This is a genomic window from Streptomyces bullii (assembly GCF_042657145.1).
GTDB lineage: Bacteria > Actinomycetota > Actinomycetes > Streptomycetales > Streptomycetaceae > Streptomyces > Streptomyces bullii.
On the sequence record NZ_JBHSNY010000013.1, the window covers coordinates 223,501 to 277,785 of the forward strand.

The 54,285-nt window shown below is 69.5% G+C and carries 50 protein-coding genes, 1 other RNA gene and 2 pseudogenes (1 of these 53 only partly in view); 30 read left to right on the top strand and 23 right to left on the bottom strand.

Features of this window, described 5'->3' with window-relative positions; genetic code table 11:
* Positions 1–2, top strand: partial view of a hypothetical protein gene (locus ACFPZJ_RS33180; protein WP_381029495.1) — a 2-nt sliver only. It extends 1,000 nt beyond the left edge of the window; just 2 of its 1,002 coding nucleotides fall inside the window; the start codon falls outside the window, past its left edge; the stop codon is cut by the window's left edge — 2 of its three bases fall inside, at positions 1–2.
* Between the two features lie 56 nt (positions 3–58).
* On the opposite strand, the gene ACFPZJ_RS33185 is transcribed toward ACFPZJ_RS33180, so the two are convergent.
* Positions 59–1,045: a thermonuclease family protein gene (locus tag ACFPZJ_RS33185; RefSeq protein ID WP_381029498.1), complete on the bottom strand. Its 987-nt coding sequence runs from the start codon at positions 1,043–1,045 to the stop codon at positions 59–61.
* Between the two features lie 202 nt (positions 1,046–1,247).
* Here ACFPZJ_RS33185 and ACFPZJ_RS33190 point away from each other — a divergent pair, with 202 nt between their 5' ends.
* From ACFPZJ_RS33190 to ACFPZJ_RS33205, 4 genes are all read left to right on the top strand, one after another.
* Positions 1,248–1,463 carry a hypothetical protein gene (locus tag ACFPZJ_RS33190; protein WP_381029500.1) on the top strand — a complete coding sequence of 72 codons (216 nt, stop codon included), beginning with the start codon at positions 1,248–1,250 and terminating at the stop codon, positions 1,461–1,463.
* The gene (locus ACFPZJ_RS33195; RefSeq protein WP_381029503.1) at positions 1,463–1,783 is read left to right on the top strand and encodes a phosphotransferase; all 321 of its coding nucleotides are present in this window, start codon (positions 1,463–1,465) and stop codon (positions 1,781–1,783) included. Before ACFPZJ_RS33190 ends, ACFPZJ_RS33195 begins: the two co-directional genes overlap by 1 nt.
* A 449-nt stretch (positions 1,784–2,232) precedes the next feature.
* Positions 2,233–3,108 carry a universal stress protein gene (locus tag ACFPZJ_RS33200; protein WP_381029506.1) on the top strand — a complete coding sequence of 292 codons (876 nt, stop codon included), beginning with the start codon at positions 2,233–2,235 and terminating at the stop codon, positions 3,106–3,108.
* 159 nt (positions 3,109–3,267) lie between these two features.
* Positions 3,268–5,691 (top strand): glycoside hydrolase family 65 protein, encoded by a 2,424-nt coding sequence (locus ACFPZJ_RS33205; RefSeq protein WP_381029508.1) that lies wholly within the window; start codon positions 3,268–3,270, stop codon positions 5,689–5,691.
* Positions 5,692–6,061: 370 nt separating this feature from the next.
* On the opposite strand, the gene ACFPZJ_RS33210 is transcribed toward ACFPZJ_RS33205, so the two are convergent.
* From ACFPZJ_RS33210 to ACFPZJ_RS33230, 5 genes are all read right to left on the bottom strand, one after another.
* On the bottom strand, positions 6,062–6,556 hold the full coding sequence (locus ACFPZJ_RS33210) for a lamin tail domain-containing protein (RefSeq protein WP_381029510.1): 495 nt from the start codon (positions 6,554–6,556) through the stop codon (positions 6,062–6,064).
* 182 nt (positions 6,557–6,738) lie between these two features.
* Entirely contained in the window at positions 6,739–8,103 is a 1,365-nt protein-coding gene (locus tag ACFPZJ_RS33215) for an FAD-dependent oxidoreductase (protein WP_381029513.1), read from the bottom strand.
* 117 nt (positions 8,104–8,220) lie between these two features.
* The gene (locus ACFPZJ_RS33220) at positions 8,221–10,851 is read right to left on the bottom strand and encodes a SpoIIE family protein phosphatase (RefSeq protein ID WP_381029515.1); all 2,631 of its coding nucleotides are present in this window, start codon (positions 10,849–10,851) and stop codon (positions 8,221–8,223) included.
* A gap of 249 nt (positions 10,852–11,100) precedes the next feature.
* A complete protein-coding gene (locus ACFPZJ_RS33225; RefSeq protein ID WP_381029518.1) occupies positions 11,101–11,637 on the bottom strand; it encodes a hypothetical protein in 537 nt (178 codons plus the stop codon).
* Positions 11,638–11,665: 28 nt separating this feature from the next.
* Complete coding sequence (locus tag ACFPZJ_RS33230; protein ID WP_381029599.1) at positions 11,666–12,247, bottom strand: ATP-binding protein; 582 nt, start codon at positions 12,245–12,247, stop codon at positions 11,666–11,668.
* Between the two features lie 192 nt (positions 12,248–12,439).
* Here ACFPZJ_RS33230 and ACFPZJ_RS33235 point away from each other — a divergent pair, with 192 nt between their 5' ends.
* The 12 genes and pseudogenes from ACFPZJ_RS33235 to ACFPZJ_RS33290 all read left to right on the top strand — a co-directional run.
* Positions 12,440–12,670, top strand: a complete 231-nt coding sequence (locus tag ACFPZJ_RS33235) for a DUF397 domain-containing protein (protein WP_381029521.1) — start codon at positions 12,440–12,442, stop codon at positions 12,668–12,670.
* A 143-nt stretch (positions 12,671–12,813) separates the two neighbouring features.
* On the top strand, positions 12,814–13,731 hold the full coding sequence (locus tag ACFPZJ_RS33240) for a helix-turn-helix domain-containing protein (protein ID WP_381029524.1): 918 nt from the start codon (positions 12,814–12,816) through the stop codon (positions 13,729–13,731).
* A gap of 286 nt (positions 13,732–14,017) precedes the next feature.
* Positions 14,018–14,755, top strand: coding sequence for a zinc-ribbon domain-containing protein (locus tag ACFPZJ_RS33245; RefSeq protein WP_381029527.1), 738 nt, complete (start codon positions 14,018–14,020; stop codon positions 14,753–14,755).
* A gap of 689 nt (positions 14,756–15,444) precedes the next feature.
* Complete coding sequence (gene ltrA / locus ACFPZJ_RS33250) at positions 15,445–16,647, top strand: group II intron reverse transcriptase/maturase (RefSeq protein WP_381029601.1); 1,203 nt, start codon at positions 15,445–15,447, stop codon at positions 16,645–16,647.
* A gap of 479 nt (positions 16,648–17,126) precedes the next feature.
* Positions 17,127–18,152 (top strand): Lsr2 family protein, encoded by a 1,026-nt coding sequence (locus ACFPZJ_RS33255; RefSeq protein ID WP_215153550.1) that lies wholly within the window; start codon positions 17,127–17,129, stop codon positions 18,150–18,152.
* A 53-nt stretch (positions 18,153–18,205) separates the two neighbouring features.
* Positions 18,206–18,607: RNase P RNA component class A (gene rnpB, locus ACFPZJ_RS33260), an RNA gene on the top strand.
* A gap of 323 nt (positions 18,608–18,930) precedes the next feature.
* Positions 18,931–19,113: a hypothetical protein gene (locus ACFPZJ_RS33265; protein ID WP_381029530.1), complete on the top strand. Its 183-nt coding sequence runs from the start codon at positions 18,931–18,933 to the stop codon at positions 19,111–19,113.
* A complete protein-coding gene (locus ACFPZJ_RS33270) occupies positions 19,089–19,304 on the top strand; it encodes a hypothetical protein (protein WP_215153552.1) in 216 nt (71 codons plus the stop codon). Before ACFPZJ_RS33265 ends, ACFPZJ_RS33270 begins: the two co-directional genes overlap by 25 nt.
* A gap of 119 nt (positions 19,305–19,423) precedes the next feature.
* The gene (locus tag ACFPZJ_RS33275; RefSeq protein ID WP_308297000.1) at positions 19,424–21,931 is read left to right on the top strand and encodes a SpoIIE family protein phosphatase; all 2,508 of its coding nucleotides are present in this window, start codon (positions 19,424–19,426) and stop codon (positions 21,929–21,931) included.
* A 622-nt stretch (positions 21,932–22,553) separates the two neighbouring features.
* Positions 22,554–23,429 (top strand): dioxygenase family protein, encoded by an 876-nt coding sequence (locus ACFPZJ_RS33280; RefSeq protein ID WP_215153553.1) that lies wholly within the window; start codon positions 22,554–22,556, stop codon positions 23,427–23,429.
* Positions 23,430–23,646: 217 nt separating this feature from the next.
* Positions 23,647–23,811 (top strand): hypothetical protein, encoded by a 165-nt coding sequence (locus tag ACFPZJ_RS33285; protein WP_215153668.1) that lies wholly within the window; start codon positions 23,647–23,649, stop codon positions 23,809–23,811.
* Positions 23,804–23,995: pseudogene (locus ACFPZJ_RS33290) on the top strand (hypothetical protein); the annotation flags it as partial. The gene ACFPZJ_RS33285 and the pseudogene ACFPZJ_RS33290, both read left to right, overlap by 8 nt.
* Before the next feature lie 114 nt (positions 23,996–24,109).
* Here the strand turns inward: ACFPZJ_RS33290 and ACFPZJ_RS33295 are convergent.
* The 6 genes from ACFPZJ_RS33295 to ACFPZJ_RS33320 all read right to left on the bottom strand — a co-directional run bounded on the left by ACFPZJ_RS33295 (position 24,110) and on the right by ACFPZJ_RS33320 (position 28,338).
* Positions 24,110–24,250 carry a hypothetical protein gene (locus tag ACFPZJ_RS33295; protein ID WP_251062042.1) on the bottom strand — a complete coding sequence of 47 codons (141 nt, stop codon included), beginning with the start codon at positions 24,248–24,250 and terminating at the stop codon, positions 24,110–24,112.
* Positions 24,251–24,521: 271 nt separating this feature from the next.
* The gene (locus ACFPZJ_RS33300; protein WP_381029607.1) at positions 24,522–24,773 is read right to left on the bottom strand and encodes a hypothetical protein; all 252 of its coding nucleotides are present in this window, start codon (positions 24,771–24,773) and stop codon (positions 24,522–24,524) included.
* A gap of 252 nt (positions 24,774–25,025) precedes the next feature.
* The gene (locus ACFPZJ_RS33305; protein WP_215153555.1) at positions 25,026–26,084 is read right to left on the bottom strand and encodes an LLM class flavin-dependent oxidoreductase; all 1,059 of its coding nucleotides are present in this window, start codon (positions 26,082–26,084) and stop codon (positions 25,026–25,028) included.
* A gap of 95 nt (positions 26,085–26,179) precedes the next feature.
* A complete protein-coding gene (locus tag ACFPZJ_RS33310; protein ID WP_215153556.1) occupies positions 26,180–26,551 on the bottom strand; it encodes a DoxX family protein in 372 nt (123 codons plus the stop codon).
* 115 nt (positions 26,552–26,666) lie between these two features.
* Positions 26,667–27,350 (bottom strand): SDR family NAD(P)-dependent oxidoreductase, encoded by a 684-nt coding sequence (locus tag ACFPZJ_RS33315; RefSeq protein ID WP_356926874.1) that lies wholly within the window; start codon positions 27,348–27,350, stop codon positions 26,667–26,669.
* 43 nt (positions 27,351–27,393) lie between these two features.
* Positions 27,394–28,338, bottom strand: a complete 945-nt coding sequence (locus ACFPZJ_RS33320; protein WP_381029534.1) for an NADP-dependent oxidoreductase — start codon at positions 28,336–28,338, stop codon at positions 27,394–27,396.
* Between the two features lie 145 nt (positions 28,339–28,483).
* Between ACFPZJ_RS33320 and ACFPZJ_RS33325 the strand changes: the two genes are divergently transcribed.
* The 4 genes from ACFPZJ_RS33325 to ACFPZJ_RS33340 all read left to right on the top strand — a co-directional run bounded on the left by ACFPZJ_RS33325 (position 28,484) and on the right by ACFPZJ_RS33340 (position 32,010).
* Positions 28,484–29,182: a TetR/AcrR family transcriptional regulator gene (locus tag ACFPZJ_RS33325; protein WP_381029536.1), complete on the top strand. Its 699-nt coding sequence runs from the start codon at positions 28,484–28,486 to the stop codon at positions 29,180–29,182.
* A 413-nt stretch (positions 29,183–29,595) separates the two neighbouring features.
* Complete coding sequence (locus tag ACFPZJ_RS33330) at positions 29,596–29,802, top strand: transposase (protein ID WP_381029539.1); 207 nt, start codon at positions 29,596–29,598, stop codon at positions 29,800–29,802.
* Between the two features lie 128 nt (positions 29,803–29,930).
* On the top strand, positions 29,931–30,851 hold the full coding sequence (locus ACFPZJ_RS33335) for a hypothetical protein (RefSeq protein WP_381029542.1): 921 nt from the start codon (positions 29,931–29,933) through the stop codon (positions 30,849–30,851).
* The gene (locus ACFPZJ_RS33340) at positions 30,772–32,010 is read left to right on the top strand and encodes a Tn3 family transposase (protein WP_381029544.1); all 1,239 of its coding nucleotides are present in this window, start codon (positions 30,772–30,774) and stop codon (positions 32,008–32,010) included. Before ACFPZJ_RS33335 ends, ACFPZJ_RS33340 begins: the two co-directional genes overlap by 80 nt.
* 136 nt (positions 32,011–32,146) lie before the next feature.
* Here the strand turns inward: ACFPZJ_RS33340 and ACFPZJ_RS33345 are convergent, their stop codons facing one another.
* The 4 genes and pseudogenes from ACFPZJ_RS33345 to ACFPZJ_RS33360 all read right to left on the bottom strand — a co-directional run.
* Positions 32,147–32,779 (bottom strand): NAD(P)-dependent oxidoreductase, encoded by a 633-nt coding sequence (locus ACFPZJ_RS33345; protein WP_215153562.1) that lies wholly within the window; start codon positions 32,777–32,779, stop codon positions 32,147–32,149.
* 5 nt (positions 32,780–32,784) lie between these two features.
* Positions 32,785–34,335, bottom strand: a complete 1,551-nt coding sequence (locus tag ACFPZJ_RS33350; RefSeq protein WP_381029546.1) for an MFS transporter — start codon at positions 34,333–34,335, stop codon at positions 32,785–32,787.
* A gap of 71 nt (positions 34,336–34,406) precedes the next feature.
* Positions 34,407–35,186, bottom strand: coding sequence for an SDR family oxidoreductase (locus ACFPZJ_RS33355; RefSeq protein WP_381029604.1), 780 nt, complete (start codon positions 35,184–35,186; stop codon positions 34,407–34,409).
* 20 nt (positions 35,187–35,206) lie between these two features.
* A pseudogene (locus tag ACFPZJ_RS33360) lies at positions 35,207–35,494 on the bottom strand (SDR family NAD(P)-dependent oxidoreductase); the annotation flags it as partial.
* Between the two features lie 209 nt (positions 35,495–35,703).
* Here ACFPZJ_RS33360 and ACFPZJ_RS33365 point away from each other — a divergent pair.
* On the top strand, positions 35,704–36,315 hold the full coding sequence (locus tag ACFPZJ_RS33365; protein ID WP_381029549.1) for a TetR/AcrR family transcriptional regulator: 612 nt from the start codon (positions 35,704–35,706) through the stop codon (positions 36,313–36,315).
* Between the two features lie 549 nt (positions 36,316–36,864).
* Here the strand turns inward: ACFPZJ_RS33365 and ACFPZJ_RS33370 are convergent.
* Entirely contained in the window at positions 36,865–37,548 is a 684-nt protein-coding gene (locus tag ACFPZJ_RS33370) for a TetR/AcrR family transcriptional regulator (RefSeq protein ID WP_381029552.1), read from the bottom strand.
* Between the two features lie 343 nt (positions 37,549–37,891).
* Between ACFPZJ_RS33370 and ACFPZJ_RS33375 the strand changes: the two genes are divergently transcribed.
* The 7 genes from ACFPZJ_RS33375 to ACFPZJ_RS33405 all read left to right on the top strand — a co-directional run bounded on the left by ACFPZJ_RS33375 (position 37,892) and on the right by ACFPZJ_RS33405 (position 47,404).
* A complete protein-coding gene (locus ACFPZJ_RS33375; RefSeq protein WP_381029554.1) occupies positions 37,892–38,635 on the top strand; it encodes an NADPH-dependent F420 reductase in 744 nt (247 codons plus the stop codon).
* Between the two features lie 315 nt (positions 38,636–38,950).
* Positions 38,951–39,895, top strand: coding sequence for an NmrA/HSCARG family protein (locus ACFPZJ_RS33380; RefSeq protein WP_215153566.1), 945 nt, complete (start codon positions 38,951–38,953; stop codon positions 39,893–39,895).
* Between the two features lie 298 nt (positions 39,896–40,193).
* Positions 40,194–40,934: an NADPH-dependent F420 reductase gene (locus tag ACFPZJ_RS33385; protein WP_381029556.1), complete on the top strand. Its 741-nt coding sequence runs from the start codon at positions 40,194–40,196 to the stop codon at positions 40,932–40,934.
* A 128-nt stretch (positions 40,935–41,062) separates the two neighbouring features.
* On the top strand, positions 41,063–41,734 hold the full coding sequence (locus ACFPZJ_RS33390) for an SDR family NAD(P)-dependent oxidoreductase (RefSeq protein ID WP_381029558.1): 672 nt from the start codon (positions 41,063–41,065) through the stop codon (positions 41,732–41,734).
* An 88-nt stretch (positions 41,735–41,822) separates the two neighbouring features.
* Positions 41,823–42,452, top strand: a complete 630-nt coding sequence (locus ACFPZJ_RS33395) for a peroxiredoxin (RefSeq protein WP_381029560.1) — start codon at positions 41,823–41,825, stop codon at positions 42,450–42,452.
* 311 nt (positions 42,453–42,763) lie between these two features.
* A complete protein-coding gene (locus tag ACFPZJ_RS33400; RefSeq protein WP_251062046.1) occupies positions 42,764–43,708 on the top strand; it encodes an NAD(P)-dependent alcohol dehydrogenase in 945 nt (314 codons plus the stop codon).
* Positions 43,709–44,203: 495 nt separating this feature from the next.
* Entirely contained in the window at positions 44,204–47,404 is a 3,201-nt protein-coding gene (locus ACFPZJ_RS33405) for a glycosyl hydrolase family 95 catalytic domain-containing protein (RefSeq protein WP_381029563.1), read from the top strand.
* 418 nt (positions 47,405–47,822) lie between these two features.
* Here the strand turns inward: ACFPZJ_RS33405 and ACFPZJ_RS33410 are convergent, their stop codons facing one another.
* The 6 genes from ACFPZJ_RS33410 to ACFPZJ_RS33435 all read right to left on the bottom strand — a co-directional run bounded on the left by ACFPZJ_RS33410 (position 47,823) and on the right by ACFPZJ_RS33435 (position 53,263).
* The gene (locus tag ACFPZJ_RS33410) at positions 47,823–48,572 is read right to left on the bottom strand and encodes a dienelactone hydrolase family protein (protein WP_215153570.1); all 750 of its coding nucleotides are present in this window, start codon (positions 48,570–48,572) and stop codon (positions 47,823–47,825) included.
* 277 nt (positions 48,573–48,849) lie between these two features.
* On the bottom strand, positions 48,850–49,512 hold the full coding sequence (locus tag ACFPZJ_RS33415; RefSeq protein ID WP_308297001.1) for an SDR family NAD(P)-dependent oxidoreductase: 663 nt from the start codon (positions 49,510–49,512) through the stop codon (positions 48,850–48,852).
* Positions 49,470–49,763, bottom strand: a complete 294-nt coding sequence (locus ACFPZJ_RS33420; RefSeq protein ID WP_251062047.1) for a Rossmann-fold NAD(P)-binding domain-containing protein — start codon at positions 49,761–49,763, stop codon at positions 49,470–49,472. Before ACFPZJ_RS33420 ends, ACFPZJ_RS33415 begins: the two co-directional genes overlap by 43 nt.
* A gap of 119 nt (positions 49,764–49,882) precedes the next feature.
* Entirely contained in the window at positions 49,883–51,109 is a 1,227-nt protein-coding gene (locus ACFPZJ_RS33425) for a cytochrome P450 (protein ID WP_215153571.1), read from the bottom strand.
* Positions 51,110–51,149: 40 nt separating this feature from the next.
* On the bottom strand, positions 51,150–52,640 hold the full coding sequence (locus tag ACFPZJ_RS33430; protein ID WP_381029566.1) for an FAD-dependent oxidoreductase: 1,491 nt from the start codon (positions 52,638–52,640) through the stop codon (positions 51,150–51,152).
* Positions 52,637–53,263 (bottom strand): TetR-like C-terminal domain-containing protein, encoded by a 627-nt coding sequence (locus ACFPZJ_RS33435; protein ID WP_381029568.1) that lies wholly within the window; start codon positions 53,261–53,263, stop codon positions 52,637–52,639. Before ACFPZJ_RS33435 ends, ACFPZJ_RS33430 begins: the two co-directional genes overlap by 4 nt.
* 342 nt (positions 53,264–53,605) lie before the next feature.
* Between ACFPZJ_RS33435 and ACFPZJ_RS33440 the strand changes: the two genes are divergently transcribed.
* Positions 53,606–54,169: a TetR/AcrR family transcriptional regulator gene (locus tag ACFPZJ_RS33440; protein ID WP_381029570.1), complete on the top strand. Its 564-nt coding sequence runs from the start codon at positions 53,606–53,608 to the stop codon at positions 54,167–54,169.
* Positions 54,170–54,285 lie beyond the last annotated feature (116 nt).

The window sequence follows — 54,285 nt, forward strand, 5'->3', positions numbered from 1 at the left end:
GAACCGGCCCGGACCCGCCACCGGCGGGGCGCTCGTCACGGGTGCCCCGCCGGTCCGTTCAGTTGGCGTCGCAGCCGATTCCGTCGCCGTCCCGGTCGAGCCGGTGCGGGTCGTCGGGGCCGACCCGGACGGGACCGGGCAGGTCCGAGCAGTCCACGTCCGGGACGCCGGCCGGAGGCCCGTCCGGGAGACCGGCGTCGGGCGACGCGGCCGAATCTGCGGGGTCGGGTGCGGCCGGGTCCGCGGGGCCGGGTGCGGCCGGGGTCTGCGGCGGCGTCTCCGGGCAGGCGCTCAACAGACCGGCACCGGCCTGCCGGGCGGCGTCCTCGGCGCCGGCAATCGCGGTCCAGTGCTTGTCGTTGGGCGGGAAGAGGACCGCCTCGGCGTGACCGCTGCGCACCAGGGACTCGTTGAGGAACGTGCCGTCCTCGGTCCACACGTACAGCAGGTGACGGTCGTAGCGGTCCATCAGCTCGACGTCGCGCTGGACGCGGACGCGGCTGCCCGGCGGCAGCAGGGCGGTGGTGCGGGCGGTGGCCTCGTCGGCGAAACAGGCGCCCTTCTCCGGTGTGTCGACCTCCAGGAGCCGTACCCGGGCGACCCTGTCCTTCGGCAGGATCCGGCCGTCGCCGCGCACGTCGAGGGTGTCGCCGTCGACCACGCCGACGACCACCACGCTCGGCGGCGGTGTCGGCGACGGCTTCCCGGCCGGTGTGGCCGTGTCGTCGCGCGGTGGAGAAGACGGTGGTGAAGACGGGGGAGCCGGCGACCGTGCTGGCGGCCGGGTGGAGGTCTCGGTGGGCGTCGAAGAGCCGGAAGTGGGCTCCCGGCCGTCCTCCAGGAGCGAGCCGAGGCCGCCCAGACCGAGCAGCAGACCCAGCACGACCGCGAGGGCGGTGATCCAGGGATGCTTGAGGCGTCCCGGGCGGCGGGGATCCCGCGGGCGTCGTGGACGGGGCTGCCAGGACTGGTCGCGCCAGGCCCGCGCGTCAGGAGGACGGGAAGGGCACATGGCGCCCTCCAGATGGGTGAGACGGTGCCTCAAGTACAGCACCGCCCCCGTCGGTCCGCCCGCCGGGGGACGGTCGGCCGGCCACCGCCGGCCACCGCCAAGGCCCGTCGCCCCGAGACCGTGCCAAAACCGGATGCCCAGGGTGCGTTCGCGCCTAGGATGACGTCGCAGTGGCCTCGTCGCCCGGCCGGGGCGTGGCGGGAGCACCTGTGGACACCTCGCGGGAGCCGGGACAGTGCGCCGTCTGAAGCACGGCTACACCAACCGCACCGTCGGTGACGGAGCGAGGGTGGACAAGACCTACGACGGCCCGGACGCCGCCCTCCGGCTCACCCGGGAACGCACCCCGCTGACCCGGCTGCGGGGCCGAATCCCGGTGCCGCCGGTCCTGCGGACGACCGCACGCACCCTCACGCTCGGCTTCGTCCCGGTCTGCACGGACAGGAGCTGATGGACTCCGGCCACGCCGACGCGGCCCTCCGGGCGTGCGGCACGGTGCTGCGCCGGATCCACGCCGCGCCTCGGGAGATCCTGGACGACGGAAGAGGCACCGGCCCGGTGCTCGTGCACGGGGATTTCGGGCCGCACAACGTCCTGCTCGATCCGGTCACCCTCCAGGTCGCCGCCGTGGTCGACTGGGAGTTCGCCCACCTCGGCGAGCCGGTGGAGGACCTCGCCTGGTGCGAATGGGTCGTACGGACGCACCACCCGGGCCAAGTGGACTGCCTCGGGCCGTTCTTCGACGCGTACGGCGGGGCGGTACCCTGCTGACCGGTCCGCCAAAGGGCCATGCTCGCCAGGTGTGCGGCCTTGCAGGAGTTCTGTCGCCGGTGGCAGCCGGACGGCCCGGGCGTCCGGCTGTGGGAGGGGCGGTTCCAGGTCACGGCCGACTGGCGCGAGTAGCCCACGGGGCTCCCCGATCGCGCGGTCTCCGGCAAGGCCGGGACCGCCGAGGCGGTCGGGACGACGAAGCGGGAAGGGCCCCATCCGCTTCTCGCGGATCCTGATTGCGCGGTGCGCGGCCGCCAGCCGCTTCCCCGCGTCTGTCCCGGGTCCTTCCCGCCATCTCCAGCACAGCACGCCGACGGCGAAGGCGCCAGGGGTCGAACGGTGCCGGAAGGGGACGAACCGCCCTTCCTGTCGACCGGTCGGGAGTGCCAAGGTGGCACTGGAGCCCTGTGCGGGATGCCCGTGCGGCCCGGCGGAAGGCGGTGGCAACGATGAAACTGCCCCTGGTCGTGGGTGTGGACGGATCCGAGCCCAGCCTGCGGGCGGTCGACTGGGCGGCGGACGAAGCGGCCCGGCGCGGTCTGCCGCTGCGGCTGGTGTACGGCTCCCTCTGGGAGCGCTACGAGGGCGCCGCCCCGTCCGGCGGACCGGAGCGCCGCTCCGAGGACGCGGTGGCGGACGCCATCGTCACGGGCGCCGCGGAGCGGGCCCGCCGACGCCGGCCCGAGATCGAGATCTCCGTCGACGTCGTCCCCGAGGACGCGGCGGCCGCGCTGCTGCGCGAAGGGCACAACGCCACCGCGCTGGTGACGGGATCACGCGGCCGGGGAGAACTGAAGGGCCTGTTGCTGGGCTCCGTCGGCCTGGTCGTGGCGGCGCGGGCGCACGGCCCGGTGATCGTGGTGCGCGGGGACTCCGCGGGCCTGGCAGGCGCCCACGACCGGATCCTGCTCGGCGCGGGAGAACCCGCCACCGGCGGCGAGGCGGTGCGGTTCGCGTTCTTCGAGGCCGAGACGCGCGGATGCGTCCTGGACGTCGTCCGGGCCTGGAGGCGCCCCGCGTACGAGGCCGCCGGCCGGCCCCGGCTCGCCGGAGACGCGGCGCGCCGGCACGAGGAGCTGGCGTCCGCCCTGCTCGACACCCTGCTGCGGGATCTCACGGCGGAGTACCCCAAGGTCCGGGTGCGCCGGCACACCGTGGAAGGGCCGGCCCGCAAGGTGCTGCTGGCCCGGTCGGCCGCCGCCGACCTCGTGATCGTCGGTGCCCGGCGCCGGACCGGGCACCGGGGCCTGCAACTGGGCCGGGTGGGACACACGCTGCTGCACCACGCGGCCTGCCCGGTGGTGATCGTGCCGCAGCGGGTGTGATCCCACCGCGTCCCCGTGAGCGGCGCGAGGGCGCACGGGAAACCTCCGGGTGTTCACGGACACGGTCCCGCCGGTGTGTGCCCCGTGCCGGGCACGGGTACCCCGAGCGGCACGGCCGCGTCGCACCAGGCGCGGGCCGCCGGCCGGAGGAGCGTCGAGGTGATGGGCTGGACATGGGAGTACGAGGGCTACGCCCCGGCTGACGCGCGGCTGAGGGAGTCGCTGTGCACGCTGGGCAACGGCTACTTCGCCACCCGGGGCGCGCTGCCGGAGTGCGTCGCCGACGACGTGCACTACCCGGGCACGTACGTGGCGGGCTGCTACAACCGGCTCACCTCCGAGGTGGCCGGCCGGCGCGTCGAGAACGAGGACATGGTCAACCTGCCGAACTGGCTGCCGTTGCGCTTCCGCGTCCCCGGCGGGCTGTGGCTCGGACCCGACACCGCCCCGGTGCTCGACCACCACGAGACCCTGCACCTGACCTCCGGGGTGCTGGAGCGCCGGACGCGCTACGGCCTCGGCGACGGCCGGGTCCTGGCGGTGCGCCAGCAGCGGATCGTGCACATGGCCGACCCGCATCTGGCCGCGCTGCGCACCGAGTTCACCGCCGAGGGACACTCGGGCCCGCTCGACGTGGAAGCGGCGCTGGACGGCGGCGTCACCAACGCCGGCGTGCCCCGGTACCGGGACCTGGACGGCCGTCACCTGACCCACGTGCACACCGGCAGCACCGCCCCCGACACGCTGTGGCTGCGCTGCCGCACCCGCACCTCCGACATCCGCGTCGGCCTGGCCGCCCGGCTCGCCGCCGACACGCCCGGCGCGATCCACCACGAGCGCTGGCGCGCCGTCCAGCACACGCGCCTGGACCTGGTCGCCGGCCGGACCGTCACCGTCGACAAGACCGTCGCCCTGTACACGTCCCGCGACCCGGCGATCAGCGACCCGCTGCACGCCGCGGTCGACCGGGTCGGCCGGGCACCCGGCTTCGACGACCTGCTCGCCTCGCACCGCACGGCCTGGGCCCAGCTGTGGCGCCGCGCGGAACTCGACGTCCCCGGCGAGGCCGGCGGCATCCTGCGGCTGCACCTCTTCCACGTCCTGCAGACCCTGTCCCCGCACACCGCCGACCTCGACGTGGGCGTCCCGGCCCGGGGACTGCACGGCGAGGCCTACCGCGGCCACGTCTTCTGGGACGAACTGTTCGTCCTGCCCTACCTCAACCTGCACTTCCCGGAGGTCTCCCGCGCCCTGCTGCACTACCGTCACCGGCGCCTGGACCGCGCCTGCAGCGCCGCCCGCGACGCGGGCCGCAGAGGCGCGATGTTCCCCTGGCAGAGTGGCAGCGACGGCCGCGAGGAGACCCAGGAGCTGCACCTCAACCCGCGCTCGGGACGCTGGCTGCCCGACCACTCCCGCCTCCAGCACCACGTCGGATCCGCGATCGCCTACAACGTGTGGCAGTACTGCGAGGCCAGCGGCGACACCGAGTTCCTGCACACCAAGGGCGCCGAGATGCTGCTGCAGATCGCCCGCTTCTGGGCGGACTGCGCCACCTGGGACGACGACCTGATGCGGTACCGCATCAGGGGCGTGGTCGGCCCCGACGAGTACCACGACGCCTACCCCGGCGCCACCGGACCCGGCCTAGACGACAACGCGTACACCAACGTCACCGCCGCCTGGGTGCTCAGCCACACGCTGGAGGTGCTGCGCACCCTGCCCGAGCCCCGGCGGCGCGAACTCGCCGAACGGACCGGCCTGGACGACAGCGAGCTCGACCAGTGGGAGGACGTCTCCCGCGCCCTGCACATCCCCTTCCACCGGGGCGTCATCAGCCAGTTCCACGGCTACGGCGACCTCGCCGAGCTGGACTGGCACGCCTACCGGCAGCGCTACGGCGACATCCGGCGCCTGGACAGGATCCTGGAGGCGGAAGGCGACACGGTCAACCGCTACCAGGCCTCCAAGCAGGCCGACGTGCTGATGCTCGGCTACCTCTTCTCCCCGGCCGAGCTCCAGGGGCTCTTCCGGCGCCTGGGCCACCGTCTCGACGAGGACACCTGGCGGCGCACCGTCGACCACTACCTGCACCGCACCAGCCACGGCTCCACGCTCAGCGGCCTGGTCCACGGCTGGGTCCTGGCACGGGCCCGGCGGGCCGAGGCGTGGGAGTTCTGCCTGGAGGCACTGCGCGGCGACATCGCCGACGTGCAGGGCGGCACCACCGGCGAGGGCATCCACCTCGGCGCCATGGCCGGCACCCTGGACCTCGTGCAGCGCGGCCTGACCGGTCTGGAGACCCGCAGCGGCGCCCTGTGGCTCGACCCGGTCCCGCTCCCGGAACTCTCCTCGTACGGCTTCGCCCTGCGGTACCAGGGCCACTGGGGCGTCCGGCTGCGCCTGGAGCACGGACACCTGGAGATCGCCGTCCCGTCCTCCGACTGCTCGCCCATCGACATCCGGCTCCTGGACCGCTCGGTGTGCCTCCAGCCGGGGGAGTCGGGCCGGCTCCTGCTGGTGGACTCCTTGCCGCGGTGGCACCACACGGCAACCGTCCAGCCCGTACCGGACGTCCGATAGGAAGGAACGGCGAAGAAACGAGAAGGAACGGAGCGGGACGAGGCCGCTGCGGGACAGCGCCGGCCCACCCGGACGCCCTCACGCGCGGGACGTCACCGCCGCAGCGACTCGGCGTCCCCATGACGACCACCGGATGCCATGCAGGGCCTCCGCCCCTCGGCGGCCAGCCCGGGTCGGCCGCGTCGGCGGTGCCGCGGGAACCGGAGATCGCCTGCGCGGTGGTCGTCGTTCCGGCCCCGCAGCGCGTGCGGGCGGGCGGGCCAGGGCATGCCGGCCTTCCAGCCCGCGTCGGTGCGCCGGTACAACACCGCTGGTGCCGGCGGGGAGTCCCTGTCCCGGCCGGTCACGCCCTGCCCGCCCGCTCGGCCAATCAGCCGTGGTACGTGATGTAGCCGTTGCCGTCCGCGTCGGAACCGCTCCTGGTGTACGAGTGGACGTCGGCGCGGCTGCCGGACGGCTTGTACACGTAGATCGTGTCCTTGTCGTTGTTCCACATGAAGTTGCAGTTGTCGCGGTACACGACGTTGTTCCGGTCCGAGTCGGTGCCGTTGCCGCCGCGCAGCTTCACATAGTCACCGGGCTGGAGGTAGTGGTTGGCGGTGAAGGCGAACCTGTTCCCGGCCGCGTCCTTGACCACGTAGCCCTTCAGGTTCACCGTCGCCGACGACGAGTAGTTCTTGATCGTCAGGTACTCCTCGTCGGTGTTGCCCGTCGAGCAGCTGTTGGAGTCCCGGCCGGGCGCGTCGTACTGGATGCCCCGGATCTTCAGCGCGGAGCTGTATTCGGCGGCCTGGGCCGGAACGGCCGTCAGGACGGCCAGCGTGCCCGCGGCGGCGGCAGTGGTGGCGGCGAGGCGTATACGCATGGAAGTCATCCCCCCTGCATGGCCCTACAGTGAAGGCCGTGTGGTGTTTCGGTGAAGATGGATCGTACACAAACTCCACCACCGGAGTGGGAACTTCATCGCAACGCGGTGTCCGGGCATGCGAGAGGGGCCAGGAGCGGCGACGCTCCCGGCCCTTGACGTGTCAGCGGTGGCTCACCCGCTCAGGCGCCGCTCTCCCGCAGCATGTCCTCACGCTCGACGATCTTCACGCGCTCTCGTCCCTGCGGCTCGCCCAGCGCCTTCTCCGCGGCGTCCAGCCGGTACCAGCCCTCCCAGGTGGTGAAGCGGACGTTCCGCTCGGCGAGGAACGCGTCCACCGCCTCCGGGGCGGGCGAAGCGGGCGTGTGCAGACGGCCGTTGGCGAAGTCGTCCAGCAGGTTGGCCACCGTCTCGTTGGCGTCGCCCTTGGTGTGGCCGATCAGACCCACCGGGCCGCGCCGGATCCAGCCGGTGACGTACGTGGACTGCACATGCTCGCCGGTCTCGCCGATGACCCGGCCGCCCTCGTCCGGGACGGTTCCGGTCTCCAGGTCCCAGGGCAGCTTGGGGAGTTGGTCCGACAGGTAGCCCACCGCGCGGTACACCGCGCTGACGTCCCAGTCCTTGAAGGTGCCGGTGCCCCTGACGTTGCCGGTGCCGTCCAGCTCGGTGCGCTCGGTGCGCAGACCGACCACCCTGCCGTCCTCGCCGAGCACCTCCACCGGCGACTCGAAGAAGTGCAGGAACAGCTTGTGCGGACGGTCGCCCACGTCGCGGATCGCCCAGTTCTCCAGGGTCTTGGCGACCATGTCGGCCTGCTTGTTGCCGCGCCGGGTGGCGATCGAGCCGTCGTCGTAGTCGATGTCCTCGGGGTCGACGACGACCTCGATGGTGGGGGAGTGGTCGAGCTCGCGCAGTTCCATCGGGCTGAACTTCGCCTGGGCGGGGCCCCGGCGGCCGAACACGTGGATCTCCTTGGCCCGGTTGGCCTTCAGGCCCTCGTAGACGTTCGCCGGGATCTCCGTCGGCAGCAGCTCGTCGGCCGTCTTGGCCAGGATGCGCGCGATGTCGAGGGCGACGTTGCCGACGCCGAGCACGGCGACCTTCTCGGCCTCCAGGGGCCAGGTGCGCGGCACGTCCGGGTGCCCGTCGTACCAGGACACGAAGTCGGCGGCGCCGTAGGAGCCTTCGAGGTCGATGCCCGGGATGGGCAGCGCCCGGTCGGCCATCGCGCCCGTGGCGAAGATCACGCCGTCGTAGAACGCGCGCAGGTCGTCCAGGCTGATGTCGGTCGGGTAGTCCACGTTGCCGAACAGGCGTATCTGCGGCTTGTCGAGCACCTGGTGGAGGGCCGTGATGATGCCCTTGATCCGCGGGTGGTCGGGAGCGACGCCGTACCGGATCAGTCCGAACGGCGCCGGCATGCGCTCGAAGATGTCGATGGACACGCCGGGTTCGGCGGCCACCTCGGACTTGAGCAGGGCGTCGGCGGCGTAGATCCCGGCGGGGCCGGATCCGACGATGGCTACCCGCAGGGGGCGGGGCATGGTCAGGTTCCCTTCGAGCGAGGACAGGTGACTCGCCGGGAAGCCTAAGCTAAGGCATGCCTAAGTCGGTACGCGGGTCCGGTCTATGGGCTCATAAGGCTCTTTTATGAGCGGCGCTCACGGCAGCGGCTGTTCGGCCCAGATGACCTTCCCCGCGGGCACATAGCGGGTGCCCCAGCGCTCCGCGAGCTGCGCGACGAGGAACAGGCCCCGGCCGCCCTCGTCGGTCATGGCCGCATACCTCAGGTGCGGCGAGGTGCTGCTGCTGTCGAAGACCTCGCAGATCAGATTGCGGTCCCGCAGCACCCGTACATGGATCGGGCCGGAACCGTACCGGATCGCGTTGGTGACCAGCTCGCTCAGGATCAGCTCCGTGGTGAACGCCAGTTCGTCCAGGCCCCACTGCGCCAGCTGCCGGGTGACCGCCGCGCGCACCTCGGCGACGGCCGCCGGGTCGGACGGCACCGGCCACTCGGCGACCTGGTCGGCGGTGAGCGCCCGGGTGCGCGCGACGATCAGCGCGATGTCGTCGCTGGCCCGGGCCGGACGTCGCGCCTCGAGGACCGCCCGGCAGGTGTCCTCCGGCGACTCGCCGGCCCGGGACAGGGCCTCGCGCAGCAGCTCCAGGCCGACGTCGATGTCCCGCTCCCGGTCCTCGACGAGCCCGTCGGTGTACAGCACGAGCCGACTGCCCTCCTCCAGCTCCAGCTCGGCCGTCTCGAACGGCAGACCGCCCAGCCCCAGTGGGGGACCCGCGGGCACGTCGGGGAACTCCACACGGCCGTCGGGCCGGATCAGCGCCGGCGGGGGATGTCCGGCGCGGGCGACGGTGCACCGCCGCGACACCGGGTCGTAGACGGCGTACAGGCAGGTCGCTCCGGTGACCGGGGCGGTCGCGCCCTCCTCCGCCTCGTCCTGGTCGATGCGGCCGACCAACTCGTCGAGCAGCGTGATGAGCTCGTCGGGAGGCAGGTCGAGCGCGGTGAAGTTGTGCACCGCGGTCCGCAGCCGGCCCATCGTCGCCGCCGCGTGCAGTCCGTGACCGACGACGTCACCGACCACCAGCGCCACGCGCGCACCGGACAGCGGCAGGACGTCGAACCAGTCACCGCCCACCCCGGCCTGCGCGGGCAGATAGCGGAAGGCGATCTCCAGCGCGCCCTGCTCGGGCAGTGTGCGGGGGAGCAGGCTGCGCTGCAGCGTCACCGCCATGCTGTGCTCGCGCGTGTAGCGGCGGGCGTTGTCGATGGACACGGCGGCCCGGGCGACCAGCTCCTCGGCCAGCGCCAGCTCGTCCGCGTCGAACGGCTCGGGCTGGTCCGCACGCCAGAAGCTGACCACCCCGAGCACCAGGGCACCGGCCCGCAGCGGCACGGTGATCAGCGAGTGGATGCCGTACTCCACGACCTGGCCGGCACGCTCGAAGTCCTGCGCCCGCCAGCCGGGGGCGTCGCCGAGCCGCGGCTCCAGGACGGGCCGTCCGTCGGCGAGGCTGCGTCCCTGCGGGGAGGAGGCCACGAACCGGATCTGCTCGCCGACCGGGTACAACGGGGCGTCCTTGCGGATCCCGCCCAGTGCCGTACGGCGCAGCGCCGCCGCCCCGTCCGGCTGACCGCCGCCCAGAACCGCCTCGAACAGGTCCACCGTGCAGAAGTCCGCGAACCGGGGCACGGCCAGCTCCGTCAGCTCCTCGGCGGTGCGGGTCACGTCCAGACTGGTGCCGATGCCGACCCCGGCGTCGTACAGCATGTTCAGCCGCTCACGCGCCGTCTCGGCCCGGCCGGACAGGGCGCGCAGCTCCGTGGAGTCGCGGAGCGTGGCCACGCTGCCGGGCGGTCCGCCGGCGCGGTCCGTGGGCCTCTGGTTGATCGCCAGCAGCCGGTCGCCGACCAGGTGCACCTCGTCGGTGGCGACGCGTCCGGAGGCCAGCAGCTCGGCTGTGCCGGGGTCCAGGCCGAGGTCGAGCACATGGCGTCCCTCGGCGTCGGCGGGCAGGCCCAGCAGGCGGTGCGCCTCGTCGTTGGCGAGCAGCAGAGTGCCCCCGTCGTCGAGGATGATCACGCCCTCCCGGACGGCGTGCAGCACCGCGTCATGGTGCTCGTACATCCGGGTCATCTCGTGCGGTCCCAGGCCGTGCGTCTGGCGCAGCAGCCTCCTGCTGACCAGTCCCGCGCCCCCGGTGGCCAGGGCGAGGGCGGCCGCGGCGGCCGACAGCACGAGCGGCAGCTGTTGGTTCGCGGCGCCTCCGACGTGCTCGGTGGTGATGCCCGCCGACACCAGGCCCACCACCTTGCCGTCGGGGTCCCTGATGGGCACCACCGCCTGCACGAGGCGGCCGATGGTGCCGGTGATCTCCTCGGTGACGGGCCGTCCGGCCAGCGCGGGGGCGATGGTGCCGACGAACGTCCCGCCGATGCGGTCCGGCTTGGGATGGGTGTAGCGGATGCCGTCGGTGTTCATGACGACGACGAAGTCGACCTGCGCCAGCCTGCGGGTCGCCTCGGCGCGGGGTTGCAGCACGGCCGTCGGGTCGGGAGCGGTCAGCGCCTCACGGGTGCCCGGCGCGCTGGCGAACGTCTCGGCGACGGCGAGGGAACGGAGGCGGGCCTCCCGTGTGGTGTCGTGCCGCACCTGCAGCACGAGCGCCACCACGGCGGCCACGACCAGCAGCAGCACGATCACGACATGCAGCAGGAACACCTGTCCGGCGACGCTGCGCCCGCTCAGCACCGACCGCAGCCCCGCCATCGGATGCCACCGCGACGGACCCGCCACCCTCCGCCGCCGCGCGGACGCCAGTCCGCCGGGCCGCTGGGGAGACCGAGTCCCGGATCGACCCAAGAGTCGGACCATGTGCCATGTCTACACTGCCGGGCCCCCGGAGGCGAGGGCGTCACCTGTGCTGACAGGCGCTCTCACGCTTTCGTCACCCGCAACCGCCGCTGCGTCACCTCTCGGGCCGTCCCGGCGGACGTGCCGCCCGCTCGGGAGCGCGCGTCACACGCCGAGCGAACGGGCGAGTTCCGTCGTGGCCCGGGCGATCTCCGTGTCCTCGTCGGCCATCAGCCGCGGCAGGTCGCCGCGCCGCTCGCGGACCGCCTGCCGCGCCGCGCGCTCCCACACCACGGGGTTCTCGCGGTGATTGAGCAGCTTGGGATAGGCGGCGGCGGTGCTCTCCCACTGGCGGGCGTCGGCGATGCACTTCAGCAACCGGATGATCTGCGCCCGGCAGGTCACGTGCGGCAACTGCGCCAGCTCCCACAGGAAGGGCACCGTGGCGGCGGTCGCCTGCTCCACCACGAAGCCGTACTGGCAGATCCGCTTGCGCAGATCGCCGAGGGCGGCCCGGGCGGTGTCGGGGTCGCCCCAGGCGATGCCGTTGAGCAAGAGGGGAATGGCCGTCGCGGAACCGGTGGAGTCCTGGATGTCGCCCCAGGGCACACGGTCCAGCGCCGTGAGCGCGGTGGTCGGGGCCACCCCCGTAGGGGGCTTGTCGCGCTCGGTGCTCGGCTGCTGTGTCGAAGCGCTGCGCATGGCGGGGTGCCTTTCCGCGGCAGTCGTGTCAGGTGGGTGGGCGGGTCGACAACCTGGCCCAGACCGTCTTGCCCGACGGCGGAGTCGGGGACCAGCCCCACGCCTCGGACAGGGCGTCGACGATGCCCAGGCCCCGGCCGTGCTCCTCCAGGGAATCGGCGGTCGGCGCGTACACGGGCGGGTTGTCGTCGGGGTCGGAGACGGTGAGCAGCAGGTACGCGGGGCCGAGGCGGAACCCGAGCCGGATCTCCCTGGCCTCCGGGGTCCGCGGCAGGGCGTGGGTCGCGGCGTTGGCGGCGAGCTCGGTGATCACGAGCGTGGCATCGTCGCAACGGTGGTCCAGTGACCACACGTGCAGGGTGTCGCGCGTGAAGGACCGGACCCGGGCCAAGCCCTCCCGGTTGCACTCGACGCGCAGTGCGGCCGAGGCGGACGTGCTGCTCGATGTCTCCGGCATCAGGGACGGCTCCTCGTACGACGGGGGCGTGTACGGGCCGCGCGGGAGTGCTCCGACGATGCCGGGACCACCCGCGTGCGCCTCGGCGCCACTCGGCGACCGGAGCGTGTGAGGCGCAGGTGATGACACGGCATCTCCCCGATGCGACGTCAGGACGTGGCGCCGACACCGGGGTTGACGCCACGGCTATTATCCACGCTGACGACGCTCGCGTGCAATTGCACGAGAAATTGCGCGAAGTTGAGGCGGGGCGCACCGGGCCGCCGTACGCGGCCCTGCCCGACCGGCAACGGCGCGCGGCGCGCGGCGCGCGGCGTGCCCCCCCCGAACGACAAGGAGACTGCGGTGCCACCAGTGCAGAACGGAGTGCGGGCCAGCTCGTTGGACGCCCGCTGGATCAAGAGCCGGCACAGCAACGCCGAGGGCAACTGCGTCGAGGTCGCCGCTCTCGTCGACGGGGACATCGCGATGCGCAACTCCCGTGATCCCGACGGGCCGGCGCTCGTCTACACGCCGGCGGAGGTGGCGGCGTTCGTGGCCGGGGCCAAGGACGGGGAGTTCGACCACCTCCTGTGAAGCCCCGGTCGGGACGATCGGAGCCCAACTCTCCGCTTCTTTGGGACGGATGAAGATGTCCCAACACGCGTGGGTGGGTGCGGTGCGGCCCGGCGGCGTGCGATAGTGTAAATCGCCCTTGTGCCGGTTTGCTGGGAGCTCTGATGTCCGCCGCGTCGCATCGCATCTCCCGTCTGGAACCCTATCTGGACAGGCCGGCGCCGGCTCCGACTCTGCTGAAGATGCTCGTCGGAGTGCAGCTCGCCGGCTTCCGCGAGGACGCGGGCCTCGCCCAGGACCAGGCGGCCCGCGCTGTCGGGTTCAGCCCGGCGAAGCTCTCCCGCATCGAGTCCGGCAAGGGCCGCCGCCCACCGTCGGAGAGCGACGTCCGTGCCCTGCTGGAGCTGTACGGCACCGACGACTACGAGGCCTCGGTGCTGCTCAAGCTGCTGCGGCGGGCCGGGGAGCCGGGCTGGTGGCAGCGCTACGACAAACGGCTGATGCCCGAGTGGTTCGACCGACTGGTCGGCCTCCAGGAGGCCGCGGCCACCATCCGGACCTTCGAGATCCAGTACGTGCCCGGCCTGCTGCAGACGCCCGCCTACACCCGGGCCGTCGTGGAGCGCGGTCTTCCGAACGCGCCCGCCGGCGAGGTGCGGCGCCGCGTCGAACTGCGCACCCGCCGGGCCGAGTTGCTGCTCAGGCCGGACGCCCCGCAGTTGTGGGCGGTGATCGACGAGTCGGTCCTGCTGCGTGTCCTGGGCGGCCACGAGGTGATGCGGGAACAGCTCGCGCACCTCGTGGCGATGGCCGAGCGTCCCAACGTCACCGTGCAGATCGTGCCGCTCAACGTGACCAACGCGTCGGCGCCCGCGATCCCCGTGACGTATCTGCGCTTCGGCGGCCTGGACCTGCCCGACGTCGTCTACCTGGAGCACATCAGGAGCGCCAACTTCCTGGAGGACCGCGACGAGACGGAGGAGTACCGCATCGCGCTCGACCGCCTCGCGGACGAGGCCCTCGAACCGCGTGCGTCCCTGGAGATGCTGCGCTCGACGATGGAGGAACGCTACCCGGCGTAACATCCGAGTATCGTTCCCGCCCGGTATTTTCCCAGGTCAGAGCGCTGTGGTGCGGCGAAAATCGGCGGCCGGGTCGAATCCGGGTCGAATTTCGCCGTGTGCGTGCAGTGCGACGTTCGCTGCCTGAAGCACCATTCGACGAAAAGGCTGTGACCAGCAGCGTTGCACCTGACAGTGAGACATCATGGACTATACAAAAATATTGTCCGAGGCGTCTGGCCTGGTGAAATGTGAATGATCTGGACATCGGCGCGGCTCTGTCAGACCTCGCTCGTATCCTCACGCCGTGATCGCATCTCAAGGTTCAGACGCGTCCGGGAGCGACGCGGCAGCGCTGGCCGCATGGCCACTTCAGCCAGTGCCGCTCGATACCGGGAGCGGCGGGCGCGAGGACCGGCTACGAATGCTTCGCCAGATGCGCTCCGTCTGGAACGACGTTAACGGTGCCCGCCGTGAGCTGATCAAGAAGGAACTGGCAGCGGGCCAGGTCCGGCAGGCCGAAGTCACCGCTTACTGGAATCGGCACAAGGCCACGGTCAAGAACCGGTGGGACAGCCGTACTCGTGGCCGGGGAGAAACCACCGTCGCGGACATCCCGGAGGTCGCAGCGCAGTGGCACCGGGACAACTTCGCCCTATCCGAAAACGTCTCGGCGACGGCTCAGCGAGGCGGCGAGGTCAGCCCGTACCTGTGGCAATGCCCCCTTGACCTGGGCCATGAAGCGTGGCCGGCCTGGCCCAAGGACCGTATCCAGAAAGGCGCGGGGTGCCCCGAGTGCCGCCGTTTGATCCGGCTCGCAGACCTTCCGACCCTGGCCTCCCAGTACCGAGGACAGAGACCGGCTAGCGGCATCACCCACGCAGCACACGAGAGCGTGCCATGGACCTGCCTGACATGGGCCGTCGATCCAAGTACCGGAGTTTGGCCGCCAGTTGAGCACCGCTTCGATGCGGTGGTCAAAGAGCGGGCGTACGTCCAGAAGTCCGGGCGTCATTGCAGCTCAGAAGGGGTCTGGACGATGTAACCGGACGTCAAGCTCAGGGCAGCCAGCCGGTGGAAGTCCGGTCCGGGGAGACGCCAGGGTCCCTGGTAGCTGACTCCCGGCGTCACTCGAAATGGTGGCGTCGAAGTGGAGTGACAAGCGCCCTTCGGGGGCGTGCAACTGACCAGTCCGCAACATGAAGTGAAGCCTGCAGCGTCGTCATTTGACCCCCGCCCGCGGGCGGGCCAAGGAGGAGCCGAGCCTGTGCTTGTTCGGCGAAGGCCATGGAAGGCGATCTGGAACCTGGAGCGGTCGCCGAGGAACCTCCCGGCGTAAGGGGCGTGGAATGGTCAGAAGGTTGTCCTGGGAACTGGAGAGAGCCTCCTCGGCCCCGGGTTTGCGGCCCGGGAAGCGTGACGTGCCTATAACCGGCAGAACCGGGAAATGGCAGGTTGCCGAGAGGCAGTCGGAGGGGGCCGTAGTAGTGGTGATCGGCGGGACAACACAACCCGCTGGGAGCGAAGGGCCTCTGCTTCATCGATGCGGATCGCAAACAGGGAGGGACCCGGATGAGTGCCGTATCGGCTAGATCCATCCGCCGGGAGGAAGGCGTCGCAGGACCGGACCGCCGCCCTCTGGACAAGGTCCGAGCCTTGCAGCGGACGCTCTACCGCTGTGCCAAGCAAGAACCCGAACGCCGGTTTCATGCCCTGTATAGCCATGTCCACCGCATGGACGTTCTTCGGCGGGCATGGGCCGGTGTGTGTGCGAACCGGGGAGCCCCCGGCGTGGACGGTGTGACCGTCGACTCGGTGGCGGCCTCGGGGGTGGATGTGTTCCTCCAGGTCCTGTCGGAGATACTGCGGACGTATACGTATCGTCCGTCGGTGCTGCGGCGGGTCCAGATTCCTAAACCGGGGCGGCCGGGAGAGCTCCGGCCGCTTTCGATTCCCACCGTGGCGGACCGGGTGGTGATGACGGCCGCGAAACTGGTCCTGGAACCGGTCTTCGAGGCCCAGTTCACCGAGGCGAGCTACGGTTTTCGGCCCAAACGGTCGGCGATCGACGCGTGCGAAGCCGTGCGCGTCGCCGCCAACCAACGGCGGGAGTGGGTATTCGAGGCCGATATCCGGGACTGTTTCGGGACGATCGACCATGACGCGCTGATGGCCCAAGTGGCCCGGCACGTGGTGGACCGGCCGATGCTGAAACTGATCCGGGCCTGGCTGCGGATGGGCGTCCTGGAGGGCGGGGTGACCTCTCCGACCGGGGCGGGAACCCCGCAAGGCTCACCGATTTCCCCACTGCTGGCGAACATCGCACTCCATGTCCTCGACGAGGTGTGGCAGGACGAGGGTCGTCGGCTGGGAGTGCTGGTGAGGTACTGCGACGACTTCGTGGTCTTGTCGCCGACCAGGCAACGGGCAGAACAGGCCCGGGAATTGGCGGCGCGGGTGCTCGGACAACTGGGGATGCGACTGCATCCCGAGAAGTCCGGCATCACCTGTCTCACCCGAGGCGGGCAGGGCTTTGATTTCCTCGGATTCCACCACCGGAAAGTCGAGTCGTGGAAATGGCGGGGCAGGTTCTACTTGCAGCGCTGGCCTTCGGCCAGAGCGATTCGGGTGCTGCGGGAGAAGATCCGTGCGGCAACGGGCCGCTCGAAGACTGAGCGGCCGGTGTCCGCTGTGGTCGCCGATCTCAATCCGGTCCTGCGGGGCTGGGGTGCGTATTTCCGCAACGGGAACTCCGGGCGGAAGTTCAACGCGGTCGACGGCTACGTCCATGAGCGGTTGGCGATCCTCAGCAGCCGGAAACACGGCCGAGCGGGCCGGAACTGGGCCACTCGCTACACCTATGGGTGGATCACACGGCTCGGGGTCTATCGCCTCACCGGAAACGTACGCAGGGCGACAGCGCATGCCAGTCGGTGAACGATGTCGGAAAGCCGTGTGCGGGAGAACTGCATGCACGGTTTGAAGCGGCGGGGACTGGAAACGGAGCCGTGAGCCACCGCGCCAGTCCCCGACCCTACTCTTCAGGGTGACGGCTGCCTGGTCTGTGCGGGGTACGTGATCGACGACACCAACTCGCTGTCCACCTGGTTCCCGGAAATCGCGGACGAGCTGGATGCTCCGGGCCTTGACCCGCGCCGACTGCCTACGAGCCAGCACAACATCCCTCGGAAGCAGGCCGCTGAAGCCGACAGCAAGGGCATGTACGCGACCCTGCCCTGGAGGTGCCGTCACGGCCACGGCTGGGAGGCCACCATCCTCACCGCGTCCAGGGCACCGGCTGCGGCAAGTGCTCGACCTCTGGGATATCGAAGGAGCAGGTCCGGCTGGTTGCTGAACTCGCGGGACTCATCGACCTCGCACCTCCGGTGAGCCGGGATCCACGGTTGCCGCACGAGGTGCCCGACTTCGCCTCGCGCCGTCTCATCGTTCCGCCGGAGCATAAGCCTGCCCACTGGCGCTACAAGGACGTCGAGGTCGACGCGGTCTTCCATCTGCCTCACGGTGTTCGCGTAGGCCTCGAGTACGACGGCGTGTTCCATCACTCGGCCAGGCAGCGGGACCGCCGCCAGTACGAGAACGACAAGAGCCGCGCACTGGTTGAAGCAGGGCTCCTGGACCTGCTCGTTCACGTGAGAATCGGTGATCTGCCGGAAATGGCGGCTCCGCACGCTCTGGTCGTGGCCGTGCCTGAACGGGCTGCGGCCTACCAGCAGGCCAGCGCCGTGGCCGCGGCCCTCTCGGCGCGCTTTCCCGAGGCTGTGCCGGGTCTGGACGCATACCTCAACGGCGGCACGGCCCGGCACCAGGCCGCTGCCGATGCTTACATCACCGCGGTATGGGGCGAACTGCATCCTCCGCGCCGAAAGCCGAAGAAAGCGGGCCCGCCGACACCGCGCCGCCTCTCCCCAACGGTCCCGCACGCGGACAGCCTGCTGTCACCTGTCTCCGAGCCCTACCGAAATCGGGAACGCCCAGATGAGATCGTCCGCAACTACCGGTGCCAGTGCGGCAATCCCGAGATCGTCACCGCTGTCCAGTCCCAGGTCACTTCCGGGAACACCCGTAGTTGCGGATGTCTGGCCACACAGGCCAGGCAGAGTCCGCGTCCAGCTGTCTCCAAGACTGAGACGCAGGCCGTCCGAGCCTGGGCTCAGCAGCGGGCAATGGCCATCGGTGGCAGCGGACGGGTCCCGGACCGGGTGACGGCTTCCTTCCGGCTCTACCAAGCCGGGCGCGAGGACCTGCTCGGTCCGGACGGGCTGCTGGATGAGGCACGCGTTCGCGAGTGGGCGGTGCACGCAGGACGTCGGCTGGGTGCGAGGGCCAGGGTGACGGGAGAGCTCTGGCTCGACTACTCCACCCAGGAGCTTGCGGTTGGGACGCAGATCAACGAGACGCCGGATCCGCTCGTCGGTCGCTGATCGAACGAAACCAGGAGCCGCGCCTGGTCGGCTACCATGGTCCACACGGCAGACGAGCCGGGCGGACGGCCGCGTGGAGCCCTCAGGGCCTTCCCGAGGAACGTCCGGACTCCACAGGGCAGGGTGGTGGCTAACGGCCACCCGGGGTGACCCGCGGGACAGTGCCACAGAAAACAGACCGCCCGGCGCTCAGGCGCCGGGTAAGGGTGAAACGGCGGTGTAAGAGACCACCAGTGCCCAGGGTGACCTGGGCAGCTAGGTAAACCCCACCCGGAGCAAGGTCAAAAGGAGCGCTGTAAGAGGTGTTCTGCGCGGACGTTCGAGGGCTGCCCGCCCGAGTCCGCGGGTAGACCGCACGAGGCCAGCGGCAACGTTGGTCCTAGATGGATGGCCGTCTCCCCGGCCGCCGCGAGGCGACCGGGTGACAAAATCCGGCGTACAGCCTGACTCGTCTGCCGCTCTGAATTTCCGCAGTTCAGAGCACTGTTCGGGTCGAATTCGGCCCGCGTATTGTCCGCCCTGTCTAATCCGTGAGCGGATAGACGGGATGAATCGGGTGCCCTCTCGGCCTCCAGCATCGTCCAGCCGAAGCCGCAGGGGACGAGGTTCTCCGCATCAGCGGCACCCGCGGCATGGCCGCCGCGCTGCTCGCGCCCGCCATGTGCATCACTAACCTCTACGGCACCGGACGCGACCGTGTACTCCTGGACAAAGTCGACAAGCTCGCCCCGGCCGCTTCCGTCGGTACTCCCTCGACGACCGCCCGCTCGACGAGTGGATGCGAGAGGAGACCGACGGCTACGGCGCCGACATCAACACCGACGCCCTCGGCCCCGGAGCACCGCACGAGACGTTCCTCGCGGGCATGCGGGCGATGGCCCGGGCATCGCGGTCAACATCGGTGCCCTCGCCGGTGACGTCCCAAACGTGCACCGGATGCTGGACCAGCAGCTGCGGCTGATCGGCTCGGCATGGTGTACCTCCGGGGAGGGGCAGGCGATGGTCGAGATGGTGGCGGCCGGACTGCTCGACCTGAGCCCGCTGGAACACGTCGTCCATCCCCTGGAACGCGTCAACGAGGCCATCAGCGGCACGGCGCGGCGCAACGGCTGGTTCGCCAACCTCATCGTGAGTCCCCTCGCGACCGCGTAGCGGCTCTGCAGAGTCCGGTCGCACAAGGAGCCCGCAGGCCACACACAAACTACTGTGGGTTACATCGGGCTCGCCGCCGCGCTCCTGTGCCGTCAGGGCGCCAGCAAGCTGGAGGCGATGTGTCGGCTCAATCCGCGGAGCGTGCGGGCCATGCCGGGGCGGCGACGCCGACGCGGCTGTCGCTGCTGGCGTCGGCGGCCGCAGGACTCCCCGGCGACCAGGCCGTGCTGCTGGCCCTGCAGCAGGCGACCGCAGGTCTGGGAGGACTCGGCGGCGTGGCACACCGGCGCGACCCCGGATCCGGGACACTGAGGCTCATGGCGGCCAGCGGGCTCGCCCCCGCGGCCACCGAGGTCTGGGCCGGCCTCCCGGAGGACAGCGACTGCGCGCCTGCCCGTGCCGTCCGGGGTGTCGCCGAGGTCTGGCTGACCGGGGACGTCACCGGGATCGGGGCATCAGGTACGGCATCCGTGCCGCTGCCCGGCCCCGACGGGCCGGTGGGCGCGCTGTCGGTGTTCACCGTGGTACCCGCGGCACCGATCCCCGACCAGTGGTCCCTGCTCCGGTCGGTGGCGGCATGGGTCGCCGACCACCTGGACGCACCGGCATCCGACGGCGCCTACGTGCCGCACGAGCCGTTCCTCCGTACGCTGCGCGGCCTGCGCGTCGGCTTCGTGACGGTCGACGACGACTGGCGGATCACCTTCGCCAACGAGGAGGCCGAGCGCTTGCTCGCCACCGGACCGGTACGGCCCGGAACCGTGCTGTGGGACATTCCCGCCACCCGCGTCCGTGGCCTGGAGGCCCAGTGCCGGCGGGCAGCCGCTGAGGGGCGGCCGGTCGGGTTCGACGTGCGCTGGCCGGCCGACCAGCGGGTCTACCACGTCCGGCTCGACCCCGTGCCGGGCAGCGGGCGGGCGGTCTCGTTCCTCGACGTCACCGACCGTCGGCTGCGGCAGGGCGCGGGCTCGGCGGAGGAAAGGGCGAAGGCCGCGCGCACCGCCCGGATGGGCGTGCTGACCGTGGCCCTCGCTGAGGCCGTGACGTCACAAGACGTGGTCCGGGCGGTCGCGGAGCATGTGCTGCCTGCGTTCGGCGCGGACGGACTGGTGGTGGAGGCGCTGGAGGCCGGGCGGGTCAGGGTGGTCGACTCCGTCGGCTACCCGCAGGAGTTCCTCAGCAGGATCGACGGCGTTCCTCTGGCCGCCAACACCGCGGTCACCGAGGCGCTGCGCACCAGAACCCCGGCGTTCGTCGAGTCCCCGGCCGCCTTCATCGAGCTCTATCCGAAACTGAAGAACCTGACCGCGATGTCGCCCATGCAGGCGTGGGCCTTCCTCCCGCTCATCGCCTCGGGTCACGCCGTCGGCTGCTGCGTCGTCTCCTTCGCCCGGCCGCGCTCCTTCGACGAGGAGGAACGCACCCTGCTGACCGCCCTGAGCGGTCTGGTCGCGCAGGCTCTGGAACGGGCCCGCCTGTACGACGTCGAACACACCCGGGCCCAGGGACTCCAGCGCGACCTGTTGCCCAGGACGCTGCCCTCCCTGCCCGCCGCCTCCGCCGCGGCCCGTTACCTTCCCGCGGGGCGCGGCGGGGACGAGGTCGGCGGCGACTGGTACGACGTCATCCCGCTGTCCGCCGACCGCGTGGCCATCGTGATCGGGGACGTCATGGGGCACGGCATCACCGAGGCCGCGACCATGGGCCGGCTCCGCACGGCCGTCCGTACGCTCGCCGACCTGGAGCTGGAGCCGGCCGAACTGCTCGGCCACCTCAACGAAGTCGTCGGCGACCTCGGCTATGACCACTACGCCACCTGCGCGTACGCCGTCTACGACCCGGTCGCTCGCACCTGCTCCTTCTGCCTGGCAGGTCATCCGCCGCCACTCGTGGTGCATCCCGACGGTACGGTGCACAGTCCGGAACTGACCGTCAACGCTCCCCTCGGCGCCGCCGAACCACCCTTCGACGTCCACGAGGTGCACCTGCCCGACGAGAGTCTGCTGGTGTTCTGCACGGACGGTCTCGTCGAGTCCGCCACCCGGGACACGGAGGAAGGCCTCGTCCAGCTGCGCCGGACCCTGGCCGAAGAAGTGAGCCGCACCCCGTACTTCGACGTCGACCCGCCGGACGACGGAGGCGATCTCGACAGGCTGTGCGACCACATCGTCTCGGCCCTGGTACCCGATCGGGAGGGAACCACCGACGACGCCGCACTACTCATCACCCGCATCCGCGGCACCCCCGCCGCCGACGTCGTCTCCTATGACCTGCCCCATGACCCCAGGGCGGCCGGACAGGCCCGAGCCCACGTCCGAGACCGGCTCGGCGTCTGGGAGCTGGACGAACTGGCCATGACCACCGAGCTGTTGGTGAGCGAACTGGTGGGCAACGTGGTCCGGCACGCACAGGGACCCATCTGCCTGCGTCTCCTGCGCAGCCGGTCACTCATCTGCGAGGTGTACGACCACAGCCTCACCACCCCGCGCATCCGGCGCGCCGGGTACACGGACGAGGGGGGTCGAGGCCTCCACCTGGTTGCCGCCCTCTCCCGGCGCTGGGGCACACGCTTCTTCGGAGACGGCAAGTGCATCTGGACTGAGCAGGACCTGCCGCCGGGATCCTGATCAGCCGTATCTCTGATGAACCGCACCAGAAACTGCTGGTCGTCCTCCATGCACGCGGATGTCCCGCTGAGCGGGCGTTGACGCGGCAAGGCTGTGGAGAGGCAGTCCTTCGCCCACGGCCACCCGCGTCCCTCTTGGACACGCCCTTATGAACACGATCTCCCGCATCGCCGTGCTCGGCTGCGGACTCGACTCATGGGTTCTGGCGAGGTCGATCAGTGGGATGGAGGAGGTGTTGCCGACCAGGACGCGTCGGCATCGGTGGGCTCGGTGAGGAGTTTGTCGACGTCGCGGAAGGGGGTCAAATCTGGGCGTTTCATCGGCAACCTGCCTGCCGAACACGCCGGCCTCCTCGCCCGCGTACGGTCCTTGCTCCAGCCCGGCGACGTTTCCCTCCCGGGCGCGGGCGTACTCAACAAGGTGGGGGACGCGGACTCAGCCCCGTGAACGGGACTGTCCAAGACGGTTCTGACGCGTGATTGTCACATCCTGTGACCAGCAGTTACGGGACAAGATTATCGGATAGGCCTTTCCGCTTGATGTAACATCAACTGGAGCACCGTATCCACTTGGGGGACCCGGGCCGTCGCGGCCCGACGCCCACCACCGGCAGGGGACTTTGATGAGTACGTCGGAAAGCACCAGGCTCCAGGTCGTCTTCGACGACCTCCAGTCGACGATCGCGGATCTGATCATCAAGCACGGAGTGACCGAGCAGGAGTTCCAGCGAGCCATCGCATGGGCCCTGGAACTCGCCGAAGCCGGCGAAATGCCCATGACGATCTACCAGTTCTTCATGCATCCGGTACTGGAGGCCAGCCTGGGCGCCGCGTATGCGAATCCGGAGAAGGACGGTGCGAGCCCCTGGGTCGGCAGGGGGCCGGCCTATGTACCCGGGGCGCCGGTCCTGGAACGCCCGTACGCGCTGCCCATGCGCCCCGACGAACCCGGCGAGGCGCTCTTCGTCTTGGGACAGGTGCGCTCCACGAGCGGTGAGCCGATCGCGGGCGCGGAGCTCGACATCTGGATGACCAACGCCAAGGGCGACTACTCGAACTTGACCGCGGAGATGATCCGGCCTCTCGTCATAGACATTGACGAGAGCCTGCCCCCGTTCAACCTGCGCGGAAAGCTGCTCACGGACGACGAGGGTCGCTTCGAGTACCGGACAGTCATGCCCGGCATCGAGGTCATGGGCATCGCCGAGGACGGCCCTCTGGGCAGGCTCATCAAGAAACTGGACCGGGTCGACATCCGCCCGCTGCACATCCACACGATCGTCACCGCCGCCGGCTTCCACACGCTGACCACGCAGTCCTACTTCGAAAGCGACCCGGTCGTCTACAAGACCCTCGAACCCCGCACGACGCCCGAGTCCAGCGTGCACGCCACACAGCTCCATGACGACCCGGCCGACTTCAAGGCGCGCGGCCTGGATGCGCCTTACCACACCGTGACCCACGACTACGTACTGCGCCCAGTGACCCCAGCAGTCTGAGCGAACCGGACCCAGGCGGCTCGGCGGAGCGCGGGGTGCCAGACCGCGCTCCGCCGCAGCCCAGGGGGCTGGCGGCGATGACCTCACGGTGGCGCGGACATCCATCACGCCGGCCGGATGGCGCAACGTCCGTGCGTCAACACCTCCCGTCCACGCCGGACTGGAAGCCATGAAGCTCACAACTCCGTGCTGCACGGAGCGATCAAGGAGGATCTACGTGCCCGATACAGTCGCCGACGAGTTGGCCATCCGTGGCCTTACCGCACGCTTCAATCGCATGGCCGACCAGTTGCGCGGCGCCGATTGCGCCGCAGCCTTCACCGAGAACGGCGTAGGCGGCCGGGCGCCTCGAGGGCGGAGCGGCCATCGCAGCCTTGTTTGACGCCCAGGCCCATGGAGAGCCTGTCGACATTGGCTTCGGAAAGACGGGGCATCTCCTCTCTTTCGTGCATGCCACCACCGACAACGTCATCACCATCGAGGGTGACAAGGCGACCCAGGTGTCGTACATGCTGGTGTTCCGCCAGGTCCCGCGTCAAATGGCACGGGATAGGCTCTATGTCATCACTCAACGCTGGGGTGATCGACTTGTCCGGACGGACGCCGGTTGGTTGTTCGAGCACAGGATCATGAACGTGCTCCAGACGAACGCGAACCCCGACGCCACGGTGCAGAGCTTCTCAGGCTGCCGACGAATCCGTGTCCACCGAAACCGCCGAGTTCAACGTGAGCGCGGCGTGTGTGATGCGGTGTGGGAGCGCGGCCCCGGCGGGAACGCCGCGCAGCCCGTCCGGGTCCAGATAGGTGCGGGCGGCGATCACGCGGACCACCCCGGCTCGCGCTCGAGTCGAGTACGGGGGATCGGCCCTCTCCCGGGGCAGCTGGTAGCGGCTCTCAGCGCTCCGCTGAATTCGAGTGGGTCACGATGCGTCGGCACGACGGTTTCGCGCAACCCGCGGCCAGCTTCGGCATCTCGGCCGGCACCGCGGCCCCGATCCTGCTCAGGACCGGTCGTCAGGTTGCAATGCGAACCGCAGCTCGGCGCGCGTGGCGGGGGCATCGATGTCGCAGCCCTGTCGCTGTCGGACACGCTCAGGTCGAGTTCCGCCCGGGGTCGTAGAGCTCGCCGTGGACGGGGGCGTGGCGGGCGGGCAACTCGTCGTACTCGGCGAGCAGTGCCTCGCTCAGCGCCTCGGCGTCCACAGGAGTCGACGACCCGTCCATCCGGGTCAACAGCACCACGCACTTCGTTGCCTCGACGCGGGCCGCGTCTTCCTTCACTGTGACACGACCGCCGGTGACGACGACCCGGGTCACGCCGACGAACTCTGCTGCACCGGGCATGCCGGTGACCGCTGGTCCGGCGACTGCGCGGATGCTCGATGCCCGGCACCGGAAAACTACGTCAGCGTCCTGCGTGTGCGAGACCCCGCAGAAGGAGTTGAGCGACCGGGTTGTCCTACGTCGACCGGGCGTTGGTCAATCCCTACGCCGCAGCCCTCGTCGAGGCTTTCAGGTCGGTCGTCGTTTTCGAACAGGGTGCGCATGTCGCAAGATCGTGGCCGCCGACGTCCGTGACGCCGGTTCAGCTGTTCGTCAGGCTGCGGCAGGTCCGGCCGGCGGCGCGAGTTCCCTGCGGATTACGGGGGCGATCTCGGTGGCGAGAAGCTCGATCGAGTCGTGGACCATCCCGGCGGGCATACCGCCGAAGTCGACCTGGCCGATGTAGCGGTCGATGCCGAGCACGTCGCGTTCGGCGAGGATCTTGTCGATGATCTCCTGGGGACTGCCGACCATCAGCGCGCCGAACGGTACCGCCGCGGCGTCGAACGCGGCGCGTCCGATGTGAAAGCCGCGTCCAGTGGGCGGCTTGGGGCGGACGTATTCCTTGTAGAAGGGGAAGACGTCGTCGCGTGCGCCCTGGGAGGTGCGGCCGACGTAGAAGTGGCCGGATCTGCCGAGCCGCAGCCGGTCGGCGGGGTGACCGGCTGCTGTGCCGACCGCGCGGTAGTGCTCGACGAGGGGGCGGGCACGTCGGATGTCCCCGCCGATGAGGCCGAGCGCCATGGGCAGGCCGAGGCGTCCGGCGCGTTCCACGCTGGAGGGGGTGCCGCCCACGCCGAGCCACAGCGGCAACTGCGCCTGCTGGGGCGGGGGCTGGACGGACAGGCCGTCCATGGCCGGGCGGAACCGCCCGCGCCAAGTGACGTGTTCGGGGTTCTCACGGATGGCGAGCAGCAGCCGCAGCTTCTCCGCGAACACGTCGTCGTAGTCCTCGAGGTCCACCCCGAACAAGCGGAACGCCTCGACGAACGCGCTGCGCCCGGCGATGATCTCGGTGCGGCCGTCGCTGATCAGGTCGAGGGAGGCGAAGTCCTGGTGCAGCCGGACCGGATCGGCGGTGGAGAGCACCGACACGGCACTGGCCAGCCGGATACGGCTGGTGGCCTGGGCGATCGCGGCCAGCGGGACGGCGGGGTTGGCGACAGCGAAGTCCCAGCTGTGGTGCTCGCCGAGACCGAAGACGTCCAGGCCGGCCTGGTCGGCGGCGATGGCGTAGGAGACGATCTCGCGGGTGCGGCGCCCCGGGTCGTGCAGTTTTCCTGTGGCGGGGTCGGTCTGCAGGTCGGACAGGGAGATGATGCCCAGTTCCACGGTCGTCTCCGATAGGGGGACAGGGGTTGAGAGGGAGCGGCCCGACCGGCGTGGTCGCGGACCGGGCCGCTGTGAAGGGGCGGGGGACCGGGTGGTCAGAAGGAGTAAGGCCCGAACCGGCCCCACATGATGACCGCGGCGACGATGAGCAGGATCGCGTTGAACCCGATGGCCTGCGGCTCCTTGCGGCGGGCGTGGACGCCCATGGCCAGGACCATGATCACAGCCAGGCCGGTGGCGGCCAGCGGGGTGAGCGTGGTGGCGATGTCGAAAGCACCCGGCAGGATCAGCCCGAGGCCGCCGGCGAGTTCGGCGACGCCGATCAGACGCACCACGGGTGTCGAGACGTCACTGACCCACGGCAGCTGGGACATGAGCTTTTCCCGGGGCTGGGTGGCCTTGAGGACGCCCGCGGCCACGAACATCGCGGCGAGGACGCCCTGCAGGATCCACAGGAACACGTTCATCGGAGCGGAAACCTTCTTCTTCGGTCGCGCCGCGGCGGGGAACGCCGCGGCGGATGAGGAGTGAGCGGATGAGGAGTGAGCGGGTCAGGCTTCAACGGGGGAGAGCCGGGAGGCGTCAGGCGGTGAAGACGCGCTCGGCTTCGTCGCGCTGGGTGTGCAGGTCCCAGTAGAGAGGGGCGATGTCCTCGGCCTCGGCGGTCGGGATTTCGGGAGGGCCGCCCGCGCCGATCCACACGCCGATGGCGACGTGCGCGGCCTGGATACCGGTACCGGCCAGCTCCTTGTGCAGGTTGAGCGCCCAGTTGCGCAGCGCCGCCTGGGCGGGGTTGACGTTGCCGAGCATCGGGATGGGGTCGACCGAGCCGGCGCCGTTGGTGAAGAGCAGGGTGCCCGCGCCGGCCTCACGCATCGCGGGCAGGACGGCCTGGGTGGCGGTGATGGCGCTGTGGAGCAGGAAGTCGATCCATCCCTGCACATCGGAGGGGCTGGTCTGGGACGGGGAGGTGAGGGTCATGGAGCTTATGGAGCCGTTGCCCGGAGAGGGGGAGTGCTCCAGGACGTCGATGCCGCCGAAGCGGGTGGCGGCGTCCTTGAGGGCCTGGGTCAGCGCGTCGTGATCGAGCACGTCCGCCGGGAACGCCGCGGCGGTGATGCCCTCGGCGGTGAGCCGGCCGACGAGGTCGTCGAGCTTGGCGCGATTGCGGGCGATGAGAGCGACGTCGTAGCCGCGCGAGCCGAAGGTGCGGGCGATGGCGAGGCCCATGCCGGGGCCGGCTCCGACGATGGCGATGCTGGGCATGGTGAAGTCCTTTCGGGGGGAAAGTGTCTGGGATACGGACTGGTCAGGCGACGGTGATCGCGATCTTGCCGACGGTGCCGGCGCCGAACGCGGCGAACGCCTCGGGGGCCCGCTCCAGGTCGAACTCAGCGTTCACCGACACCTTGAGGGAGCCGGAGGCGACTTGCCCGGCGAGAGTGGACAGGGTGTCGGCGGTCGGGTTGGACCGGAGCACGGCGGTCTGCAGCTTGCGGTCCTCCGAGGCCTCGGGGACTGGGGCGAGGGTGAGGGCGGAGGCGACGGCGCCGCCGTCGCGGGTGAGCGCGGTCAGCTCGGCCAGGTCGCCGGCGAGGTGCAGCACCGCGTCCACGCCGTCAGGGGCGATCGCCCGGACCTGCGCGGTCACGTCCTGGGTGTAGTCGATGACGGTCACCTCGGCGTCGGTCAGCGCCGAGACGAAGCCGCTCTCGGAACCCGACTTGGCCGTGGCGATCACCCTCGCGCCCCGGGCCGCAGCCAGCTGTACGGCGATGGCACCCACGCCGCCGGTGGCACCGGAGATCAGCACCGTCCTGCCCTCCAGCGGGCCGAGCAGGGCGAGACCGTCGAAGGCGGCGGTGCCCGCCAGCCCGAGCGCGCCGGCGTCACGCACCAAGACCCCGTCGGGCCGGTGGGTGATGCCGATGGCAGCGGGAACGGCGACGTACTGCGCCATCGAACCGGCACCCAGGTACGCCTTGGCGTCCACGCCGAACACGGCGTCGCCGACCGCGAAACCCTCGACACCCTCACCGACCGCCTCGACGGTGCCGGCGAAGTCCTTGCCGAGGATCAGCGGGAAACGGTGCTCCATCATGCCCCGCAGGTATCCGGCCATCGTGCCCAGGTCGAACCCGTTCACCGAGGACGCGGCCACCTTCACCAGCACCTCACCGGCCTCCGGGCGGGGCACCTCCACCTCGGTCACGTCCGGGCTGCCGGGGACCTGCGCCAATGTCACAGCGCGCACTGATCATCAACTCCTTGACATGGGTATCGCCCGATTCGGAAAGGGCTATCTGATTCGTGATCCGGAGTGGCCTGTCCGCTTCCGCCCGGTACCCACGATAGCACTGAAAGTGGACTGGGCATTCCGATTCGGTAGACTGAGTGTCATGAACCTTGGCGCCCGCTCCAGCGATGACCCCGCCGCACAGCCTCTCCGCAGCGACGCCGAGCGCAACCGCGCGCGGATCGTCGCCGCCGCGCGCACGGTGTTCAGGCGTGACGGCCTGAATGCCTCCATGGCTTCCGTGGCCCGCGAGGCGGGGGTGGGCATCGCCACTCTGTTCCGCCGGTTCCCGACAAAGGAGGAACTGGTCGCCGCGGTCTTCGCCGACCGTATGGACGCCTACGTCGACGCGGTCGGCGTCGCCCTCGACGACCCCGATCCCTGGCGCGGTCTCGCGGGGTTCATCGAAACCGCCTGCGCGATGCAGGCCGCCGATTACGGCTTCGCCGACGTGCTGACCATGGCCTTCCCCACGGCCAAGGCTCTGGAGCAGCGCCGAGACCAGGCGTACGAGGGCGTTGTCCAGCTCATCGGCCGCGCCAAGGCCGCAGGACGTCTGCGTGAGGACTTCAGCCCCGAGGACCTGGTGCTGGTGCACATGGTCACTGCCGGCGTCGTCAACGCCACCGGCGACTCCGCTCCCGACGCCTGGAAACGCGTCGTCGCCCTGATGCTCCAGTCCTTCGAGGCTCCCGCCCGCGGTCCCCTGCCCGACTCGCCCGAGCCCCGCGCCCTCTATAAAGCCATGCTCCGTGCCGGTCAGGCGTGCTCTACCTCGCCGGAACCCGGGAGGAAGGACTGATAGGTCACGTGCGCCCGGATGCGCATCAGCGGCTCGGCCCGGTGGCCGGCACCGTCGGTCCGAGGCGCCGAGGCCGACAGCCAACGCATCTATCAAGCTCACGGGATGACTGGCAGCGCAGGTACGACTGATCTTCCGGGAGGGTGATGACGCCGCCCGCCGGCCTCGCGCTGCTCGGTTACCGCTTGAGCTGAGCCAGCAGCTGTCTTGCTCTGATGTCAGGGCCTCTCGCTGGGGTACTGCAGCATCGCCTGCTCGGGAGCACGGGCCGTGACGATACGGCTGGATCGGCTCCCCTCGCTACGAGGAAAGGGGAGCCAGGCATGGAGAACAACAGTCAGACCGACACGGCCTCACTGGTGGCGATGCTCATTGCGCGTGCCGCCGTGAACTGAGGCTGATCCTGGAAACGCATGTACGCGGCGGTGGCCGCGGAGCTCGGGATCACCGGGGAGACGCTGCGCACGTGGGTCCGCAAGGACAACACCGGTCAACAGGCGCCGGTCACGCGAAATGGCAGCGGGCCAGAGAGCCCAACCGAAGAGCTGGCCCAGCTACGGGACGAGAACGCCCGGATGCTCAGGGGCGAGAAGGAGTCATTACAGTGCGGGGCAGAGTAAGCCGCTGCGGGCACGGACCGTGCGCTGAGTGCCCTGGCGCTTCTCTTCCACTTCCGTACAGGTCATTCGTACATGCGTGGGTGCCTCTTTGTCGGGGGCGGGGCGCACCCGTAGGGGGAGTTCTGGAGGTGCGCCCTTGGGGCTACGACAGCGGCTGCCGACGGCAGGTCCCCGGGAAGGAGGGCATCCTCTTCAAGTTGGCGACGACCGCGGTCGACAAGCCCAACGAGATTGGGCGCCGGGCTCTGTTCCCGGTGGTCGGGGAGAAGACGCTGCGCGAGCTGGTGGCTGAGGCGAAGGCGAACGAGAAGGTCTTCAAGGCCAAGGTCCGCACCACCCTGCGCTCCTCGTACAGCTCGTACTACCGGCAGATGCTGCCTCCGCTGCTGAACACGCTGGGCTTCAGGTGCAACAACACCGCCTACCGGCCGGTGATGGACGCGATGAAGCTACTGAAGAAATACGCCGATGTCGACGGCAAGACCCGCTTCTACGACGCCGGCGACGAAGTGCCCATGGACGGCGTGGTGCGCAAGGACTGGCGCGAGGCGGTCGTTGACGACAAGGGCAAGGTCGAGCGCATCCCCTATGAGCTGTGCGTTCTGGTCGCGCTGCGGGACGCCGTACGGCGCCGCGAGATCCACGTCGAGGGCGCCGCGCGCCGGCGTAACCCGGAGGACGACCTGCCCGGCGACTTCGAGGCCACCCGTGCCGTGCACCACGCCGCGATCCGGCAGCCGCTGAACCCGAGGGCGTTCATCGCGGACCTGAAGAAGCGCATGGCCGCGGGCCTGGACGAGCTGTCCCGCGCGCTCGCGGACGGCTCGGCAGGCGGGGTGAAGGTCACCACCCGCAAGGGCGAGCCGTGGATCACGGTTCCGAATCTGGAGCCGCTGGCCGAGCCCACCGGCCTGGCGGCCCTCAAAAGAGGAGGTCGCACGCCGCTGGGGCGTCCTCGACCTCCTGGACGTGCTGAAGAACGCCGACTTTCTGACCGGCTTCACCGAGGACTTCTCCTCAGTGGCCGCGTACGAGCGCATCGAGCGTGACGTCCTCCAGCGCCGTCTGCTGCTGGCCCTCTTCGCTCTGGGCACGAACACGGGTGTCCGGGCGATCGTGGCGACCGGCGAGCACGGCGAGAGCGAGGCTGCGCTGCGGCACGTGCGCCGGCACTTCATCACCGTCGACAATCTCCGGGCCGCCGTCACCAGGCTGGTGAACGCCACCTTCGCCGCCCGCGACACCGCATGGTGGGGCGGCGGCACCGCGTGCGCGTCGGACTCGAAGAAGTTCGGGTCCTGGTCCTCGAACTTCATGACCGAGTACCACGCCCGCTACGGCGGCAACGGCGTGATGATCTACTGGCACGTCGAGCGGAAGAACGTCTGCATCTACTCCCAGCTCAAGAGCTGCTCGTCGTCCGAGGTGGCGGCAATGATCGGGTGCTTGCTGCGGCACTGCAGCGACGCCGAGATCGAGTCGAACTACGTCGACCCCCACGGCGCCTCGGTCGGCGGGTTCGCCTTCACCGAACTGCTGAACTACCGCCTACTGCCGGGGCTGAAGAACATCGGCAGCATCCGCCTGTACCGCCCGGACGACACCCCGCCCGGCTGGCCGGCGCTCGGCGCCTCGCTGACGAGGCCGATCCGCTGGGAGCTGATCGAGCAGCAGTACGACCAGATGGTGAAGTACGCGACTGCGCTCCGGCTCGGAACGGCGGAGGCGGAGCAGGTGCTGCGGCGCTTCACCCGGGGTGGCCCCAAGCACCCCACCTACCAGGCACTCGAAGAACTCGGCCGGGCCGTGCGCACGATCTTTGCCTGCGACTATCTGGCCAGTCCCGGCCTGCGCCGCGAGATCCACGGCGGGCTCCAGGTTGTGGAGAACTGGAACAGCGCGAACACCGTGCGTCACTACGGCAAGGACGGCGCCCTGACCGGCCCGACAAAGAGCACGCCGAGACGTCGATGCTCGCCCGGCACCTGCTCCAGTCCGCGCTCGTGCACGTCAACACCCTGCTGGTGCAGCAGGTCCTGGCCCTGGGCATCGAAGCTGAGCGACGAGGACCGGCGCGGTCTGACCGCGCTGTTCTGGTCGAACGTCAACCCGTACGGCACGTTCCGCCTGGACATGGACAAGCGCCTCGATCTGAGGTCGGCCATCGCCGCGCCCCGCCCTCGCACACCGACGCATCAGGCCGCCTGATCAACCTCGAAGTCACGCTGAGGGACTTCCAGGGCCCGGCCGACTTGGGAACCATCGGCGAGCCACCCCCGGCTGATCGGAATGTCCGGGAGTGGCCAGGCGGCAGCCGCGTTCTGTTGCATGGCCGACGGTGTGCCTACTTGTCGGTGATGAACGGTGCGCGGCCGATCTGGGAGGAGTCGGTGAGCTGCTGGAGGAAGTACGCGGCGGCGTTGGCCCGAGAGAGGCGCAGTCCTCCCTTGTCGCCGACCTTGCGGACGTTGATGGAGGTGGTCTTCGGGCCGTTGGAGAGCCAGGGGATACGGACGATGGTCCACTTCAGTCCGGACTCGCGCACGATGTGGCCGATGGTCACGATGGTGTTGTACGCGTCCGGCGCGAACTTCTTGACGGCGGTGGCTGTGAGGCCGACCTTGAACTCCTTGCTGTCGGCCGGGTCGGGGATGCTGGGCGTGCCCAGCGCCACCAGCCGCTCGACGCCGTGTTCGTGCATGGCCGCGACGATGTGGCGGTAGCCGGTGACCAGCGGCGGGGCGTCGGCCTTTTTGGTGGTCGGGCCGAGCGTGCTGAGGACGGCGTCGCTGCCGCGTACCGCCTCGGCGATGGCTGCGGCGTCGTCGAGCTGTCCCTGGACGGCGGTGAGCCGCTCGTGCGTGGGCAGTTTCGAGGGGGTGCGGGCGTAGGCGGTGACCTCGTGGTCCTCGGCCAGGGCCTGGTTGATCAGGAGCAGGCCGGTGGGGCCGGTTCCGCCAAAGACGGTGACGCGCATGGGGTTCATTCCTTCACAGCGTGGAGAGGGTGGTTCGGAGGATCGGTGGTGTTGACCGCGTGACGTGCCAGTGCGGCGGTGCCGCCCGGGACCGCGGACGGCGTCGCGGACTCGGATGCCGTATCCGCCGTGGCGGTGGCGCGCCGGTGGCGCGGGATGAAGGAGGCCAGGGCGAAGGCGAGGAGGCCGGCGCCGACGCCGACGGCCATGACTGTCTTGAAGCCGTTCTCCGACGGCAGGGCGACGGAGCCGAAGTTCGTGGTCATCTGGGAGAGGATCACGGCGGCGACGGCACTGGCGAACGACGTACCGATGGCACGCATGAGGGTGTTGAGGCTGTTCGCGGCACCCGTCTCGGATGCGGGCACGGCTCCCATGACCAGAGCCGGCAGGGCGCCGAAGGTGAAGCCGACGCCGGCGCCGATGATGCAGGACACCAGCACGAAGTGCCAGACCGCGTTCATGAGCACAATGTTCAGCCCGTAGCCTGCGGCCACGATCAGAGCGCCGATCATCAGGGTCGTCTTCGGGCCCCTGGCCCTGGTGACGCGGCCGGACACTGGAGCCGTGGCCATCATCACCAGGCCCATCGGCGCCATGACCAGGCCCGCGGTGAGCAGCGACTTGCCCAGACCGTAACCGGTCGCCGCGGGCAGCTGCAGGAACTGCGGCACGATCAGTATCGTCATGTACAGGCTGAACCCGACGGCGATCGAGGCGACGTTGGTGAACAGCACCTGGCGACGTGCGCTGGTGCGCAGGTCCACCAGCGGCTCCTTGACGCGCAGCTCGAACAGACCCCACAACAGCAGCACCACGACGGCCGCGGCGAACAGGCCGAGGGTGGTGCCGCTGGTCCAGCCCCAGCCGGCACCCTTGGAGACGGCGAGGAGCAGGCAGACCAGGCCGGCCGCCATGCCGATGGCTCCGACGAGGTCGAAGCGTCCGCCGGAACGCACCTTCGACTCCGGTACGAACACCAGCACCAGGGCGGCGGCGAGGGCGCCTGCGGCGCCCGAGGCCCAGAACAGCGTGTGCCAGTCGAAGTTGTCCGCGATGGCCGCGGCGGCGGGCAGACCGAGGGCACCCCCCACGCCTTGAGATGCGCTCATCAACGCGGTGGCGGAGCCGAGTCGCTCCGGGGGCAGTTCGTCGCGCATGATGCTGATGCCGAGCGGGACGACGCCGGCGGCCAGCCCCTGCAGCGCCCGGCCGACGACCAGCGGGACCAGTGTGTCGCTGAAGGCGGCGGTGACCGAGCCCGCCACCAGCAGGACCAGGCTGACCAGGAGCATGCGGCGTTTGCCGATCATGTCTCCCAGTCGACCCGTCACAGGGGTGGCCACGGCGGCCGCCAGCAGCGTGGCGGTGATGGCCCAGGAACTGTTCGACGGCGAGGCTCCCAGGAGCTTCGGAAGGTCCGGGACGATCGGGATCACCAGGGACTGCATCAGCGAGAACACGATCCCGCCGAAGGCCAGGGCCGCCACGACGGCATTGGCCCTCGGCGCTGTGCCCCTCTCATCGTCACCGGTCCGGGGAGAGGCGTGGGACATGGTCGGGCCTCCGTGAGTACAAGAGGTGGTTAGGCGATAGGGGGTGGTGCGATAGGGAAGCCTTGCGGCATTCACGAACGCTCCGGACATGGTCCCGAGCACGCCGGGGTGTGGTTCGTTGCCGCGCATCCCGTCGACGCCATGCAGGAGGAGGTGCCAGGAGGCGCTCCACCTCCCCGCGCTCGGCGGGGTGGCTGCCGCCTTGCTCGCCGGTGAACTGGATCTGGCCGATGCCGTCGGGCACCCTGGCGCCGCAGGGTGGGACCGTGCCTTCTCAAGCGCCGGGAGCCGGACATCGGGGACCGCCGGGCATGCCGCTGTGTCGAGAATGCCGAGCTCGCGGCCGATTCGGCTGGTCCATCGACCCGTACGGTACAGGTCCGTCGGTCAAGAGCCGGCGGGGGGAGCTGACTCCCGCCGTCGACTTCGAGGATCTTGCCGGTGACGTAGGCGCCCGCAGGTGAGACGAGGTAGAGAACCGTCGCGGCGATGTGCTCGGGGTCGCCCATACGCCGCAGCGGGATCGCACTCTCCAGCTTTTCGATGATCTCGGGGGTGCTCACACCGTCCAGCACCGACGTCGCGATAGAGCCCGGCTCGATCGCGGTGACCCGGATCCGGGGTGCCAGATCCAGCGCGGCAAGGCGCGTGTAGTGGGAGAGCGCGGCCTTCGCGGTGCCGTAAGCGGCCCAGCCGCGTCCCGCGACGCGGCCGACGAGCGATGAGATGTTGACGATCGCCCCGCCCCCGGCTTCGAGCATGTAGGGCGCCGCCGCCGTGGTGAGGGCGTGCGCGCCCGACACGTTGAAACGGAAGGATTCCTCGAGGAAGTCGGTGGTGGTCTCCAGCAGTGGGTACGGGTGTGGGTCCCGCCGACGTTGTTGACCACGATGTCGAGTCGGCCGAAGACCTCCATCGCCGCATGTGCCAGGTCTGCCGCCGCTTGCGGATCGCTGAGGTCGGCGGGCACGACGTGGGCCTCGCGGCCGGCCTTCGCCACCCGCGCGGCCACCTCGGTCAGATCCTCTTCCGTGCGCGAGGTGATGACCACGTCGGCGCCTGCTTCGGCGAGTGCCACCGCTGTCGCGGCGCCGATGCCCCGGCCGGACCCGGTTATCACGGCGACCTTGTCCTTGATCTGGAAAAGGTTGCTTGTCATGCCGGGACCGTAGCATCGCTCCTCCGCTAAATGTTAGCCACCTTTCATTTATTTGACGATCAGGTCAGGGTGGAACGTGCGGCTCATGACGCCGGTCTGCGTGCCCGCGTAGCTGCTCCTCCGCTACGGCGATGTTCGCCACACACTGTCGGATGACTGCTGGAGTGCACGCGGTCATGACGCCTGGAAGCGCGTACTACTGTGCAGTCATGGCGACGGACGGACGGACCTTGAGGGCGGACGCTGCTCGTAACTACCAGCGGATCGTCGGTGTCGCGGTCACGGCGTTCGAGGAACTCGGGCCGGAGGTGACCCTTGAGGAGATCGCTCGGCGCGCGGATGTGAGTGTGATGACGGTCTACCGGCGTTTTCGAGCGCGCGACCAGTTGGTCCGGGCTGTCCTGGACTACGTCCTCACCACAGAGATCCAGCCCATGACAGCGGCACACACCGACGATCCTTGGCGAGATCTCGTCAACGTGCTGGAGGCCAGCATCGATGTGCTGGCTCGACGGCAGGTCATCCTCTCCATCGCCCGGGAGTCCGACGCGTTCGATGTCGAGGGCGTGCGCCACTACCTGTCCTCCCTTGAACGGTTGCTGCGCCGCGCCGTCGAAGCGGGAGTGGTGCGACCGGAACTGGAGGTTCGTGATCTGGCGGCGGTCATCGTCATGGTTCTGGCCACGGTGCGTCCAAGCGATCCCGATGGCACGGACCGCAGACGCAATCTCGCCTTGGTCGTCGAAGGGTTGCGCGTCTCGCCGACCACCCTGCCCCCATCATCTCGGCAGGCCCCTGGGTCTGCTGTCTGCGAGCAGTGACAGGGAGCCCGATTTCCGTGTGGGCACGGCAGGCGTTCGGCCTCCGCCGAGTGTCGCGGTGCGGACTTGCCTCGGCGCCCCTGGTGAGCTCACCTCGGCTCAATCGCCTTCGCGTCCCCAGAAACCGTATGTTGTGACGGATGTCCAGGCCGGGCGTAGAAGGACGCTGGTGTTCAAGGGAACGATGGGGATTGCCCCCATGGTGTGCGGCAGTCGGAACTCCTCGAAGACGACCTGTGCAACACGGCCCGCGCTGGTCGCTGCGATCGCCTACCGCACGCCGAATGAGGCACTCGTGGATCGCCTCACGGGGTGACGCGTCTGCGTCACGACACCGAGACGTCCCTCGGGCGGCGCTCGGCGGTCCACGCCGCCCGTCACGCCACTCCTGTGCTGGGACGCCCATCGGGTCTCGTGCTGCGAGGGGAAGGCCGCCGGGTCGGTTCCGCAGGTCTTCGAGCGCTTGCAGGCGGTGTTGGTGAGCATCACGGCCGAGGGCAGTCACCTGTGCGCAGCGTCACGCGGTGCGCGGTCGCAGAGAACCGTCCTTCACCCAGTGCAGTCGCGATCACCATCGAGGCGGAGCATGGCGCGGTACAACTCGTCCTTGCTCAAGGGCGGTTGGGGAAGCGGATGCGCCCGCTCGGCGCGGAATCCGTCGAGCAGCAGGTGCAGGAAGCGGCGCCAAGTCCCCGGTGCGACGTTCTGAGTGGCTTCGGTGACGCTTCCGTTGGCCCAGATCACGAAGGTGAGATCTTCGGGCGTGATGTCGGAGCGGAGCGTTCCCTGCTCCTGTGCGCGCTCCACGATGCGGACGGCGAGTTCATAGATGCGTGACTGCGCCCCCGCCAGACACGCCGTCTCCGGCAGCCGAATGGCAGCCAGGTCCTGGAATCCCCTGTCCCCGACCTGGAGTTCACACATCGTCTCGAGGAAGAGGCACAGCCCCTCCCACGCGTCGTCCATGGCGACGGCCTTCTCTGCGGCCTCCCGCCAGGCCTCGATCTTGTCGGCGAACACCGCCTGCACGAGGTGGAGGCGTGTGGGGAAATGGCGGTACAGCGTGCCGATGGCCAGGCCCGCTCGCTTGGCCACCTGCTCCAGCGAGGCTTCCATGCCCTGCTCGGCCAGACATGCGCGAGCCGCCGAGAGCAGGGCGTCCCGGTTGCGCTGCGCGTCACGCCGCAGAGGACGGCCCGTCGCGGCTTCACCGCGTGCTCGATGAGTGGACATACCTATCAGGATATCCAACGTGAGGCAGTCCTCATGTTTGCTGCTACGATAGGCAACATGAGGGACTCCTCGACTTGTATGGTCGGGAGTGCATGTCGCCAGTCGCATACGGAGTCCGGACCAGTGTCCTCCCGCGCAGGTCCTGCCGGCGACGACGTCTCGCGACCGGCCCGGCCGTGGCCGGGAAAGAGTCGAAGGACCGCCGGCGTTTCTGTGGGCCCAGCGGATGGCGGCCTCCTCGAATCTGCCCCTGCGTGATCGAGCCTGGCCCACTCCCACCCTTCGAAGCTCTGCCCCAGCGACCTACTACCCAGCTCTGCTGACTTACCAGGAGACATGACCCATGACGAAGACTCTCGGAATCATCGGCGCCGGCGCGATCGGCGGCATTGTGGCCCGCCACGCCGTCGACGCAGGCCTGAATGTGGTCCTGAGCAACTCCCGGGACCCGGAGACCCTCAGCGACCTCGTCACCGACCTCGGCTCCCGTGCCCGCGCGGCCACCCCGGCCGAGGCCGCCCTGGCCGGCGACCTGGTCGTGGCCACCATTCCGCTGGTCGCCTATGAGAAGCTGCCTGTCGCCGCACTGGCGGGCAAGACCGTGATCGATACGATGAACTATTACCCCGAGCGCGACGGCCAGATCAGCGAGCTGGACTCCGGCGAGTTGACCTCCAGCGCCCTGGTGCAGCGCCATCTGGCCGACTCCCATGTGGTCAAGGCGTTCAACAACATTTCCTTCCGCTGCCTGCTCACCCTTGCCCGTCCCTCTGGGGCGCCCGATCGCAGTGCGCTGCCCATCGCCGGTGACAAGCCGAGCGCCAAGGCCGAGGTAACCGAACTGCTGGACACCCTCGGCTTCGACGCGGTGGACATCGGAACCCTCGCCGAGAGCTGGCGCAGCGAACCCAACACCCCGGTCTACGTGTTCCCGTACTTCCCGGGTCTGCCGCCGGTGGGAACCGGTCAGGAAGAGGTCATGCGCTGGGTCAGCGAGACTTCCGGAGCCCCGGTGCCCGCACACCAGGTGAAGGAACTGACCGTCGGCGCAGTCCGGGGCCCGGTAGGCGGCCGTTTCTCCTACTAGAGGTGGTCTGCTCCGGCCGGACGCGAATGGTCCGTGACTGGTCCAGAAGCACCGGTCAGGAACGGGACAGCCGGCCGCCGTCCGGGAGTTGGACGAGCCAACCACGTTCATGCGCGCCGACCTCGACCGGGCGACCTGACCTGGCGCCCGGTGGCTTCACGTGCCGTGGCCAGGACGGTCTCCTCGCGCTGGCCGCAGGGGTGCAGGTCGGCCGGGGCGCGCGGGGATTCCCACAACCAGCGCCAGCACCCCAACTCTCCTCGTCCTGCCCTTGACAAGGGTGGGCTCATTACCTCAGAAGCCAGGGAATGTCTTATGCCTGAGAACAAGGTCATTGCGGTCGTCGGCGCGACGGGCGCGCAGGGCGGCAGCCTCGTCGAGGCCATCCTGGAGCACCCCGGGAGCGGCCTGACGGTCCGCGCCCTGACCCGCAACCCCGACTCGGAGAAGGCGAAAGCCCTCGCCTCGCGTGGCATTGAGGTGGTTCGCGGCGACGCCGATGACCCGGACAGTCTGGAGTCGGCATTCACGGGCGCCCACGGCGCGTTCCTGGTGACCAACTTCAACGAGCACGGCGACGCCGCCCGCGAGACCGCGCAGGCCAAGGCCATGGCAGACGCCGTCAAGAAGGCCGGCGTGCAGCACGCGGTCTGGTCGACTCTGGAGGACACCCGCGAGCTGATCGCCGACGACGACCCGCGCTTCGTCAAGCTCGAGGGCGGCCGTTACCTCTTGCACTGCGACTCCAAGGGCGAGGCGGACGGCTACTTTCGCGAGCTGGGCGTGCCCACCACGTTCATGCGCACCTGCTTCTTCTGGGAGAACCTGTTCGGCCCGATGTTCCTGCGGCGTGGTGACGACGGTGCGCTGCTGCTGACCATCGCCATCGGTGATGCCCTGCTGCCCGGCGTGTCGGTGAAGAACATCGGCCGGTTCGCCTTCGGCGTCTTCACCCACCCGCAGTTCATCGGCCGCACCGTCGGTGTCGCCAACGCGCACCTCACCGGTGCGGACATGGCTGACACCCTCGCCCGTCTCCTGGGCGAGGAGGTCCGCTACGAGCCGTACACGCTGGACGCGCTGCGCGCCCTCGACATGCCCATGGCCGACAACTTCGCCAACCTGATGCAGTTTAAGCAGGCCTTCAACGCAGAGTACGTCGGCGCCCGCGACCTGGATGTGGTACGCGTCCTCAACCCGGAGGTCGAGACATTCGAGCAGTGGGTGAGTGAGCACAAGGACCAACTCAAGGCCCGCTGACAGGGCCGCCAGGAAAGCCGCCCGCCCGGGTCCCGCCCTGTACCGGCGGGGACCGGGGGTGGGTTCGGCACAGGCTCTTGCAGGGTGGCTTCATGACCTTGAGGCGTTGATGTCTACTCCGGCGGGGTGCCTTCTGCGGGTACTGCAGGCCCTGCCTGCGGGGACGTCTTCGCGCCCGGCCCGGTCATGGGGGCCGCGTCTGCGCCACGTGCCCGGACGGGCGCCCACTCTGACCTCTTGAAGTACCGCCCAGGCAACTCAGCACCCCTCTCTGCAGACTTACCAGGAGACGTGTCCCGTGACGAAAACCCTTGGAATCATCGGCGCCGGCATGATCGGCAGCACGTTGGCCCGCCTCGCCGTCGACGCAGGCCTGAATGTGGTCCTGAGCAACTCCCGGGACCCGGAGACCCTCAGCGACCTCGTCAGCGAACTCGGTTTCCGTGCCCGCGCGGCCACCCCGGCCGAGGCCGCCCTGGCCGGCGACCTGGTCGTGGCCACCATTCCGCTGGTCGCCTATGAGAAGCTGCCTGTCGCCGCACTGGCGGGCAAGACCGTGATCGATACGATGAACTATTACCCCGAGCGCGACGGCCAGATCAGCGAGCTGGACTCCGGCGAGTTGACCTCCAGCGCCCTGGTGCAGCGCCATCTGGCCGACTCCCATGTGGTCAAGGCGTTCAACAACATCTTCTTCCGCTCCCTGCTCACCCTCGCCCGCCCCGCCGGCGCCCCCGATCGCAGCGCCCTGCCCATCGCAGGCGACGACCCGACCGCCAAGACCGATGCAGCCGAACTGCTGGACACCCTCGGCTACGACACGGTGGACATCGGAACCCTCGCCGACAGCTGGCGCAGCGAACCCAACACCCCGGTCTACGCGCAGCCATACCTCCAGGGCCAGCCGCCGGAGGGTGCCGGCCAGGAAGAGGTCATGAGCTGGTTCCTCGCGGTCGAGGGAGTCCCGGTCCTCGCACACCGGGTGAAGGAACTGACCGGCGGCGCCGTCCGGGGTCCCGCGGGCGGCAAGTTCTCCTAGCGGCGGCCTGCACCGGCGGACGTGAATCGCCCATCGGCGTCTCTCGCGTCCCGTCCACGGCCGCAGCCCTTGGCGGTCGTACTGCTCCGCTCAGCCACTTCCTCACACCGCGAACAGGAGCTCGCCGCATGCCCGTCATCGCCATCATCGGAGCAGGCCCCGGCATGGGGCTGTTCATCGCCCGCCGCTTCGGAGCCGAAGGCTTTCAAGTCGCCTCATCTCCCGGACCCAAGGAGAAGGTCGAAGCCCTTGCCGCGCAGCTCGTGGCCGACGGAGTCGAGGCCGCCGCCTTCGCCGCCGACGTGATGCGCCCGGACACCGTGCGCTCGGCACTGGCGGCCGCAGCCGACCGCTTCGGTCCCATCGACGTGCTGGAATACTCGCCCGCCGACCGGGGCCTCGCCGGTGTCTCTGCCGCCGAGGCGACTGCCGAGGACCTCCAGCCACAGATCGACCACTACCTCTACGGAGCCGTCGCCGCCGTGAGCCAGGTACTCCCAGGGATGCTGGAGCGCGGCAGCGGCACCCTTCTGTTCTCCACTGGTGGCTCCTCGGTACAGCCCAGGGGAGGTCCCTACGGCAGCATCGGCATCGCCGCCGCCTCGCTGCGCAACTACGCGATGACCTTGAACGTCGAGCTTGCCGACCGCGGCATCCACGCCGCACATGTGGCCATCAGCGTCTTCCGGATCGGCAGCGGCCCCGGCACAGAGCCCGACCTGATAGCCGAGCACTACTGGACCGCCCACACCAAGCGCGACACGTGGGAGATCATCGCCCTCCCCGGGCACACGTCCTGAGCCACTCCGTCCGATCCGCGGCAGGGCCAGTTCGCCCGGCGGATGACCGCAGGCCCGGCGTCGGCTTCACGTTCGTGCCGCGTGAGTGGTGCCGACCCTTCCGGGAAGAGCCGGCACCGCTCACGCCCCATACGCAAGGGCGCGCGGCATCGATCAGCTACGACGCCGGCACACCCGGTCTCTCATCCCACCCACAGCCGCAGCGCTCTCCTGCCTGCGGCGGAAGAAAGAGGCAGACGGACATGGCAAGAGGCATACAAGTAGGCGACAAAGCACCGACTTCACCCTGCTGTCACAATCCGGTGCACCGGTCCGGCTGTACGACCGGCTCGACGACGGGGTAGTCGTCCTGTACTTCTACCCCAAGGACGAAACCCGCGGCTGCACGGCAGAGGCGTGTGCTTTCCGGGACAGCCACGAGGTCTTCACCGACGCCGGAGCCGAGGTCATCGGCGTGAGTTCGGACTCGGTGCACAAGCACGCGGCCTTCGCCACCCGGCACAACCTGCCCTTCACGCTGCTGAGCGACGAGGAGGGGCAGGTACGCAAGGACTACGGCGTGCCCAGCGTGTTGGGCATCATCCCGGGCCGGGTCACGTACGTCATCGACCGTCAGGGGACGGTCCGGCATGTCTTCAACTCGCTGACCAACACGGACAAGCACGTCAACGATGCGCTCGACGTGGTCCGCAACATCTCGGCCGAGGACCCGGTCTGACGCCGCCGCGATCCACCTCAGGCCGGGTGGACCGCCGTATGACGATCCCCGCGTAGGCCCCCACAGCTGGTTCCCCGTCCCAACCCGTTTCCCCCCGACGACAACCCGCCGTCCCTCTCCACTGGCGAAGGCTGGCTACCCGTGGTGGCGCTGCCCGACTTCGTCAGTGGTGGAGCCGCGAAGCCCGGTTCGCCTCCCTGCTGACCGCAGGCACCCACCCCCCTGGAAGGCCGCAGCCGCAGGAGACGTCCGCGACGCGCTCCTGGCCAGTGGCCGACCCCGCGTTCGACAATTCAGACAGGAGCATGACCATGCCGAACGGTACGATGAGAGCGGCTCAGATCGACCGCTCCGGTGGGCCGGAAGTGCTGCAGATCCGCGATGTCCCTGTGCCGACTCCGGCGCGCGGCCAGGTCCTCGTGAAGGTGCACGCCTCCGGCGTCAATCCCATCGACACTCAGCTGCGACGGCTCCGGCTGGGGTCCTTCCCTCGCGGGACCGGCGTGGACTACGCGGGAGAGGTGGCCGCGCTCGGCCCGGGCGTCGAAGGTCTGGAACTCGGGCAGCGGGTATGGGGCTTCCTGGGCATCCGCATGCGCAGGACCGGTGCTGTCGCCGAGTACCTCGTCGCGAGACCGGAGCAGATGGCGGCCGCGCCCACCACCATCGACCTCGTCTCGGCGGCAGCGCTGCCGGCCGTCGGCCTCACCGCTCTGCAGGTCCTGCGGGACGGGCTGCGGTTGCAGAGCGGCCAGCGACTGCTGGTGGTCGGCGCCAGTGGCGGAGTCGGCAGCGCCGCCGTCCAACTCGGCAAGGCCATGGGCGCGAGCGTCACAGCCGTCGCGAGTGCCCGCAATGCCGACTTCTGCCGTGAGCTGGGAGCCGACCAGGTCCTCGACTACGACTCGATCAAGCCCGGCGCCCTGACAGGGGAGTTCGACGCGCTCGTAGACTGCCACGGAGGCTCCGCGCGTCAGTACCACCGGATGGTGCGCAGGGGAGGCCGTGCCGTCACCATGACCATGAAGGGCCTGCCGTTCGCCCTGCTCTCCGTGCTGCTCCCCGGCCCTCGGATGCGTTTCATGTCGGAAAAGATGCGGCGCGACGACATGGAGGCCCTGGTCGGATATGTGGACCGCGGCGAACTGCGCCCGGTGGTCGAGCAGGTCTACCCGCTGAGCGCCGTCCAGGACGCCCACCGCGCGGTCGAGACCGGCCACGCCCGAGGCAAGCGCGTAGTCGACCCAACTCAGTAGGTCGGCCCTGCTCACCTCGTCAAAGAGTCGTTCTTTGAGGGGCGGGGTTCCTAAGACGCCGTCGGTCGCGGGCGCTGTCCCGGCGGTGGTCCGGTACACCGCAGCCACCGAGGGTTCGCACACCCAGATCTCCTCGGCAGTGCCGGCCGGGGCGGGCACTCCGGCCCGTCCATGACCGTCAACGACCGGGAATCTACAGGGAGTCGCGAGCTCGCCTGACGTTCATTGGCGCGGCCAGTCAAGGTGGCTTACATCCGATGTATTGGAGAGCTCCTCGCTGACTTCTGCTGTTTCCGGGCTAGGTCGCCGCGCGGGCAGTTCTTTCCTCATCACGCCATAGTGGCCTGCCGAGTTGCCTTACCTATTCGCGTGAGTTGGTGCTGCAGCCCTCTAGACATCCGATCTATGCCGCGGCAAAGATGACGTGCCTCTCGGAGGACTCGAAGAGGTTGCAGTTCCCCTCGTGTCGAACATCCATGGCTGGGAGATCTTGCCGTGACCCATGCATCGCACCCGCAGCGAAGAAGCGTCCTGAAGCTGGGCGGCGCCCTCGCCCTCGCACCCCTGATCACTCAACTGGCCGGCGGCACCCCTGCGGGGCCGGCCTTCGCCGCCACTTCCGCTGCCCCGGCGGTCGTCCGGTGGCCGACCCTGTCGCGCAAGGCGCTGAACTACTCGGTCCCCGCCCTGGACTGGCAGTCGCAGGCCCTGCCGATCGGCAACGGCCGTCTCGGCGCCATGCTGTTCGCCGACCCCGACCAGGAGCGCATCCAGTTCAACGAGCAGAGTCTGTGGGGCGGGGTCAACAACTACGACAACGCGCTCGCGGGCAAGCCCGACAGCGCGTTCGACACCAGCATGACCGGCTTCGGCTCGTACCGGAACTTCGGCGACGTCGTCGTCACCTTCACCGGCCGCGCGAAGGTCACGGCCCCCGGGGGGCCGTACCGCACCTCCTCGTCGGAGGGCGTGGACAAGACATACGACGGCAACGCGAGCACCAAGTGGTGCATCGACGGGCCCGGTTCGAAGGTGCAGTGGCAGGTCGAGCTCCCCGAGCCCGTCGCGGTCGCCTCCTACCGGCTGACCAGTGCCAACGACGTGCCGCAGCGCGACCCGCAGGAGTGGAAGCTCTCCGGTTCCGCCGACGGCGCCACCTGGACCACGCTGGACAGCCGTACCCTGCCGGCTCCTTTCGAAAGCCGATTCCAGACGAAGGAATTCACCTGCGCCAGCAGCGGGTCGTACCGCTTCTACCGGTTCGACTTCGTCCCCAAAGCAGGGGTCAGCCACTTCCAGGTGGCCGAGATCGGTCTGTCCGGCGTCGACCTCGGCGGCGCCGCGCTGTATCTGTCGTCGCCGAGCGGGCACTCCGAGGGATCGGGTGCCGGGGCCGGGGCCCAGGCCATGGACATCTCGTGTTCGGTGGACCGCAATCCGGCCACGGTCTGGCGGGTCGACGACGCCGCCCCCGCGGTCGTCTGGCAGGCCGACCTGCCCCGTGCGGTCGCCGTCACCTCGTACACGCTGACGGCGGGCCCGGACCGTCCGCAGGACGACCCACGGCGATGGACGCTCGAGGCGTCGCAGGACGGGCGAGCGTGGGTGACCCTCGACACGCAGAACCCCGGCGCGCCCTTCGCCGACCGCGGTGAGACCCGGGCGTTCCGGGTCACCAACAGCACCGCCTACCGCGCCTACCGGCTCACGTTCACCCCCGGCGAGTCGTCCACCGGCTTCCAGATCGCGGAAGTCGCCCTGGAAGGCAGGGGATTCGACACGCGCACGCTGCGCACGGTCGTCGACTACCAGCGCGCCCTGGACTTCTTCGACGGTATCCATGTCACCCGGTTCGGCGCGCCGGGGCGGCGCGTTCTCAGGGAGGCGTTCGCCAGCCGGTCGGCGGACGTCATGGTCTTCCGATACAACTCGGACAGCGACCGGGGATTGTCCGGAGCGATCTCCTTGACGTCCGGACAGCAGGGGGCTCCGACGACCGTCGATGCCGCCGCCCGGCGGATCGCCTTCCGCGGTGTCATGGGCAACGGCCTCAAGCACGCGTGCACCGTCCAGGTCGTGCACGCCGACGGCGACTTCCGTGCCGACGGATCGGCCCTCCGGTTCAGCGGCTGCACAAGCCTGACCCTGCTGCTCGACGCCCGTACCGACTACAAGCTCGACGCCGCCGCCGGATGGCGCGGAACCGATCCCGAACCGGTCATCACCAGGACACTCGACAAGGCGGCCGCCCGGTCCTACAGGGAACTGCGCGAGGAGCACACCGCGGAGACACATGCGCTCATGAACCGCGTCTCCGTCGACTGGGGCACCTCCGACGACGCCGTCATCGCCCTGCCCACCAACGCCCGGCTCGCGCGTTACGCGTCGGGCGGAGAGGACCCGACCCTCGAACAGGCGATGTTCGACTACGGCCGCTACCTGCTGATCAGTTCCTCGCGCCCGAACGGCCTGCCCGCCAACCTCCAGGGCCTGTGGAACGACAGCAACTCACCGGCCTGGGCCTCCGACTACCACACCAACATCAACGTCCAGATGAACTACTGGGGAGCCGAGACGACGAACTTGCCGGAGTCCCACGAAGCACTCATCGAGTTCATCAGGCAGGTGGCGGTGCCCAGCCGCGTGGCGACCCGCAACGCCTTCGGAAAGGACACACGAGGCTGGACCGCCCGCACCAGCCAGAGCATCTTCGGCGGCAACGCCTGGGAGTGGAACACCGTCGCGAGCGCCTGGTACGCCCAACACCTCTACGAACACTGGGCGTTCACCCAGGACATGACGTACCTCCGTACCGTCGCCTACCCGATGATCAAGGAGATCTGCGAGTTCTGGGAGGACCACCTCAAGGAGCGCGCGGACGGACTCCTCGTCGCACCGAACGGCTGGTCCCCCGAACACGGGCCGCGCGAGGACGGCGTCATGTACGACCAGCAGATCATCTGGGACCTGTTCCAGAACTACCTCGACTGCGAGGCCGCGCTCGAAGCCGATCCCGACTACCGGGCCAAGGTCGCGGACATGCAGGCACGCCTCGCACCGAACAAGATCGGCAAGTGGGGGCAGCTGCAGGAATGGCAGGAGGACATCGACAGCCCCACCGACATCCACCGCCACACCTCACACCTCTTCGCGGTCTACCCGGGCCGCCAGATCACACCGAAGACACCCGACTTCGCGGCCGCCGCCCTCGTCTCCCTCAAGGCCCGGTGCGGCGAGAAGGAAGGCGTTCCGTTCACGGCCGCGACGGTGTCAGGTGACAGCCGCCGCTCATGGACCTGGCCCTGGCGGGCGGCCCTCTTCGCCCGCCTCGGTGACGGGCAACGCGCCCAGGTCATGCTGCGCGGACTGCTGACCTACAACACGCTGCCCAACCTGTTCTGCAACCACCCGCCCTTCCAGATGGACGGCAACTTCGGCATCACGGGCGCCGTCGCGGAGATGCTCCTGCAGAGCCACGACGACGTCATCCACCTGCTGCCTGCCCTGCCCGACGCCTGGAAAGCCAGGGGTTCCTTCACCGGACTGCGCGCCCGCGGCGGCTACGAGGTCAGCTGCGAATGGCGGGACGGGAAAGTCACGTCCTACAAGATCGTGGCCGACCGGGCACGGAACCAGGGGAACATCACCGTGCGGGTGAACGGCGCCGACAGGAAGGTGAAGCCGACCAAGTCCTGAAGGCGGCAAAGCGGAGACGGCGGCCGCGGGACATGACGGCGAACACCGATCCGTTCCCGTCCCGCGCCGCCGTCGTCGGCAGGGCCGGTCTCGCGACCGCGTCCTGCCGACCGGTACAAGACACGTCGCGTCCGGCAATCGTGCGCGACCTCGTTGCCGGAAAGGACTGAATCGGCCAGCAGGATGCCGTGAAGCAACCGCCACAGAGCGGCCGGGTCGGCCGGATCTGACGTTCGTCGGGTTGACCGAACGAGCCGCCGACCGGGTTCCCGCGCGGCGTCACGCGGTGTGCGGTTGCCGAGAGCCGTTGTTGCCGACCTCGGCCACGGCGAACCAGCCATGGTCCGCCACCGACTGATGACCTCCGTGGACGATCTCGCTGATGAACTGCGGAGTTTTGCGGCACCCTGAGGTGGGGTCAGGCCTTGGTCGTGTGCTTGAGGTGGGTGTCGAAGAAGGCCTCAATGCGTAGCCATGCGTCAACAGAGGCTTCTGGGACAGGTCCGAACCCGGCGACGCGGTACAGCGGGTGCAGCAGGCGCGGGCCGAATTGTTCGTCGTTGAGGAAGGCGTGGCCTGCCTGTGGGTACTCCTTCACGTCGTGTACGACGCCGAGCCTGTCGAGGGCGGAGTCGAGCTTCGCCGCCGCCCCCTTGAGAGGTCGATCGCGGCCCCCGTAGCTGGCGACGATGGGGCAGGCGTCGGCCAGGGCCTGGTCCATGTCCTTGGGGAGCTGGCCGTAGTTGGCGGACGCGGCGTCGAAGATGCCGCTGCCTGCCGCCATGAGAGCGAAGGACCCGCCCATGCAGAAGCCGATGATCCCGACCGCGCCGGTGCAGTCGGGGTCATCGACGAGGTAGGTTCTCGCGGCGGCGATGTCCTGGTAGGCGCGGCCGTGGCCGGACAGCGCGGCCCGCATGGTGGGTATCAGGCAGCGGCGTGCGCCTCCGTCCGTGTACAGGTCGGGCATCAGGGTCAGATATCCGGCGCTTGCGAGCCGCCGCGCCTGTCGGAGCATCTCGTCATTGGCACCCATGACCTCGTGCGCGACCACGACTCCGGGCCATGGGCCAGGTCCGTCCGGCCGGACGAGATGCCCGGTCAGCCGCTTGGAACCGCCGACCGGGGCGCTGAGGTGGGTGAGGGTGACGGAAATTGGATCTGGCACGGCATCCTCCGGACGACGACATGGGGTGGTGTGGTGTGGGTGAGGCCGATGGGTCTCGAGGGAAGGAACTGTGCCGAGTCATGGTGGATCCACTCCCAGGCGCACCACAGCCCTGTGAAGAGTCCAGGACTGGGGTTCATACCTGGGCGGTGGTGACACAGTCGTACATGTGCGATTGCGCAAGATCGGGGATGTGCTTGTTGCTCTCTCCGGGCAACCGTGAAGGGCGCTGGTCCCCATTGCGCAGATGCGAGGCGCCGGTCGACCCACGGCTGGATCAGGGGATGAGTCCGGCCTCCTCGATCAGAGAACCGGGGACGTGGTAGCCGTCCTGGTCGCGGATGCGGGCGATGTGCCTTCGCACGTCGTCCGCGGTGGCGAGAGGCTCGTCGGCGGCGACGTGCCAGCCCTCGGTGACCCCGATGAAGGCGCGGGCGTAGCGGCCGCGGGCGATGGAGAAGACCTCGTGGGTGTACGGGTTCTCCTCGCTGGCCAAGTAGGCGACCATCGCGGTGACCATCTCCGGCTCCGTGTGCGCCGGAGTGGTGGGTAGTGTCGCCATCATGTCCGGGTTCATGTCCGCGCCCATCCGGCTCTGGGCCATCGGCAGAACGGTGTTGACCAGGATGCCGTGAGAGGCGCCCTCGAGGGCCACCACGTTGGCCAGGCCCAGGACGGCTCCTTTGGCCGCGCCGTAGTTGGCCTGCTCGGGGTTGCCGAACACGCCGGAGGCGGAGGAGGTGAACACGATCCGGCCGTAGCCCTTGTCGCGCATCACGGCGAAGGCGCGCTGGGTGACATAGAAGGCACCCTTGACGTGTACGGCGAGCAACGCCTCGATCGAATCGGGGGTGAGCTCGGTGAAGGGGGCGTTGCGGATGTTGCCCGCGTTGTTGATCAGGATGTCCACGGTGCCGTAGGCGTCGAGCGCGGTCTGCACGATGGCCTTGCCGCCCTCGGGGGTGGCGACCGAGTCGTAGTTCGCGACGGCTTGGCCCCCGCGTCGATGATTTCCTTGACGACATGGTCGGCCATGGCGGTGCCGCCGCCGGTGCCCGCGATCGTGCCGCCGAGGTCGTTGACGACGACCTTGGCGCCGCGCGCAGCGAGGTCGAGGGCGTAGGTGCGACCCAGACCGCCGCCGGCGCCGGTCACGATGGCGACCCTGCCCTCGAACGAGATTCCGTCCACTGTCAGATCACTTCCTTACTGTCGTTTGTTGTGGGCAGGCAGCCGCGGTCGCTCTGCGCCGATGGCGTCGGGCGAGGCGCAGCCCCAGGCCGCACTCACGTGTGCGGCCTGGGGTTGGGTCAGGCCGGGCGGACGCCGTCCACGGTGATCCGCAGGGCCGACGGGCCACGCAGGTCGGCCATCGGGCGGTAGGGCGGCGGGTCCTGCGACAAGTGAGGGTTGACCAGACGTCGGGTCAGCTCGCGGACCGCGATCTGGCCCTCCATGCGGCCGAGTCCGGCCCCGAAGCAGAAGTGGATGCCGGAGCCGAAGCTGAGGTGGCTGGTGTCGGGACGAGTGATGTCGAAGGTGTCCGGGTCGGGGAAGCGGCGCGGGTCCCGGTTGGCAGCGGCGAGGGCCAGGATGACCGTGGAGCCCTTGGGGATGGTGTGGTCGCCAACGGCGATGTCGTCGACCGCGACACGCGGTCGCAGGTGCACGGAGGGCTCCAGGCGCAAGGTCTCCTCGATGGCGCCGGCGGCGAGGGAGGGGTCGGCCTGGAGCCGGGCCAGCTGCTCGGGGTGTCGCAGCAGCAGGAGCATGCTGCTGCTTATGAGGTTGACGGTGGTCTCGTGGCCGCCGATGAAGAGCATCGTGGCGGTGCTGAGCAGTTCCGGCAGGCTCATCGGACCGCCCGGGCCGTCGTCGTGGATCATCCGGGACAGCATGTCCTGGCCCGGCTTCTTGCGAAGCCGCTCGATGTGGGCGAGGAAGTAGTCGGCCAGTGTCTGCTGGGCATGGTGCCTGGCCGCGGCGGCCTCCGGGTCATGCGGGTCGACGAGGAACTCCGGGCTGGAGACTGCCTCCTCACTGATATGGCCGAGGGTGGCGGCGTCTTCGGGCGGGACGCCCAGGAGGTGGCAGGCCACACGGACGGGGATCGGGTAGGAGAACTCCGAAACCAGGTCGAACTCGCTGCGCCCGGTCAGGTGGTCGATGTGGTCGCGGATCAGCTCTTCCACCATCGGCCGCAGGCTCTCGACGAAGCCCGGACGTGCGGGCGGGCCGAAGTGGCGCTGGGCCAGGCCGCGTAGCTGGTCGTGTGTGGGGTTGTCCCGCACGAGGAAAGTCGGAGCCGTGCCGGGAGCCGGGACGCCGGTCCCAAGCCGGCTGTCCGGGGTGGCCTTGCCGCGGTCGGAGGAGATACGCGGGTCGCGCAGCAGCGCACTGACCTCGTCGTATCCGCTGACGACGCAGGTTCCGTCGTCCTGGACGGAGACAGGCTCTTTGCGCAGCTCGGTGTAGAGAGGCCAGGGGTGAGGGCGGCTGTCGGGGTGAAGAACCTGCTTGTACAGGGTGGACGCCATGGGGGTGCCACTCGCTTTCGTGTGGGGGAGTGGGGTGCGATCAGCGGCCGACCGGCCGAAGGGTGCGGGACGTGTTCTCGTCGCAGGCGACGAACTCGGCCGGGAAAGGCGCACCTTGGCGGACGAGCGATTCGTAGTAGGGCAGGTAACGCCCGTTGTCGAAGGTGACCGCGGCGACGGTGCGGTCTTCGCGTCCGTACAGCACGCTGAAGGAGCCCTGGCCGAGGGTTCCCTGGACCACCGCGATGCGGTCGGCGATGCCGGGGTAGCCGACGCCTTTGATGTTCACACCGAACTGGCTGGACCAGAAGGCCGGCAGACCGGTATGGGGGATCGGAGCCTGGCCGGGTCGGCGCGTGATGTTGTGGGCGACCGTGCGGGCCTGGGCCACGGCGTTGCCCCAGTGCTCCACCGACAGCCGGCGGTCCGGGAAGAGGGGATGCGGAGTGGCGGCGACATCGCCGGCCACGTACACGTCGGGCAGGGGCTGCCCGTCGTGGCCGAGAGCGTGGCACTGGTCGTCGCAGTGCACCCCGCCGCTGTCCGTCCGTACGGCGGAGCCGTCCAGCCATTCGACGTTGCGCTGGGCGCCGAGCGCGACGACGGCCAGGTCCGCGTCGACGGCGGCGCCGTCCGACAGCACGATCTGCCGCAGCGCTCCGGTCTCGTCCGCCACGAAGCGCTCGACAGTGGTCCACAGCCGCAGGTCCACGCCCTTGTCCCGGGCCAGGTCCGCCACCACGGCACCGATCACGCTTCCCAGCGGTCCCTGCAACGGCGTGGCCTGTGTCTCGATGAGGGTGACGTCGAGGCCGCGTTCGCGGCAGCCGGAGGCCAGTTCGCCGCCGAGGAAGCCGGCGCCGATGACGGCGACGCGGCGGGGTGGACGCGCCAGGCGCCGCTGGAGTTCCTCGGCGTCGTCGCGGGTGCGGACGGTGAGGACACCGTCGATGTCGTCGGCTGCGCCGCCGGGGAACGGACGGGCCCGGGTGCCGGTGGCGATGACCAGGGTGTCGTAGCCGACCGTGGCGTCGTCCGCCAGCCGGACCAGGCGGTGGTCCGTATCCAGCCCCGTCGCCCGGACACCCAGCAGGAAGCGTGCGTCCAGGGGCTGCGTGACCGGCAGTTCGAGGCGATCGGGCGGCAACTTCTCGCTCACGCAGGCCTTGGTCAGCGGAGGGCGGTCGTACGGGCGATGGGGCTCATCACCGATGATGGTCAGCTGTCCGGAGAAGCCGGACTCGCGCAGGGCTTCGGCAGTCTTCAGCCCGGCGAGGGAGGCGCCGACGATGACAACGTGGCGGCCGTTCTCCCCGCTGGCCGTGGCGGGTTCGTCCGCGTTGTCCGTGCCGACGGTGATGGCGCGCACGGGGCAGGCCAGTGCGGCGCGGCGTACCGCGTCCCGCATCTCGTCCGGCGGGTTCGGTACGTAGGTCAGAGCCTCCAGGCCATGCAGCGTGAAGGCGGAGGGGGCTGCGAACACGCACTGTCCGTACCCCTCGCAGCGGTTCAGGTCGACACTTATCTTCACTTGGCGCCCCCGCTCTGCCGGGACGTGAGCACCGGAAGCAGAACCCGGTCCACCAAGGACTCCACGAAGGCCGCATCGACCTGGCCGTCGGCGACCAGGACCTGGTGCAGGATCGCGGCACGTGTGAGATCCGCCAGCAGGACGGGATCCGCGTCATCCCCGACCTCGCCGCGTTCCCTGGCCCAGCCCAGGACGGTCTCCGCCAGACGGGCGTGGTGCAGGCGGACCAGGTCCTTGGCCATGCGTCCGACACTGCCGTCGTCGGAGGCGGCGATCAGTAGACCGGAGAGGTACTTGGCCGGATGCTGCGCCTGCGCGCCGCCGTTCGGCGCCAAGTTGTGCAGCAGATCGCCGCGCAACGATCCGGTGGCGGTTACGTCAGCGGATTGGTCGATGACCCGGTACGCAGCCCGGTGCAGCGCCGCGGTTAACAACTCGTCCTTGTTCCCCCAGCGGTGATGCATCGTTTTTGTGCTGGCCGTGGCCCGCTCGCACATGGCGGTCAAGGTCAGCTGCTCGTAGCCGACCTCGGCCAGCAGGTCCAGCGCGGCGTCGAGCAGCGCAATTTCGCGGTGGACGTCCATCGGGCGGCCTGGTGATTTGACTGAGGTCGGCGTGGTCATGGAAGGCTGCAGGGCATAGGGCGCGGCATGGTCTTTTTCCTGATTACTCGGACATAAGGTGAACAAAGTTGACCTCGTAACATAAGCGTCTCGCTGGGAGTGGTCACCGTGACGACTGCCGAGTCGGATGCGTTCTGCCGCTCGGCGGCTCATGATGTCCAGGCAGGGCAGGGGAGTCCCACCTCGCTATAATCGGAAGGTGCGTTCCAGTTAACGATACGGGACGGCCGTTCCGGATGTCGAGTAAAGGCACCTCGATGCGTTCTGACGCTCAGCGCAATCGCAAGCGCGTCCTGGATGCGGCGATGGAGGCGTTTGCCGCCGAGGGTACTGTCGGTGCCCGTGGCCGAAATCGCCCGGCGGGCAGGGGTAGGTACTGGCACCGTCAGTCGGCATTTCCCAATGAAGGATTTCCTGTACGAAGCGACGGTGCTTCACCTGGTCGGTGGCATCGTCGACAGGGCCCGGGACCTCTCCGCAAAGAACGATCCGGGCAGCGCGTTCTTCCAGTTCCTGGCCCACATGGTCGAGCAAGCGGCGGTGAACCGCGGTCTTGCCGAGGCGATCAGCGGTGCCGGTTTCGATGTCGAGGCGGTCGCCTTCCGTCCCCAGCACAGCCTTGAAGCTGTGGAGAGCGAGCTGCTGACGAGAGCTCAGCAGGCGGGTGTGGTACGGCGGGACATCACTCGCGCCGATGTGAAAGCTCCTGGTCGGCTGTCTGGCCCGAGAACGTCAGGGCTGCGACCCGGAAGCCCGGCAGCGCATGATCGACGTGGTGTGCACCGGCCTGCGAGCCGAACCGGGCACACCAGTCGGCGACGACCGGGGGCTTGCCGACTGAGCGGGCCCTTCAGCGGCTTGTTTCTAGTGCTCGATTCCGCTTTCGGTGGGTATAGCTGTTGGTAGCGGGGTGGTTGCGGGTGCTCGGGGGCGGGTGCTGGACGATGGTGTTACGGGCACGGCCGGGCCGTGACGAGGGCGAGCAAGCGGTGGTCCACCGTCTGGCGGCTGCCAGGAAGGCG

What these genes read in the sequence shown, in the direction of transcription:
- ACFPZJ_RS33195 (WP_381029503.1), top strand. Translation starts at nt 1,463, where the DNA reads ATGGACTCCGGCCACGCCGACGCGGCCCTCCGGGCGTGCGGCACGGTG.
- ACFPZJ_RS33200 (WP_381029506.1), top strand. Translation starts at nt 2,233, where the DNA reads ATGAAACTGCCCCTGGTCGTGGGTGTGGACGGATCCGAGCCCAGCCTG.
- ACFPZJ_RS33210 (WP_381029510.1), bottom strand. Translation starts at nt 6,556, where the DNA reads ATGCGTATACGCCTCGCCGCCACCACTGCCGCCGCCGCGGGCACGCTG.
- ACFPZJ_RS33215 (WP_381029513.1), bottom strand. Translation starts at nt 8,103, where the DNA reads ATGCCCCGCCCCCTGCGGGTAGCCATCGTCGGATCCGGCCCCGCCGGG.
- ACFPZJ_RS33220 (WP_381029515.1), bottom strand. Translation starts at nt 10,851, where the DNA reads ATGGCGGGGCTGCGGTCGGTGCTGAGCGGGCGCAGCGTCGCCGGACAG.
- ACFPZJ_RS33225 (WP_381029518.1), bottom strand. Translation starts at nt 11,637, where the DNA reads ATGCGCAGCGCTTCGACACAGCAGCCGAGCACCGAGCGCGACAAGCCC.
- ACFPZJ_RS33240 (WP_381029524.1), top strand. Translation starts at nt 12,814, where the DNA reads ATGTCCGCCGCGTCGCATCGCATCTCCCGTCTGGAACCCTATCTGGAC.
- ltrA (WP_381029601.1), top strand. Translation starts at nt 15,445, where the DNA reads ATGGACGTTCTTCGGCGGGCATGGGCCGGTGTGTGTGCGAACCGGGGA.
- ACFPZJ_RS33265 (WP_381029530.1), top strand. Translation starts at nt 18,931, where the DNA reads ATGCGAGAGGAGACCGACGGCTACGGCGCCGACATCAACACCGACGCC.
- ACFPZJ_RS33270 (WP_215153552.1), top strand. Translation starts at nt 19,089, where the DNA reads ATGCTGGACCAGCAGCTGCGGCTGATCGGCTCGGCATGGTGTACCTCC.
- ACFPZJ_RS33280 (WP_215153553.1), top strand. Translation starts at nt 22,554, where the DNA reads ATGAGTACGTCGGAAAGCACCAGGCTCCAGGTCGTCTTCGACGACCTC.
- ACFPZJ_RS33300 (WP_381029607.1), bottom strand. Translation starts at nt 24,773, where the DNA reads ATGCCCGGTGCAGCAGAGTTCGTCGGCGTGACCCGGGTCGTCGTCACC.
- ACFPZJ_RS33310 (WP_215153556.1), bottom strand. Translation starts at nt 26,551, where the DNA reads ATGAACGTGTTCCTGTGGATCCTGCAGGGCGTCCTCGCCGCGATGTTC.
- ACFPZJ_RS33315 (WP_356926874.1), bottom strand. Translation starts at nt 27,350, where the DNA reads ATGCCCAGCATCGCCATCGTCGGAGCCGGCCCCGGCATGGGCCTCGCC.
- ACFPZJ_RS33325 (WP_381029536.1), top strand. Translation starts at nt 28,484, where the DNA reads ATGAACCTTGGCGCCCGCTCCAGCGATGACCCCGCCGCACAGCCTCTC.
- ACFPZJ_RS33330 (WP_381029539.1), top strand. Translation starts at nt 29,596, where the DNA reads ATGTACGCGGCGGTGGCCGCGGAGCTCGGGATCACCGGGGAGACGCTG.
- ACFPZJ_RS33345 (WP_215153562.1), bottom strand. Translation starts at nt 32,779, where the DNA reads ATGCGCGTCACCGTCTTTGGCGGAACCGGCCCCACCGGCCTGCTCCTG.
- ACFPZJ_RS33350 (WP_381029546.1), bottom strand. Translation starts at nt 34,335, where the DNA reads ATGTCCCACGCCTCTCCCCGGACCGGTGACGATGAGAGGGGCACAGCG.
- ACFPZJ_RS33365 (WP_381029549.1), top strand. Translation starts at nt 35,704, where the DNA reads ATGGCGACGGACGGACGGACCTTGAGGGCGGACGCTGCTCGTAACTAC.
- ACFPZJ_RS33370 (WP_381029552.1), bottom strand. Translation starts at nt 37,548, where the DNA reads ATGTCCACTCATCGAGCACGCGGTGAAGCCGCGACGGGCCGTCCTCTG.
- ACFPZJ_RS33375 (WP_381029554.1), top strand. Translation starts at nt 37,892, where the DNA reads ATGACGAAGACTCTCGGAATCATCGGCGCCGGCGCGATCGGCGGCATT.
- ACFPZJ_RS33380 (WP_215153566.1), top strand. Translation starts at nt 38,951, where the DNA reads ATGCCTGAGAACAAGGTCATTGCGGTCGTCGGCGCGACGGGCGCGCAG.
- ACFPZJ_RS33390 (WP_381029558.1), top strand. Translation starts at nt 41,063, where the DNA reads ATGCCCGTCATCGCCATCATCGGAGCAGGCCCCGGCATGGGGCTGTTC.
- ACFPZJ_RS33400 (WP_251062046.1), top strand. Translation starts at nt 42,764, where the DNA reads ATGCCGAACGGTACGATGAGAGCGGCTCAGATCGACCGCTCCGGTGGG.
- ACFPZJ_RS33425 (WP_215153571.1), bottom strand. Translation starts at nt 51,109, where the DNA reads ATGGCGTCCACCCTGTACAAGCAGGTTCTTCACCCCGACAGCCGCCCT.
- ACFPZJ_RS33435 (WP_381029568.1), bottom strand. Translation starts at nt 53,263, where the DNA reads ATGACCACGCCGACCTCAGTCAAATCACCAGGCCGCCCGATGGACGTC.